Origin of the sequence: Colwellia demingiae, assembly GCF_007954275.1 — a bacterium.
Taxonomy (GTDB): Bacteria; Pseudomonadota; Gammaproteobacteria; order Enterobacterales; family Alteromonadaceae; genus Colwellia; species Colwellia demingiae.
Genome location: NZ_VOLT01000002.1, coordinates 519,044 through 576,714 on the forward strand (window position 1 = coordinate 519,044; position 57,671 = coordinate 576,714).

The window sequence follows — 57,671 nt, forward strand, 5'->3', positions numbered from 1 at the left end:
TTACCTAGTAGACGATAAAGGCGTAGAGCGCCCTTATATTACTGGTGAAGTAAATGTTAAAAACATTCAGTGGTCTACTGACGGCTCATTGATATATTTCTTAGCAAAAATGAACCATGATGAATTCACCACACTTTATCAAATACCAGCAAACGGTGGCCAAGCTCAAAAAACTGTAGTGTTAAAAGATACTAATATTAGTAGCTACGCACTTAGCAGTGATAATAAAAAAATCGCCATTTTAGCTAAAAAAGCAAAAGACGAATCTATTAAAAAACTAAAAGACTTAGGCTTTAAAGCAGAAGTTTTCGAAGAAGAACTAACCAATCAACTTTTATACGTAACTGACCTTACACAGTCTGATCAAGCGATCACGCCTGAAGCATGGGACATCAAAGGTTATGTTTCTGATGTACATTTTTCACCAACCGGTAAAGGCTTATTAATTAAAACTCAACCAACAGCGTTAATTGATGACAAATACATGAAGTCACAATGGCACATTGTTGATATCGCTAAAAAAGCAGTTAAAACGTCTTTTGCTACTGAAGGAAAATTAGGCGCTGCAGAATTTTCATACGATGGTAAATATGTTGCCCTGCACGGCGCACAAGATAAACATGATCCAGCAAATGGTCGTTTATTTATTGCCAATGTGGCTTCTGGAAAAATAAGTAACTGGCTCCCAAACTTTAAAGGTCACGTCAGTGACTTTGAATGGTCAAATAAGCGTAATGAATTATTCTTTATCGCTAATATTGGTACGCAATCAGTTGTTGCCAAAATTAAACCTGGTTCTAACAAATACAAAACAGTTGTCGATGCGGGTAAATTTATTGCCGGTAATTTAAGTATCTCCAACTCAGACAAAACTGTTGTGGTAAAAGGCCACACTGCCCAACATCCTAACGAAGTGTTTATGTTACGCGGTAAAAAACAAACACGTTTAACTGACTCAAATGTTTGGTTAAATGATATTGCTTTAGCTAAACAAGAAAGTCTTACCATTAAAGCCCGTGATGGTGTTGAGATTGGAGGTGTTTTAGTTTACCCACTAGATTACAAAAAAGGTCAACGTTACCCATTAATCATGTCAGTACATGGTGGCCCTGAAAGCCATGATAAAGATGGTTGGATGACAGCATATTCTCGTCCTGGTCAATTGGCGGCAGCACAAGGTTACGCTGTGTTTTATCCAAACTACCGTGGTAGCACAGGTAAAGGCGTTGATTATTCTAAATTGGGTCAGAACGATTACGCTGGTAAGGAATTCGATGATTTAGTAGACCTTAAAAATCATTTAGTTAACATTGGTTTAGTCAACGAGAAAAAAGTGGGTATTACCGGTGGTTCATATGGTGGTTATGCTTCAGCTTGGGGCGCAACTAAGTTAACTAAGCATTTTGCCGCCAGTGTTATGTTTGTTGGTATTTCTAATCAGTTATCAAAGTTTGGTACTACCGATATTTCTAACGAAATGCATTTAGTTCATGCTCGTTCATATCCGTGGGATAAATGGCAATGGTACCTGGAGCGCAGTCCTATTTATTGGGTAGAGCAATCTGAAACGCCATTACTAATTATGCACGGTAAAGCCGATCCTCGCGTACATCCTGCACAATCTATGGAGATGTACCGTTATATGAAGGTCCATGGCAAAACAGTACGTTTAGTTTATTATCCAGGCGAAGGGCACGGTAATAAACGTGCTGCAGCCAAGTACGATTACAGCTTGCGTTTAATGCGTTGGATGGATAACTATTTAAAACATGATAACAAACCGATGCCAGCTCATGACTTACCTCATGCAGTTAACTTAACAGCACAAAAAGAAGCTGATAAGAAATAATCAACCGTCGCTTTAGTTACAAAATCATAATAAAAAGGTCAGCTTAGCTGGCCTTTTTTATTACCCTACAAAACAAAAACAAGTCGATAAATATGCGCTAAATCAAACATTTTAAAAATAACTCAAATAAAAACAAAACAAAGATTGCAAATGATAATAGTTATCATTAGAATTCGCACAAATTATTTTATTGCACACTTGTTTACTCTTCTATTAATTAAGGTTTGAGTTATTTATGAAGTTTTCTCCACTCTTTTTAGCCGTAAGTGCGGTTCTTTCTTCAACAGCAGTTCTTGCCGACACAGCCGACAGCGCAACTGACAGCTCATCAAATAAACAGGCGATGGAAGTCATTGAAGTAAAAGGTAGTTATTTTCATGGTTATAAAGTTGATGAGGCTAATGGCGCTATGCGCGGTAATTTTTCCTTATTAGAAACAGCACAATCGGTCACCGTTATTCCTGATACCGTAATAAATGAGCAACTAGCCACTACGTTAGGCGAAGTACTTGTTAATGACGCTAGTTTAACCGCTGGTTCAAAACAACGTAACCGTGAAGTATTTAATCTACGTGGCTTTGAATTAAGCTCATCAAATGGCTACTTACGTGATGGCCACCAGCATTGGTCTCATTATCAACAACCAATTGAAACACTGGAAAGTATTGAAGTAATCAAAGGTCCTTCAAGCATATTATACGGTCAATCAGGCCCTGGTGGCTTAGTTAACATGGTGACAAAAAAACCTACCGCTAACAGTATTTTTAACCTAGGTGTCGATTTTGATCAAGAAGGTTCATCTCGCATAACGGTAGATGCCGGTGGAGCCATAACAGAAGATGAATCGCTGCGTTATCGCGCTAATTTAGTTAAACAAGATGTGACTTACCAACGTGAATATCAAAACGGCGAACAAAGAGAACGTGAACGTTTCCTTGGCGCACTTGTGGTTGATTATGATGTGAATGAAGATTTACTCATTAGCTTTCATTACGATAGAACCAATGACAAAGCGGGTTTAGATACCGGTGCTTGGCTTGATGATAACGGCGATGTTATTGGTGATGATAAAACTATTCGTGATATGTCATGGGCTTTTACCGACATCACAGTAGAAAATTACGGTGTTGATGTTAGTTATATTTTAAGTGATGCATGGCAAGTAAAAGTGGGGTATAACGAGCAATCTTTTGAACGTCAGCGTTTTGAATCTGCTCCAAAGAAACCGAGCGACTTCGTAGAGGGCGATAGCTATACCTCAAACCCATATGACCGTTATGATGATTGGCAATTTACTACTACGTTTATAGATTTTACCGGTGAATTTGAACTGGCAGGTGTAGAGCATAGTTTACTTATTGGTGCTAACTACCTTGACTATTATTATGGCCAACTAAGAACAAAGAATAAATCAGATTCGTTTGAATACTCTGCTGGGCAAGTTGAACCATCGCGCCCTGATATCAGTTATGCAACAGATGACAGCCTATATACCAGCGAATATGATTATTATGGTATTTACATCCAAGATTTGATCACTATTAATCAAGAGTGGCAAGTTATGATTGGTGGTCGTTACGATAAACAGAGTAAAACGGGTGCTGATAATGAGTCGGTATTACCTAAAGCGGGTCTACTATATCACCCGAATGATAGTGCCACCTTCTATGGAAGTTATAGTGAAGGTTTTGAGCCGCAAAGTAGTGAAACCATCAATGATAAAGATGATTTCAACCACGGTATGGAGATAGATGCCGAGACTTCGAAGCAATACGAAGTTGGTGTAAAATGGCAGTTATTCGATGATCGCTTACTGTTAACTTCAGCACTATTCGACATCACTAAATCTGGTGTATTGGTAACTGAAGACTATCAAGGTGTAGATGAGAGTATAACTAAAATTACTACGCAAGCAGGTGAACAGCGCCACAAAGGTTTTGAAGTAGCGGCACAAGGCGCAGTAACCGATAAACTATTTGTCATGGCATCTATGATGAACTTGGATGCTGCCTATGGTGCAGATGGTCAGTTTAATGGGGCAACGCCTGTAGATGCGCCAGAGTGGTCAGCCTCAGTTTGGTCACGTTATGAATTGACTGAAAATTTTGCTATTAATGCCGGTGCTTTTTATGAAGGCGAACGTTTTGCTAATACCGATAATACAATAGTAAAAGATGCTTATACTCGTGTTGATGTGGGTGCTACTTATAAAATAGCCTTACAAAATACTGATATTAACTTACGTTTTAACGTGCAAAATTTATTTGATACCGACTACCTTGCTGGTGGTGGTACATCTAACGTGACCGTTGGCGATGGTAGAAGCTTCCGTCTTGCTATGCAGGTTGCTTTTTAAGAGATAAAAAGTAGTAGTAGTAGCACAAAAGTGACAACAAAAAATCCTAGGATTTAAGTAAGTATAAACAGCTTATACCTAGGTTTTTTTTGCTTTTTTTATTAACGCAACACAGATTTAACACTATCTGTGCCTACTTGGTTGCCACTAATTTAGCGTTAATAATATTAAACTGCCACTGATTGGCTTTTTGGTTTTCTGCCACCACTAGCGCCTTTTGATAATATTTGTGCGCCATATCCTTATCCCCTAATTGCTCATAAGTACTCGCTATCGCTTTTAAGTGGTCAATAGATTGTGAAAACTCTTTTTCTACATCGGTTAAAATCGGCAATGACGCCTTGGGTGAATCGAAGTGAGCGATATACTTCGCTTGCATAGCGATAAAAGTTTGTTTAGATGCGGGTAGTTTTTTGATTGTCTCTTCAATAAATTGAGGTAATAACGCTATTTTTTTATTACGATAATGGCGCCTAAATATTTCTTGAACGCTCGTTGATGGCATCGACTGACTAAAACCAAATTCTGTCATTATTGTTTGATAATGTTCTACTATCGACTCTGATGTTTTAAATGTAGAGAGTTTATTTTCAACAATATACCAAGGCTTATAGATGGCTTTTAAGCTATCTCGTAAAGCAATAATACCTACAGAATTATGATTTTCATCAGGATAATGTTTAAATTGCCAATCGATATTATTGGGTTGAGTTAGATCTAAGGTATTAATAAAATCATATTGCCCCATCCGTGTTTCATCCGCGAGTGACAAAAATAATGATACTGGTTGGTGTTGCTCTTTTGTTAGTTTTTCTTTTGCTTTAGCAATTATGCCTTGATCAGCCACCCATACTGAAGGGCTAATTGCCACGTAGTTATTAAAAGCAGACGGCTTTTCGAGCAACATATTTAACACAAATAAGCCCCCCATTGAATGTCCAACCAACGTCGAGCTGTCTGCACTACGGTAATTATTATCAATATATGGTTTTACTTCTTCAGTAATAAAACCAATAAATTCGGCAGCCTTCCCCTTACTTGGTTTCGCTTTTGAATCAAAGGCACTAGGTGTCATATATTCATGGTATTGACTTGTACCTTTATCGGCAATGCCAACTAAAATAACATCAGGAATTAATTGTCCTTTATTAGCCAATAAATCCAACATGCCTGAAACGCCGTGGAAGTTATAATCTCCATCAATCAAATAGATAACTGGGTAAGTGGCTTGTGTATTCGCGTAATAATTTTCAGGCAGTAGGACTTGCAGCTCTCGATCGGTTGATAGTACTTTCGAGTCAATAGAAACCCGATCACCCAAACCAAATGATGCCGCTTTCCCTACAGCGGAGTAAGCGAATAAACACAACATAAATACTATAATGTTTTTTTTCATAACACGTCCTTTGAATACCTTAATATTTACCTTAATAAATACTTTAATTAAGTTGACTTCTCACCTAGATTAACACGCATATTACTAATAAAAACACTTTGTCGATTCCGTTATTACTCAGTAACTTAAAACTGTAAACGACTGCTGACAGTTATAGTTAAACCATCATAAAGTTGAGCGCTTGCAACACTAAAGTCTAATAGCTGAACCATTGTTTTTAGTGCTGTAATGTTAAACTAGTCGGCGAGTTGCTACCAAAATTTCAAGGGATTATTATTAGATATAGTTAAACCGCCTCTGGAAATTATTTCCCCCTATTTTACAGTGTTTTATGCACTAAACTGTTAATGAGAATCCCATGAATAAGAAGTTACTCTCTACTGTCTTTTTACTATCAACATTACTCACTTTGCTGGCTTACTTGAGCCATACCTATTTAGTTTCAGCACAACTTTATAGCCTTTGTTTGTTCACTCTTAGCGCTTGTACCCTCTTGTTTTTATCCAACATAATACACAAACAAACCCTGCAAGATGCTGCTCTAATAGCTGAGCATGAGCAAATTCATAGCAATGATGAACTTGGCGTCATTGGAGGCGAAATCAGTAGTAAAGCAAGCGAACTTGCGATTAACTCAGCCGAAATAAGCTATTTTTTAGCGCAACTTAGTGGCGCAATTGAACAATCGAGTGAAGATGTTGACCGGTTAGCAACAGCAGCCGAAGAAATGTCTGCTAACTCCAAACAAATTAACGACAATGCAGTACTTGCTTCTCAGCAAGCGAGTCATGCTATGTCATCTAGTAACGCAAGCTCAGCACAACTAAGTAACAATATTAATATCGTTAATCAGCTAAATGTGTCGGTAAATAGTGCAGCAGAAAAAATACGTTCTCTTGAAAAGAAAGCCCTAGCAATTCAAAGTATTACTGATGTAATTGATGGGATTTCTGCACAAACTAACCTATTAGCATTAAATGCCGCAATAGAAGCGGCACGTGCTGGAGAGCAAGGTCGTGGTTTTGCCGTCGTTGCTGATGAGGTTAGGGCTTTAGCAGGAAAAACAGCTGATGCAACGGCTCAAATTGGTGAGATGCTCAAGCAAACGAGTGATGAAACCAGTGCAACCACCCTGGCTATGTCACAGATTGTTGAACAAACCAATAGTGTCGTTTCCACCATGACGGAATTATCACACGGCTTTGCTGAAATAGATCAGTTATTGACAGACTCTTCTGCAGCAAGCGATCAAATAAGTCATGCGTTAACAGAGCAAGATTTTGCAGCAGAAGAAATCTCATCTTCTGTAGTACTTTTACATGATTTTTTATTGGATAAAAGTAGCGAAACTCAGAACGCGTCAATTCAGGCACAAACGCTGTCCAATAGTTCAGAATCAATTTTCGTCCACATTTCCTCTTTTGAAAGTAACTCTCTCATTGCTAATATGTGTCAACAAGCGCAGCTTTCCGCCAGTCAAGTAGGTCAATTATTTGAGCAAAGTATTGAAAAAAACCTTATTACTCAGCAACAACTATTTAACTTTAACTATCAACAACTAGGCAGCTGTGAGCCGAAGAAATACAGTACCTCTTTTGATAAATTTACCGACCAGCATTTACCTAAAATTCAAGAACCCTTGTTAGTGCAGTTTCCTGAGATGATTTACGCTGGTGCTGTAGATATCAACAGCTATTTCCCTACCCATAATAGATGTTTCTCTAAGCCGCTAACGGGCAATGCAGCAACAGATATTATCAATAACCGTACTAAACGACTCTTTGATGACCCTACAGGCATTCGTTGTGGCAAGCACACTGATAAGTTTTTACTGCAAACATACAAGCGTGACACCGGTGAAATTATGCATGATGTTTCAGCGCCAATATTTGTTCAAGGTAAACATTGGGGTGGTTTTAGAATTGGTTTTAAAGCCAAATAAGTATCGAAACATCTAAAAATGTACTTGAAATCGACTAAAGTCTACCCCCTTTTTTTAGCAATGTAGACTTAGGTCTAATTCCTTTTGTTCACTTTACACACTAACTTATTATTCGATAACAAAAAGTAACAACCAAGCAAACTAAAAAGAAAATAATAAGAGGCACTTAAGACCTCATAATAATAAGTCACACTAAAAACAAATAAAACAAAATGGGAAATACAATGTTTAATAATTCATTATTTAAATTAAAAAAAGTAGTACTCGCAACCAGTTTATTAGCTGTTACTGGTGCCGCAAATGCTGGCTACACTGTTAAATTAGATGACGGTGATACTATAACTTTTGGTGGTTACATCAAAGCAGACGTTCGTTCAATCAGTGGTGATGTTAGTTCACCTGTAACCAATGATGATTACTGGATTGGTCACGCCGCAGTAGTTGATGATATATCCACAACTAAATTTTCAGCCAATGAAACTCGCTTCAATACTAAGTATGTTCATGGCGATGTGACCGGCTTTATTGAATTAGATTTTTACGGCGGCGGCGGCAACCAAATCGTATCTAATTCATCACATCCAAGATTACGCCACGCTTTTATCAAATATAAAAATATTTTAGTTGGCCAAACTTGGACAACCTTTATGAATACTAGCGCGCTTGCAGAAGCGGCTAACTTTGGTGGTGCTTTAAATGCGTCTGCGTTTATTAGACAAGGACAAGTTCGTTATACCATGGGTGGTTTACAACTTTCTTTAGAAAATCCACATTCAGATAAAGGTGACAGCAGTCAAGATTCCATTCCTGATTTTATTGCCAAATATACCTTCAAAGGCGACTGGGGTAATGTTTCAGTATCCGGTTTAGCCCGTCAGTTAAATACTGTTGGTGGAAATTCGGAAACAGCGATTGGTGGTGGTATTGCTGGTCGTATTAAAACTTTCGGTAAAGATGATTTCCGCTTTCAAGTGCACGGTGGCGAAACTGGTCGTTACGTGGGTGTAGTTGCAGCGAGAGACTTAGTGGGTGAAGAAGTTGAAGAAACCACCTCGTACATGGTGGCTTACCGTCACTTTTGGACCGAAGAAATGCGCTCAACCGTATTTTACGGCAGCACAGATGCTGACGTAGCCAATACAAAGCGTAATCATGTTGCTGTTAACTTATTTAAAAACTTTACCAAGCAACTTTCTTTTGGTGTTGAAGTAGGTAATTTTGAAATGAATGAAGTAAGTAAAGACTCGAACTACTTACAATTCTCAGCAAAATACGTTTTATAGTTCCACACGCGACTAAAGCATAAATTTAGTCCCACAACTTGCGTTAGTTAACCTCTGTTGGGGTTATTTTATAGGGAAGCATATGCTTCCCTTTTTTTATGCTTATATTATCGATCAAAATGCATTCTTCAGGCGCTTAAGGTGCCTTATAAAAAAGTTAAATGCGGTTTTCTCACGATACTGATTTTACTGCTGCTAACCTACCAGAGATTAAAGTAAAACAATCTCCCCTATTTTTCGATCTAAACAAAAAATAGCATTTCCTGTCATTTAACTCCTTAATTTCCCGCTGTCTATTTACCGTATTTTACTCTTTTTATCTTTCTAAAATATAACCTAGGCCAATGGCAGCATAGTGTAAAATATTTGATCAAAAGTGATTGATTAGTTTTTAATTTTCAACTAAATACTTTTATTTAGCTTATTCGTGATTATCGTAAAAATTGAGCTAAACTAACATTGTACTAGATTGAACTAGACTAAACTAATTAATACAGTTTACTAATTTAAAAGGGAATTTTATGGATTTTTTACGGAAATTTACCATACAGAAAAGGTTATCCATTCTGGTGGTATTAATTATTATTGGTCTTTCAGTACTCGATGTTATGAGTTTGTCAGAAGAATACAAATCGTTGATGGAGCAAAAAAAACATACAACCAAAGAGCTAGTTGATAGTGCTTACGGCATTATTGAACACCACTATGCTTTACAACAAAAAGGTGAGATCAATGAAAGCGAAGCAAAAAAACAAGCGTTGAGTATCCTTGCCAGTATACGCTACGACACAAATAACTATTTTTGGGTGAATGACTTTACGCCCAACATGATAATGCATCCTGTCAAACCAGCGCTTAACGGTAAAAATGTAGCGGGCATTAAAGACGCCGATGGTAAGCCTTTATTTATCGATATGGTTAAGGCTGTCGAAGCTAAAGGTGATGGCTTCGTTTATTACAAATGGGCTAAGCCTGGTTTTGATGGTCCTGTTGATAAAATTGGCTTTGTTAAAGGCTTTACCCCATGGCAGTGGATTATTGGCTCAGGTACCTACCTCGATGATATTGCAGCTACTTTTGCTAAACAACGCAATATGCTCATTATTGATAGCCTCATTATCGCTTTGATTATCATTATTTTAAGTTACGTTATCGGAAAAAGTATCCTATTACCCACTAAGTCAGCTGCAGAGTTAATGAAAAATATTGCCGAAGGTGATGGTGATCTTACTAATTCTTTAGATGACACCGGTCACGATGAGATTTCTCGATTATCTAACTATTTTAATAACTTTACTGGCAAAATGCGTCAATCTTTACAAGATGTATCTAACAATACCGCACAAGTTTTAGACCATGCACAGGCCGTTTCTGGCGCCAGTGATAGTGCCCAAGTTCTTATCCAAAACCAAAATGACATTACCACTCAAGTAGCGACTGCGATGGAAGAAATGACTTCTCAAATAAAGGAAGTAAGTGACAATGCCAGCTCCGCGGAACAAGCAGCAAATGATGCGAGAAATAATACCACTGAGGGTAAAAAAATTATCTCGGGTACCATTACACAAATGCAGTCGCTGTCGACTAATATTGATGAAGTAAGCCATGTGGTCGCCAGTCTTGCATCTGAGAGTAATAATATTGGCTCAGTTCTGGATGTGATTCGAGGCATAGCAGAGCAAACTAATTTGTTGGCACTTAATGCTGCTATAGAAGCTGCGCGCGCTGGTGAGCAAGGTCGTGGTTTTGCGGTAGTCGCTGATGAAGTGCGCACTTTAGCTAATCGTACAGAACAAAGTACTAATGAAATTCAACAAATGATACAAAGACTACAAACTGGTGCACAAGAAGCTGTTTCTGCAGTGAAAGAGAGCCAAGATATCTCATTACAAACGGTTGCTCAAACGGCCAAAGCTGATGATTCTCTCTCTGAAATAGACCGCTTAATGCAAGTTATTTCAGATATGAACACTCAAATTGCTCGAGCTACCGAGCAACAAAGCCAAGCCGCTGATGAGGTTAATTTACGTATTAATGATTTAGCAAGTATGACTGATGAGTCTTTGGCAACAACACAACAACTCAGTGAAACTAGCCAACAATTGAAAGTAAGCAGTAATAATATGTCTGAGGTAGTCGGTCGCTTTAAAATAGCGTAACAAAGAACAATCAATAGGAATAACTTACAGGCATAAAAAAACCAGTGACACTTACCATCAAGAAAGTGTTACTGGCTAAACCATCAAAAAATTTTAAAGTCGAATGAAAACTGTAGAACCTCAAAGTGGCACTTAGTGGTTATGCGTCCTGGAACATAACCACTAAGTTCCCTGCTTTGCTGTTACCTATTTAGTGAGAGAGCATTCACTGCCTAAGCAACGAAACAAATGATAATCATTCTCATTACTATAGTCAACATTATTTTCACAATTAATTTCTAATAGTCGTTTTTTATTTCTTCAACTTAGCAAAAGCATCAGCGAAAGCGTTACCCATAACGGCATTATCAACTTTTTTACTTTTCGATTTATTATGCTTTACTGGTGGCTTCCCTTGATTATTTCTCCTGTTCTCGTTATTTTTTGCTTTATCGCTATCCTGTTTACTGTCACTTTTAACTGAGGAAGGTTTGTTAGTTTTTTCGCTAACCTGTTCATCTAATCGCATAGTTAAACTAATACGCTTACGAGCTACATCAACCTCGACCACCTTCACTTTCACAATATCCCCAGCCTTAACAATCTCACGCGGATCACTGATAAACTTATCAGTGATTGATGAAATGTGTACTAGCCCATCTTGATGCACGCCAATATCAACAAAAGCACCAAAATTCGCCACGTTGGAGACTACGCCTTCAAGTATCATGCCCGTAGTTAAATCTGCCATGGTATTGACCCCTTCAGCAAAACTGGCTGTTTTAAATGCAGGCCTAGGGTCTCTACTTGGTTTAGCTAACTCTTTGATGATATCTTTAATGGTTATTTCACCAATATCATTATTGGTTAGCTGAGTAATATCAAGTGATTGTAATTGCTCATTGTTATTAAGTACTTTACTGACATCAAGCTCTAGTAGACTAAGGATTCTTTCAACTACAGGATAACTTTCAGGATGAAGTGCGGATTGATCTAACGGATTGTCACCATCTGTGATACGTAAGAAACCTGCTGATTGCTCAAAAGCTTTAGGCCCTAAACGAGCTACTTTTTTCAACTGTTTTCTGTTGGTAAAGCGCCCTTGGTTATCTCGAAAAGCAACAATATTGCTAGCCATGGTTTTGTTTAACCCTGAAACACGTGTTAATAACGCCGCTGAAGCGCTGTTTAAGTCAACACCAACCGCATTTACACAATCTTCAACAACATCATCAAGGGTTTTACTTAATTGGCTTTGGCTAACATCGTGCTGATATTGGCCAACACCAATGGCTTTCGGATCAATTTTTACTAATTCAGCCAATGGATCTTGTAGACGTCGAGCAATAGAAACTGCGCCACGAATTGACACATCTAAATCAGGAAACTCGTTCGCGGCAAATTCAGAAGCAGAGTAGACAGATGCGCCAGCTTCACTGACGATCATCTTAGTAAGTTGTATTTTACTTTCCTCTGCTTTGAAAAATTGGATAACTTCAGCAATTAATTTATCACTTTCGCGTGAGCCAGTACCATTACCAATAGCCACTAATTCAACTTTATGCTGGCGACAAATATTTACCAAAGTTCGAATCGATTTATCCCAATGGTTTTGCGGGACATGTGGGAAAATGGTAGCGGTATGTAATAACTTTCCTGTGCCATCAACAATGGCAATTTTACAGCCCGTTCTTAAACCTGGATCTAAACCTAATGTCACTTGTGCGCCAGCAGGTGCTGCCATCAATAAATCAGCAAGGTTATTTGAAAACACGTCTATCGCTTGTGTTTCTGCTTGCTCGCGTAAACTAGTGACAAGTTCACTGCTTAAACTAACATGTAGTTTGGCTTTCCATGTTAATTGCACAAGCTTAGTTAAAAACTCTGTCGCGGGTTGTTTATTGCCGGTAGATAGACAACGTAACGTTAAGTGCTCAATGATAATACGCTCGGCACTATTAAAAGTAGCGGTCTCTTGTCCTGGGTCAACATCAATATTAAGCTTTAAGAAACCTTCATTCCTACCACGTAACATGGCAAGCATACGATGAGAAGGTACTAATTTTAGCTTTTCACTGTGCTCAAAATAATCACGGAATTTCGCCCCTGCCTTCTCTTGCCCTTTAACAAGCTTGCTGGTTAAGTGCGCCTGTTTTAATAGATATGCACGTAATTTCGCGAGTAAACTTGCATCTTCACTAAAACGTTCCGCTAAAATATAACAGGCACCTTCCAACACGGCGTTCACATCAGAAAAACCAGCGGCTTCATTGATAAAATATTTAGCCTCGGTTGTTGGAGAGAGTTGCCAGTTATTAAAGAGCTTATTCGCTAAAGGTGCTATACCGGCTTCACTGGCGATTTTACCTTTAGTACGACGCTTTGGCTTATAAGGTAAATATAAATCTTCTAAGCGAGTCTTGTTATCTGCTTGAGTGATTAATTTCTCAAGTTCAACAGTAAGCTTATCTTGTTGCTTAATGCTAACTAAGATAACTTGTCGACGATCTTCTAACTCACGTAAATAGCTTAAACGCTGCGCTAAATGACGAAGATGATTATCATCTAAGCCTTGGGTGGCTTCTTTACGGTAGCGGGCAATAAACGGCACAGTAGCACCATCATCAAGTAAGGTAATAGCGGCATTAATTTGTACCGCGTTAACATTGAGTTCTTGAGCTATTTGCTCGGCAATAGTTAACATTGAAAGGCAATTCCAGCAGGATAATATGTTGGACAGCATAATAACAGAAAACTGTTGTGACGAAAATTATACTGCAGTATCCAACCTTATGACTCAATGCACTGTATAGATTATTTTCGATATTATTAGGGACTGTTGATCTTTCGAGATTGTTTTTGCAGCAGTTTGTTGGGGGTTTATACAAGGCAGAGTCTTTGTAATGTGGTTGTTCCACATAAAAAGGCGATAACGCCGTAAAAACGACCAACAAACGCTGTCCGAAGGATTCGGCTAAAAACGTTTTACTCTTTGTTGATTAGTATTTACTTAGAATGACTAGGCTATACACTACCCGCCGCGATTAAAACGTTTTTATCTCGAACAAAATTTCATCGCGAAAGGTCAACAGCCCCTAACAAAGCGATAATTTATTATGTAAAATAACATTATGAAAAGATCAAATTATATAACCCGCGCAGGCTGGGATCGTTTAGATAAAGAACTCAAGTTTCTATGGAAAGACGAACGACCTAAAATTACTCGCTCAGTCAGTGAAGCTGCGGCACAGGGTGACCGTAGTGAAAATGCTGAGTATATTTATGGCAAGCGTCGTTTACGTGAAATAGACCGCCGCGTGCGATTTTTGATGAAGCGTACTGAAGATTTAACTATAGTATATCCAAATCCTCAGCAAGAGGGACGAGTTTTTTTTGGTGCTTGGGTCACCTTAGTTAATGAAGATGACATCGAAGTGGTTTATCGTTTAGTTGGTCCTGATGAATGGGATGTTAAACGAGGAGAAATCAGTATTGATTCTCCTATGGCTCGTGCGTTATTAGGTAAAGCCGTTGATGATGAGATAGTAGTACACGCGCCTGAAGGCGAGCGCGTCTTTGATATTGTAAACATTAACTACAAATTAATGGAATAAAACGATTAGTTATCTAGTCGTTTTTCATCAAATTTAATAACTGATTTAATTAACTATTTTAACTTTAAAAGTTAATAATCAAATTGTACGCCTAACCTAATATTTGCACCGCGTCGCATCTCACTGCCTTCTAATGTGACCGTATCTAGAGTCGTTGCCACATCAAGATTAATGAATTTCATCACAGTAACTCCTGCATTAATGTAGGCAAGCTTGGAACCCGCTAAATTTCGACTGAAACCTAAGCGTGCACTTGGCAGCCACCAACTATCTGCCGCATATCCACCTGTTAATGTGAACCATTGGTAATCATCATGCATAGGATCTTCAACTGGGTTAGCATCTAATTCAACGTTTAAACTCCAATTACGTTGGTCAGTAAAAATACCTGCCTCTAACTTCAACTGACGCTCCATAGTATAAACACTTTGCTCATTAAGCTGACTCAAGATTTTTAATGACGTAAATGATTCTCTATCAAATTCAGGAAATTTATAGCTGTGTTCAAATAGACTATTTACTGAAGCACCCAATTGATAATGCTCTGCCGCCCAAACCAGCCCTAAATCGACATCAAAACCATTTTCATAAATAAAATCAGCATTGTTAATATCATCAAACAACTCTTCGGTATCGGTAATGTCTCCAATACGGGTATTGGCATGGGTTAAACCAACCCGGTAAAAGGTAGGTTTGATACCCCAATATAAATCGCCAGCATCGCTATGAATTGCATTACGACTGTAAGATAAAGAAAACTGAGCTATTTTTGTTGCTTTAATCAGTAATAAGCTGTCATTTTCAACAGACATTTTAATTCTCTGATTCGCAGGGTCATAAAATAAAGTAATGCCGCCAGATAAATCGAGCTCTTGTATCGGATCATTTTCATCAAAATCAGGAATTGTTTTCAATTGTGCTTTTGCATAGTCTGAATCAAGGGTAATTTCTTCAAAAATGCCAATCGCTTTGGAGTTACCTTTATATGCCATGCCAAATAATAAAGTGCCGCCGAATAAATCTTCATTCAAAACAAAACTAGCTTCACTGGTAGCTTCTGCTTTGCCATAACCTTCAGCCGCAATTAAGGCGAGCAGGCCTGCAGTGGTAACTACCTTTTTTTTAACAATATCAAGGCGATCTTCTAACTCTGGGTACTCGCTGAAGAGATCTTCCCAAGTGTAATTTCTGATGGGATTTTCTGGAGTAGGAGGTAATTCGTTACCCGTTCCGTTATCACCTTCACTTGGAGGATTAAACAGTAATGATAATTCATCTATTTTGTAAAATAATTCATCTAAATCGCCATATTCAATACCACCACCTATTTCAATAGATCCACCGGTCATTACATGAGGGTCTTTACGAGCAACAATTAATGCCGCTGCTGCAGGGTTGCCGGCATTTGATAATGATTTTTGCGAATAATTAAGGCTCGCACTACGTGGTTGAATATCAGCCCAAGCAATATCACTTAATGCTGACAGACTAAGAAAAGTCATTACAGCGGCTAAACTATTGCGCTTAACGGTTATTTCAAGGAAGTGTTTTTTTAATAATATTAATGAAAAAAATGGCAAAATATCGTCCTTGTTTAGCGTTTAACCATAGCTAATTGTATTATTAATAACCTACATTAACATATTGCCAACAACCGGACACTTGTAAAGAGGTTCAATTACAAAGTCATAACAACTCTACATAGTAATCCTGCCAACATTAAATAATGTTTACTTAAACTGTTTTTATTTTATTCGTCGACTTCTAATGGGGATCTGACAAACGTCAAGAACTGGTGGTGGTTTTTTATAGAAAAAATCACCTTCACGCGCACGACGTTTTACTAAACGTTCGCCAAACGCCGTTGATTCTGTGTTCTCAACTTCAATATGAATTTGATCTGCTTTTGCCACATCACTCATCAATTGCATGCTGACTATTTTAGTAAAATCACGATGATCTACAGCATAATCACCTTGCATCGCTTCCGTTCGCTGTATTGCTTGAATATGTTGCATACCGTAAACCACGCGACCAAAAATAGTCATAATGCGATCTAAATATCGTGGTGCTTGGCCAATAACAAAATAAAAGTGGCTCGATGCTGAATCTGCTTCATTATTTCTAGCCATTGCTACTGTACCTGGGCAGTGTGTTAACCAGGCCTTACCTAAACCATCATCATTATCTGCTTGATAAGCAACAGCAAAGCTGTCTTTAAAACCTGTTTTCTCTGCAAATAAATCTTTTTCCTGTACCTGTGTGTATGACCAACTTTTATCGGTCTGCCATTCTGCTTCCATTACCAGCAAGGGTACAGAACGATCTTTTTTACTGCCATCTTTTGGGCCCGCTTGAGCAACAAAACCATCGATCACACGATAAAATTTTGTCTGGTCATAAAAACCTTGTTGCGTTAACTGGCTGAATTGGGCTACGTGTTTTGGGGAAAACTGAGGAGCTAATTCAATGACCACTTTGCCATGGGGCAAGGTTAATAATACCGTATTTTGAAGTGCTAATTTGCGCCAGGTAGAATCGGTAGGTTTTTCCGCGCCACATGCGCTAATAAAGAATAACGCAGTGAGCGTAAGCGCACTTTTTAAAGAAGCTTTCATAACAGAGCCTTTATCTATTTTAAGGTAATACCAAGTCCATTAAGTTATTTTTCACTTAACAATAAATTTAATGGAATTGGTATATGTAAATTAAATGCTATCATAGCCGCCTTAAAATTTAACCAAATCATCTTGGAGTATTTCGTGAACAAAAGCCTTATCACTAACCTTATTGCATTAGCTTGTACAATAGGGGGCTATGTCAGCGAGCATCATATTCTTTTTACCTTAGGCCTTTTTGCCTTATCTGGCGCAATCACTAACTGGCTTGCTGTGTATATGCTATTTGAAAAGGTGCCATTATTGTATGGCTCAGGTGTAATTCCTGCGCGCTTTGAAGAGTTCAAAATTGCTATTCGTCAGTTGATGATGGAGCAATTTTTCACTGAGCAAAACATTGACCGATTTCTTTCTGATAGTTCAGGAAAAGCCAGTACCCTTAATTTGGCCCCCGTCATTGATAAAATTGACCTCTCCCCCGCCTTTGACAGTTTAGTTTCTGTTATTGAAAGTTCCTCTTTTGGTAGCATGCTTGCCATGGTGGGTGGCAGTGAAGCTTTACAGCCGATGAGAGAGCCGTTTATTGAGAAAATGAAACTTTCCATACAAGATATCGCACAAAGTGAACAATTTAATACCTTGTTACGAGAAGAATTAGAGCAACCTGATATCATTTCCGGCATGCGGGATAAAGTCAGCGATATTATTGAAAAACGTCTTAATGAATTAACCCCACAATTAGTCAAAGAAATTGTTCAAAAGATGATAAAAAAACATCTTGGCTGGCTAGTTGTTTGGGGAGGTATATTTGGCGGTATCATAGGCGTAGTTGCTGCGATTACGAATAATTTTTAGTTCGCTCTCTAAGTAATAAAATTAATTATTTGATGAATAATTTTATACTTATAAAATAAAGACCAACATCCATACAAATTAATCTTACTTTTGTCACCATATGGCATAAAAATCACTTTAATTACGCCCTAACTTTACGTTATGCTTGAGTGATTAAAAATTAGAGAGTTTGAACTCATAAGCGCGATGATGCCTTATTGACGTAACTCTCCTCTAACCATAAGGTAAACTTCTGTCATGTTTGGTAGTTTAAAGGCTTTGCCTGCCGATCCAATTCTTGGATTATTAGCTAAATATAAAAAAGATAACAACCCAAATAAAATTGATTTAGGTGTTGGCGTATTCAAGAACGAAGCTGGTCATACTGCAGTTTTAGATTGTGTAAAAAAAGCTGAGCAACATCGTACCAATACTGAAGATAGTAAAGTTTACATTGGCCCTACAGGCTCTCCTGTATTTAATGACGAAATGGCCAAACTTATTTTTGGTAGTGAGCATAAAGTATTAAATGAAAATCGTGCCCGCACTATATCAACACCTGGCGGTACTGGCGCATTACGTGTGGCAGCGGAATTTATTAAGTCTTGCAAAGCAGGTGCTACTATTTGGGTAAGTAACCCAACATGGGCGAACCATACTGGTTTATTTGCAGCTGCTGGTTTAAACGTTAAAACATATCCTTATTACGATTATGAAAACAAAAGCTTAGACTTTGACGGTATGTTAAATGCCCTTAAAGAAGTAAGCAGCGATGACGTGGTGTTATTACACGCTTGTTGTCATAACCCAAGCGGTATGGATTTAAACAATGAACAATGGCAACAAGTTGCTGATGTGGCTAAAGATGTTGGTTTCACACCATTAATCGATATGGCTTATCAAGGTTTTGGCTCAGGCTTAGACGAAGATGCTTACGGTTTACGTCTTATGGCTGAAACAGTTAAAGAAATGATTGTTTGTAGTTCATGTTCTAAAAACTTTGGCTTATACCGAGAACGTATTGGTGCTTGTACCATCATTGGTGAATCAAGCATTGCTGTTGATATTGCTAACTCTGTTTTACTTTACGTTGTGCGCGTTATCTACTCTATGCCACCAGCACATGGTGCCGCTATTGTCGAAACTATCTTAAGTTCAGATGAGTTACGCAACGAGTGGTATGTTGAATTAAAAGCAATGCGTGATCGCATTAATGGCAACCGTAAGTTAATCGTTGATAAGTTAGTAGAAAATGGCGTTACTCGTGACTTTAGCTTTATTAGTCGTCAAAGTGGTATGTTTTCTTTCTTAGGTCTTACTCCTGAGCAAGTTCAACAGCTACAAGATGAATACAGCATTTATTTAGTGGGTTCTAGCCGTATGAGTATTGCTGGTATTGCCAATAGCAATGTTGATTACTTAGCAAAATCTATTGCTAAGGTGCTTTAGCACTCTCAAAAGTCATCTGCTAAAATGGCAAAAAATCTGGCTGAGCTTTTTTTATTCTAATAGAGTAAAATATGGCTTAGCCTTTTTTATTGGCTGCAATTTATTCCCAAGCTGGCTGATTAATGACTCCTCTTGGTACAACTTAATATGTGATTCAAGGAAACCCCTGTGATTGTTCCCGGTAATTTATTTATTCTTTCTGCACCAAGTGGTGCAGGGAAATCAAGCCTTATCAATGCATTGCTAAGATCAGATAATCAAGCCTCCGCAAGAGCCATGCAGGTATCTATTTCTCATACCACTCGAGATGCCCGCCCTGGTGAGAATAATGGCGAACATTATCACTTTGTTAGTGTTGCTGAATTTAAAAAGCAAATCAGCCTCAACGCCTTTTATGAGTATGCTGAAGTATTTGGTAACTATTACGGCACTTCTGAAGCAGCTATTGATGCGCAACTTTCTCAAGGTATTGATGTTTTTCTCGATATTGATTGGCAAGGTGCTCAACAAGTTCGTATGAAAAAACCTGGCGTAACAACTATCTTTATTAGCCCACCTTCTAAAGAAGAGTTAGAAAGTCGCTTAAGAGGTCGTGGACAAGACAGTGATGAAATAATTGCTAGTCGTATGGCACAAGCGCAAGCTGAATGTTCTCATTATAATGAATTTGATTACGTCATTGTTAATGACGACTTCGACCAAGCCTTGCTTGATCTCACTACCATTGTAAATAATCAGCGCCTTAAATGTCGTCAGCAAAGCATCGCACAGCAAAGTTTATTTAGTAAGTTGCTAAACATTGAAGCCGTAGAGCCAACCGAATAGGCAAAAATCTCTCCAGTTGTATAGGGTATCGCTTGCTTAATTAGTAAGTGGGCAGTAAACTACGCAGCTATTTTGTAAGTTGTTTTATTAGTTGGAGTGCCCAGATGGCTCGCGTAACTGTTGAAGATGCCGTAGATAAAGTCGGCAATCGTTTTGATTTGGTGCTAGTTGCATCACGTCGTGCTCGTCAAATTGCAACGGGTGGAAAAGATCCATTGGTTGATGTCGAAAACGACAAACCAACGGTAATTGCTTTGCGTGAAATCGAAGCAGGCTTAATTACTACAGACATTATGAACACTTCTGATCGTGCACAACAAATCCAGCAAGATACTGCTGAATTAGATGCTGTTGCAGCGATTGTTGGTGGTCAACAAGACGAATTAAGCTAAAGTTAGTTCTTCTCTTTTGAGAAGAAATTAATTTAAGCCCTTAAAAACGCGTACCTCTTTCTGCTTTATATCAGAAAATAGGTCACGCGTTTTTTTATTGCTGAAGCTTTATTTTTTCCTTGTACATAGAACGTATTGCTGCGTATTCTATCTAAACTAATGAAACTTCAATCAATGCCTCCCCTCTAGCCCTTTTAATGCTCGCTGAACCGTGCTTTTCGAGGTAACATTAGTACAGACTAGGGTATATACTCGAATTACCCCCATTTGCCCCCTTCAATTTGGAGTTTTAGGTGTACTTATTTGAACCTTTAAAAGAGCTTAGCTCTACTTACCTATCAAAAGTACAAATTGATTTGCTGAAACACGCCTATGTTGTTGCACGTGATGCACATGATGGTCAGATGCGATCTAGTGGTGACCCGTATATTACTCACCCCGTTGCTGTAGCTATTAATTTAGCCCAGATGAACCTAGACCATGAAACCCTCATGGCAGCTTTATTACACGATGTTATTGAAGATACAGAAGTTACCAAAGATCAATTAGCTGAACTTTTTGGTCATACCGTGGCTGAATTGGTTGAAGGTGTCAGTAAACTCGACAAGCTTAAATTTAATAACAAAGAAGAAATGCAAGCGGAAAACTTCCGTAAAATGGTACTTGCCATGGTGCAAGACATCCGAGTTATTTTAATCAAACTTGCCGACCGTACGCATAATATGCGTACATTGGGCTCTTTACGACCAGATAAGCGTCGACGAATTGCCCGCGAAACCTTAGAGATTTATGCGCCGATAGCTAACCGCTTAGGTATTCAGGATATAAAAAATGAGTTAGAACTACTCGGTTTTGAAGCACTCTATCCTATGCGTTCACGTGCTTTAAAATCAGCAGTAAAAAAGGCCCGTGGTAACCGTAAAGCTATTATTGATAATATTGAAAAAGAAATTGCCGCACGTTTAGCAGAAAGCGGTATTGATGCGCAAATTATGGGCAGAGAAAAACATCTCTATTCTATTTACCGTAAAATGCTTAATAAAGAATTAATGTTCAATGAAGTAATGGACATCTACGCTTTCCGCGTTATCGTGCATGATAAAATTGATAACTGCTACCGTGCTTTAGGCGCGATGCACAACCTATTTAAACCGATTGAAACTCGTTTTAAAGATTACATCGCCATCCCTAAAACTAACGGTTATCAATCACTGCATACCTCGTTAATTGGTCCTCATGGCATCCCAGTAGAAATTCAAATCCGTACCTATGATATGGACCAAATGGCCGACAAAGGTGTTGCGGCGCATTGGTTATACAAGCAAGACGGTAGCAACACAGGTACAACGGCACAAATGAAAGCCCGTCGTTGGATGCAAAGTTTATTAGAGCTACAACAAAGTGCCGGTAGTTCTTTTGAGTTTATTGAAAACGTTAAATCTGACCTGTTTCCTGAAGAAATTTATGTCTTTACTCCAGATGGTCGTATTATTGAGCTACCAATGGGCGCAACCGCAATAGATTTTGCATATGCGGTGCATACTGATGTTGGTAATTCTTGTGTCGGCGTTAAGGTTGACCGCAAGCCTTATCCTATGAGCCGCGCCATTGATTCAGGCCAAACCATTGAAGTTATTACTTCAGCGTCAGCTAGACCCAATGCAACCTGGTTAAACTTTGTCGTTACGGCTAAAGCTCGCTTACAAATTAGAACTTACTTAAGAACTTGCGAAAAAGATGAGTCCCATGCTTTAGGCATTCGTTTATTAAGCCACGCCTTAGGTAAAACCAAACTTGAAGATTTAGCGCAAGAAAAAATTGATGAAGTAGTTCAACAAAGTGGCAATGGTACTTTTGAAGAATTATTAACTAATATCGGTTTAGGTAATGCCCTGAGTATAGGTATTGCTAGACAACTAACCGATGGTTTTACCGAAGATAATGAACTAGCCTCTCCAACCAGCTCCAAGACCAAAATGCCGATAAAAGGTACCGAAGGCATGTTAGTCAGTTACGGTAAATGTTGTCGTCCTATCCCTGGCGATGCTATTTTAGCTTACTTAAGCCCGGGTAAGGGTTTAATGGTACATCAGCAAGGTTGTCGAAACATTAAAGGCCACGACCAAGGCAGCTTATTCCCAGTCAAATGGGATAGCGATATTGATAAAGAGTTTATTGCTAAATTACGGGTAGAAATCATTAACCATCAAGGTGCATTAGCATTATTAACTAATGCAGTTGCAAAGTGTGGCTCTAATGTTCACAACCTAAATTCTGGTGAAAAAGAAGCTGGCTTATACGTGATCGACATGGAAATAACCTGTCGAGATCGTATTCATTTAGCGAATATTATCCGAAAAATTAAAGTAATGATTGATGTTCAACGCGTCATTCGAAATAAATAAACAAAACAATTACTACAGCAGTCTCCAAAGACTCTCCAAAGGAACTATTATGAAAAGCATTATCAGTACAGACAAAGCACCTAGCGCCATTGGCCCATATAGCCAAGCAGTGAAAGTAAACAATACAGTTTATTTATCAGGCCAAATTCCACTTGTTGCTGAAACAATGACAGTAATTGAAGGTGGCTTTGCTGAACAAGCAGAACAAGTATTTAAAAACCTAGTTGCTGTATGTGAAGCCGCGGGTGGCGACATTAACGATATGGTTAAAGTGAATATATTCTTAACGGATTTAAGTAACTTCGCCACAGTTAACGATATTATGAGTCGTTACTTTAGCCAACCTTACCCAGCAAGAGCGGCAATACAAGTATCTAAGTTACCAAAAGATGTTGATATTGAAATTGACGGTGTGATGGAACTTCCTAGCGTTAACTAAAGATATGCTTCATGAATGAAAATTAGTCGGCATTGTCTGCGCTGTTCGTCTAAATCACTTATAGATATAAGCTCAATAGACTCACAGCTTGACGGCTTTGCCTAACTAACATTCATTTTGCCTATTTGGTTGCCCCAAGTTAAGTTTAAGTGACTAATAAAAGCCACGTATCAGCTCAAAATTAAATAAAAGATTAACCAAAATGACTCCAGAAAGATTAGAACGTATTAATACCATGTTAGACAAACGCCAACCTGATTTAACGGTTTGCATGGAAGGCTTACACAAATCTCATAACTTAGCCGCCGTAGTACGCACTTGTGATGCTATTGGTATTAGTGATGTTCATGCGGTATGGAAGAGTGAAGAGGCGGAAGTACGTGGTGGTAGTGCCGCAGGCAGCCAAAATTGGATTGATGTCCATAATTACCATAAAACAGCCGATGCAATTGCAGCGTTAAAAGCACAGGGCATGCAGGTATTGGTCACCAACTTATCTGATACTGCTGTTAATTTTACCGAAATTGATTATACCAAGCCCACCGCCATTATTTTAGGGCAGGAAAAGTTTGGCACCTCAGAAGAAGCACTTGAGCTAGCTGATCAGCATATTGTTATTCCTATGGTCGGCATGGTGCAATCACTGAATGTTTCGGTTGCTTGTTCGGTCGTTTTATACGAAGCACAACGCCAGCGCGCTGCAGCGGGTATGTATGATCAACCTCGTCTAAGTAATGAACGTCGTCAACGTACTTTATTTGAAGGCGGTCACCCTATCTTTGCAGAAGCTTGTCAGCGTAAGGGATTACCTTATCCTGAAATTGATGAAGCAGGTCAAATTGTTGCTGATGAAAAATGGTGGCAAAAAATGCAAATGAACAAAAAAGCTTGGCAACATCTCGATGACTAATTATCTAGATGACAATTATTAAGCTGATCTGAGGTTAACAATGGCACTGGAAGCATTAAGCCGATTATCACAAGTTCCCCTGAGTACACTCAAAGGTGTCGGACCTAGTTTAGCGGAAAAACTAGAGAAAATTGGCTTGCTGTCAGTGCAAGATATACTTTTTCATCTGCCTTTACGCTATGAAGATAAAACGCGTATTACTACGGTGCGTGATTTATTAGTCGGTACCTCAACTAATATTATTGGTGAAATAACTGATAGCCAAATCACCCACGGTAAACGCCGAATGTTGGTGGTTACTCTCCATGATGGCACTGGCAGTATTCAACTGTGTTTTTTCAGCTTCTCCGCCAGTCAAAAAAATAGTTTAGCTATTGGTAAAACTATCCGCTGTTACGGTGAAGTAAAACGTGGCCCACGTGGCTATCAAATTGTTCACCCCGAATATAAATCTCTTGATGACGATATAGAGTTAACACCCGTTGAAGAAACCTTAACGCCTGTTTATCCCAGCACCGACGGTCTAAGGCAAATTTCCCTACGCAGTTTAACCGAACAAGCGTTGGTTCGATTGCAGCGAGGGCAAGTAGAAGAGTTATTACCCGCCAATATATTTAACGAGCAATACTCCCTCAGTGAAGCGTTAACTATCATTCATCGTCCGCCACCGAACGTATCGGTTGAGCAATTAGAACAAGGTCGTCATCCTGCTCAGCAGCGGTTAATTAAAGAAGAATTACTTGCTCATAACTTAAGTATGCTTAAGCTCAGACAAAATAGTGATGTGCATGATGCACTTTCACTTATTGGTGATGACAAAGTTAGTGAGAAGTTTCTTAACGCATTACCATTTTCGCCAACTAACGCACAAACACGCGTTGTTGCTGAAATAAAAGCTGACTTAGCCAAGACCCAACCTATGATGCGTTTAGTGCAGGGAGATGTTGGGTCAGGAAAAACCTTAGTCGCTGCCCTTGCCGCATTAACCGCTATTAGTGAGGGTTATCAAGTCGCTTTGATGGCACCTACTGAAATTCTGGCTGAACAACATGCTATTAATTTTGCTAACTGGTTTACACCACTTGATATTAGCGTCGGTTGGCTAGCAGGAAAAACTAAAGTAAAAGCAAAAAGGCTCGCGTTAGAACAAATTGCCAGTGGCGAAATGCAAATGGTCATTGGCACGCACGCGCTCTTTCAGACTGATGTAGTCTTTAAAAATATGGTCCTGGTTATCATTGATGAGCAGCACAAGTTTGGTGTTCATCAGCGCCTCACTTTACGTGAAAAAGGCGTGTTCGATAATAAATATCCTCATCAACTGATCATGACGGCAACACCTATTCCGCGTACTCTATCGATGACAGCTTATGCCGATTTAGATTCTTCAATTATTGATGAACTTCCACCCGGTCGTACCCCAATCAACACCGTAGCCTTACCTGACTTACGCCGCGGGGATGTCATTGAACGAATTCGCCAAGGTTGCGTTAATGATGGTAGGCAAGCTTATTGGGTATGTACCTTAATCGAAGAGTCCGAAGTATTACAATGCCAAGCTGCTGAAGATACTGCGATTTTATTACAAGCACAATTACCTGAATTGAAAATTGGCTTAGTACATGGCCGGATGAAGGCAATTGAAAAACAAACAGTGATGGATGCCTTTAAATCGGGTGATTTACACCTGCTGATTGCTACTACTGTGATTGAAGTGGGGGTTGATGTACCTAATTCAAGTTTGATGGTTATAGAGAACCCTGAACGCTTAGGGTTAGCCCAACTACACCAATTACGTGGTCGTGTTGGGCGAGGCTCTGTCGCCTCTTTTTGTGTGTTATTGTATAAAGCGCCATTATCAAAAACAGCCACTAAACGCTTAGCAGTCTTACGAGAAAGTAATGATGGTTTTGTTATTGCAGAAAAAGATCTTGAAATTAGAGGACCAGGTGAATTGCTCGGTACTAGGCAAACAGGTTTAGCGGACCTTAAAATTGCCGACCTATTGCGTGATGGTTACTTAATACCTGAAATAAAACAAAAAGCCTATTTATTATCACGCCAGCAACCTGAATGTGCTCAAGCATTAATTCAACGTTGGTTAGGTAATAAAGAGCGTTACTCTAATGCCTAAAATCTGATACCTAAAACACGAAAAATGAAAAATCATCGTGAACAATTACAGTAAAAAGTAGTCATAAAAAAACCATTAAGCTTTAACTCGCTTAATGGTTTTTTCTTATCCGTGCACTAACCTAGCTCAGATTAATCTGTGCTAATTCAAGAAGAAAATTAATGCGCTTCGTCCCAGTTATCACCAATACCTGATTCTGCAATTAATGGTACGCTCAATTCAACGGCATTATTCATCAACTCAACTAGCTTAGCCGTTGTTTCTTCAACGATATCTTGGTGAATTTCAAAAATCAGTTCATCGTGAACCTGCATAGTCATTTTGATACGGTCATCATTTTGTTCTAGTAACCAATGATCTACCGCTAACATGGCCTTTTTAATAATATCAGCCGCTGTACCTTGCATTGGTGCATTGATAGCCGCACGTTCTGCTGCTTTTTTACGCATGCCATTTTTAGCATTAATATCAGGTAGATATAACCGACGACCATATAAGGTTTCAACATAGCCCTGCTCACTCGCTTGTTGACGGGTATCTTCCATATACGTTAATACACCAGGGTAGCGCTGGAAATATTTATCTTGGTACTCTTGTGCTTGCTGACGACCAATATGTAGTTGCTTAGCTAAGCCAAATGCTGACATGCCGTAAATCAAACCAAAGTTAATCGCTTTAGCACTACGACGTTGATCGGTTGTTACCTCATCAAGTTCAACGGCAAAAATTTCTGCCGCGGTTGCCTTATGAATATCTTTGCCTTCGCTAAAGGCGGTTACTAAGCCTTTATCGTTCGACAAATGTGCCATGATGCGTAATTCAATTTGCGAGTAATCTATTGCAACTATTTTATGATCTTTTGGTGCAATAAAGGCTTGGCGAATTTTGCGACCTTGCTCACTGCGAATTGGTATGTTTTGTAAGTTTGGATCGGTCGAGGATAAACGCCCAGTTGCCGTAACAGCTTGATGATAAGAAGTGTGTAAACGACCCGTTTTATCGCTAACCATTAACGGTAACTTGTCGGTATAAGTCGACTTCAGTTTACTTAGACCTCGATTTTCCAATATAACCTTAGGTAATGGATAATCCAACGCTAATTCTTGCAGTACTTCTTCTGCGGTTGAAGGTGCGCCTTTGGGTGTTTTTTTGATGACCGGGATTTGTAGTTCTTCAAAAAGAATTTGCTGTAATTGTTTCGGTGATGCCAGATTAAAACTTTTACCTGCTAAATTATGTGCTTCAATTTCTAGCTCATCTAAACGCTGTCCTAAGGTAAAGCTTTGTTCAGCTAAGATATCACTATCGATTAATACACCTGTTTGCTCCATGCGTGCAAGCACAGGTAAGAGTGGCATCTCTATTTCATTGAACACACTTAACATCGACGCTGTTTGCTCTAGCGCTGGGAAAATGGCGTGATGTAATCGTAAAGTAATATCCGCATCTTCCGCGGCATAGTGACCCGCTTTTTCAATTTCAATTTGGTTGAAAGTAAGTTGCTTAGCACCTTTTCCGGCCACATCTTCAAAATGTACGGTTTGATAATCAAGATATTTCAGTGCTAATGCATCCATATTATGGCGAGTAGCAACACTGTTATAACAATAAGACTCGATCATGGTATCAAAATCGATGCCTTGCAAAGTAATATCATAATGACTTAGTACATTGGCATCATACTTAAGGTTCTGACCAATCTTTTTAATGGTTTTACTTTCGAGTAACGGTTTTAATTGCGCTAAGACCCAATCTTTATCAAGTTGCTCTGGTGCATCAACATAATCATGCGTCAATGGCACATAAGCAGCTTTACCCACTTCAATAGCAAAAGATACGCCTACTATTTCAGCTTTCATATAATGAACACTAGTTGTTTCAGTATCAAAAGCAAAAGCTTCACACGTTTGTAGTTTCTTAAGCCACTGTTCAAAAAGTGCTTTATCTAAAATAATATCGTATTGAGTTTCTTCAACTTCTACCGCTTTAATTTCTACGACCTGCTCACCTGCCAAATTGCTTGAGTCGTTTGCATTCGTTGCTTTAGCTTTTTTAGACTTTTTAGCTGCCCCAGTGGTACTTGTACCACTATCTCCTTTACCTAAGTCAGCTAACAAACGTTTTAATTCGAACTTTTGATAAAGCTCAGCTAATGCGTCTACATCTGGTTCACTAGCAGCTAATTCTCCAGCCGTTTGTTCTAATTCAACATCACATTTAATGGTGGCTAATTGATAAGACAATGGTAGTTGCTCTAATGCATCACGAAGATTCTCACCAATCTTACCTTTTACTTTATCAGCATTGGCAATAACTTCCTGCATGGTGCCATGTTCTGCTAACCATTTAACGGCAGTTTTGGGACCACACTTAACAACGCCAGGAATGTTATCAACTTTGTCACCCATCAAGGCGAGGTAATCGATAATTTGGTCAGGTCGAACACCAAATTTTTCACTAACGCCAGCAACATCCATTTCTACATCTGTCATGGTATTAATCAAACGAACATGCTGAGTAACTAGCTGCGCCATGTCTTTATCGCCGGTCGAAATAACAGTTTCAATACCAAGCTCATCAGCTTGTCTTGCCAATGTACCGATAACATCATCGGCTTCCACACCAGGAATAACTAAAAGCGGTAAACCCATTGCAGTAATAATCTCATGTATTGGTGCAATTTGAGTACGTAAATCATCTGGCATAGGTGGACGATTGGCTTTGTATTCTGGATACATGTCATTACGAAAGGTTTTACCTTTGGCATCAAATATGGCGATAATATTTCCATTGGGGTAGTCTTTTTTTAAACTACGAAACATATTTAATACGCCGGTAATTGCACCTGTTGGTTGACCGTCAGCGGTTGAAAGAGCTTGTAAATAGGGTACGTGATAGGCTCTAAATAAATACGAAGAACCATCGACTAAGATCAAGGGTGATTGCGTGTTATTAGAGTCTTGAGAAGTTGCAGAAATTGTCATAAGAAATACGCGAAGCGACTAAATTAAGCTAAAGATGGCTAATCATGCCACAAAGCGCAAGTAGGCTCCACTTTATCAGTATGCTTTATTGATGTTGCTTGTGGATAACCTTGTGGTCAAGTACGAAAAACAGCCAGAGATTTGCAAGTGGCAAATCTGGCTTTGTCAATATAGTGCTTTGATTTTATTTAAAAAAAGTGTCGTACCAGGGCCTTTAAATACGCAATTATTTTATTTTAACTATATGTGGATAATTTTATTATCAAGTTATTTTTTAGCTGTACGAAAAATCGGCTAAAGAAAATAACGTGGTAAGAGATTATCAGAATTTGGCGTGATTACCAGCGCATTATTAAACTTTTTTTACCGATTTTTGACACTTTTAAATAACAAAAAAACATAAGCGAGTAAGGGCAATAGCTAGCAAGAGATCCACCAGTTAAATAATTTTTTGTATAGTAAAAAATATTTTTTTTGAAGATAAAAAAAGAGTATTTTCGCCCTTATTGTGAATAATAATAGTGGTGCCGAGATTCTTCGTTGAGGTTTTATTTAAACAAACTTACTGATTGTAAAATCTGCTTACGTTAGTTCTGTTTAAATTGGCTTATCTTACTTTGTTATAATCGTAGGTAGACTAATAAGTAATAAAGTCTAAGAATAAGAAGTGTTATTATTTAGGTAACCATATAATTTTGCTATATTTGTCTATGAGGTTTCTAAAGGATTCATCAGTCGCAGTTCCTCTTGCTAAGTAAAGTACTTATTATTCTAACACTTACTTAAGTTCAAACTTGATTCTCCGTTTTAATAGGAATCATTAACAGTAAACTGGGCTCTAGCTACTTTTAGCCTTACCTATATACCCACTAACGAGTTATATTATGAAAAAATTTGTTCAATTATCACTACTCACTTTGGCTTTAGCCCCTGCTCTATTAGCATCTGAGCTAGTCAGTGCCAATAGCATGCCGCAATCAGTATCTCCAGCTAATGCCTCGGTATACATTATTTCACCTGTAGATGGCGCAACAGTGAAAAGTACGTTCACAGTAACTTTTGGTTTAAAAGATATGGGCGTATCTCCGGCAGGTATCGAGAAAAAGCATACCGGTCATCATCACTTATTAGTCGACAAAGACTCTCTGCCTGCCTTTGACATGCCTATGGGCGGCGATGTTCAGCACTTTGGCGGTGGACAAACACAGACAACGCTAACGTTGCCTAAAGGACAGCATACTTTACAGCTTATTTTAGGCGATCATCACCATATCCCTCATAAGCCTGCGGTTGTTTCAAAGAAGATCACCATTACTGTTGAGTAATATACCCTCTGGGTTAATTGATTAGTCCGCTTGGTATAGTCACCAGAGTTTTTAATGGTAATGAATATAGCTACTGACTTTTCGTTAGTAGCTATACTTTTTTTTGCGAGTCAATTTGCAGAGTAATAATTACAGAGTAACAAACTCTTCTGCTGAGGTGGGATGAATAGCAATTGTGTTATCAAAATCAGCTTTCGTTGCGCCCATTTTCATTGCTACAGCAAATCCTTGTAATAATTCATCACTACCAAAACCAATACTGTGTAAACCAACTACTTTTTCTTCGCTACCTGCACAAATTAACTTCATTCGCGTCGGATCGCGATGGTCCTCAGTGATAGCTTGATACAGTGCTGTAAATTGCGATTTATAAACGGTAATATTTTCCTCACCGTATTGCGCAATAGCTTCGTCTTCAGTCAATCCAACGGTGCCGATAACTGGATGACTAAATACTACCGTAGCAATACCTGAATAATCTAAATGTTCTTCCGGTTTATTGTTAAATAGACGCTCACATAAACGACGACCCGCGGCAACAGCTACCGGCGTTAATTGTGCTCGACCGGTGTTATCACCTACTGCATATATACCGTCAACATTAGTATTTTGATATTTATCTGTTTCGATAAAACCACGTTCATTCATCGCAACGCCAGCAGCTGCTAAATTAATATTATCAGTCGCTGGTTCTCGGCCAATTGCCCATACTAAGGTTTCAACAGGTCCAATAGTCTTCCCACTAGTTAGATGTACGATTAAGGTACCGTCAGCTAATTTTTCGATACGCTCTGGCGTGCTGTGGTTATGTAACGTTGGCCCATGTTTTGCCATTTGCTCTACCAAAGTATCGCTTAACATGTCATCAAAACCACGTAATGGCTTTTCTTTACGCACTAATAAATGTGTTTCACTACCTAGGGCACAAAATACGCCCGCCAGTTCAACAGCTATATAACCGGCACCTACGACAGCAACACTTTTAGGCTGCTCAGTTAAGGCGAAAAAGCCATCAGAGTCGATGCCATGTTCTGCACCTTCAATATTAGGGAAAGATGGACGACCACCAGTAGCAATAGTGATGTGATCTGCAGTAATTAACTCACCGTTCACTTCAACAGTATTTTTATCAACAAATTTGGCAAAGCCATCAATAACGGTTACATCGTTAGCATCAAAACCACGCTGATAGGCCGCATGAATACGTTCAATATAAGCTTCTCGGTTAGCGACCAATTTAGCCCAATCAAACTGAGGAGTGCCTTGAGTAAGATGTTGAGCAAAACCGTAATCACTAGCATATTTCAATGCGTCAGATATCTGTCCGGCATACCACATCGCCTTTTTAGGTACACAACCAACATTTACACAAGTACCACCAATGTACTTGGCTTCAATAACTGCTGCCTTTTTACCTAACTTTGCCGCGCGGTTAGCTGATGCTATACCGCCACTGCCACCGCCAATGGCAAGATAATCAAAATGTTGTGTCATGGTTTCACTCATTAGTTAACGTATTGTTTAAATAGAATGTGGGCGCAAATTACACTTTATTCAAGTATTAAAATAATAATATTTAATAACTTTTTCAGTAATTGGCTGTCCGCTTTATCAAATTAGCTATCGGTATAAGTAAGTTCGGTTTTATCTATCAGCAAATTTTTCATAATATTCTCCGCTGGTCTTGGCTTACTATATAAATAACCTTGTATATACTGGCATTGTTTGGCGACTAAATAATTTAATTGCTCAACCGTTTCTACACCTTCTGCAATACAATGCATGTTAAGTCTTTTTGCTAATACTAGCGTGGTATCAACAATCGCTTCATCTGCTTCATTTATACCAATACCAGCAACAAAGCTACGGTCAATTTTTATAATATCTAAAGGTAATTTTTTTAAATAAGACAATGACGAAAAACCAGTGCCAAAATCATCAAGCGCTAAAGTAAGACCTAGTGAAGATAATTTACGCATGGTGGTGATGGCATTTTCAGGTTGTAAAATTAGCGAACTCTCTGTTACTTCAACACGTAATATTGCTGCAGGTAATTGGTAACGTGCCAATAATTCACTAATAAATGAGACTATGTCTGCTTCAACAAAGTGTTGTACTGATAAGTTTATCGACACATAAAATTCAGGTCGTATGGTGTGCCATTCTTTTAGATCCTTACATACTCGCTCAAGTGCCATTTCTGTCATCGTGATGATTAAATTTAGCTCTTCTGATAAAGGAATAAAGTCACTTGGTGGCACTAAGCCAGTAGATGTTTGCCAACGCATTAACATCTCGACTCCCACAGCCTTACCCGTATAAGCATTAATAATAGGTTGGTAGTGATTAATAAACTCATTATTTTTTACTGCTAATTTTAATGCTGATTCCTGACTCAAGCGCTCCATTGCTTCAATATTCATTTGTGCAGTATAAAATTTAAAGTTACTTTTTCCGGCTTGTTTCGCATGATACATAGCAACATCAGCATGGCGTAATAATTCGTCTGAGTTAATACCATCATTGGGGTATAATGCAATACCTATACTTGCACCAACACTCACTAAATTACCATCTAAATCAAAGGATTGACCGATTGTATTAATGACCTTTTCTGCAATTCGCCCCAGCTGATTTTCATTAGCGAAACTCTCTAGTAACACAACAAATTCATCACCTCCAATACGTGCTACCGTATCATCGATGCGTAATGCACTTTGCAAGCGTTTAGTAATTTCTCGTAATAATAAATCCCCGAAATCATGTCCTAAAGAATCATTAACTTGCTTAAATCGATCAAGATCAATAAAGAACACCGCAATGGAGGTGTCTCGTCGATTAGAAAAATCTATCGCATGTTTAATACGTTCAAGCAATAACGTTCGATTGGGTAATCCTGTTAAATGGTCATAATTTGCTAATAATCGTAATTCACTTTCAGCACTTTTCTGCGCGCTAATATCCGTTAATACAAACAAGTAATGTAAAGCATTAGTTACTGAACTTAGCCCTACAGTGACGTTAATAATGACGTGGTATTCATCCTTATTGGCGGTAACTATCAACTCTTCTCCACGCCAATGCTCTCCCTCTTTTAGCGAAAGCATTAATTTACGATAAAAACTGCGACGTTTCTGGCTGACGCCTAAGAGTTTGTCACTAAAATCAAACTCTTCTTCTGGCCAATCAAAAACAGCACGCATTGACTGGTTTGCCGTGATTCGGGATATTTTTTCATCAATGATAAATACCCAATCTTGGGTTTGCTGAAAGGCATCTCCGTAATACTGAGCGCGCTCTTCATTAGCGCGCGACTCGGTAATATTAGTATAAGATCCTGTCACTCTGACAGGATGATTATTAGCATCTACAGCAACAATTTTTCCTAAATCTTTATACCAAAACCAGTGACCATCTGATGTTTTCAAACGATAGGTACAGGAAAAGTTATCCTTTAGATTAGCGCTACTAATAAATAGCTGCCAACAATGAATAAAATTATCATGATCTTCAGGATGAATAAGCGCTACATGCTCTTCTAAACTATAAAACAGCGCCTTCTCTCGGTAACCTAAATCTAAAGCAATACGCTTTCCAAACATTAAGTCTTCATCGGCTTGCCAATCCCAGACCTCACTGTTACTTCCAGTTAAGGCTAGTTGTAAGCGATTTTCTCGATATTTCACTTGCTCATGAACATCAAGTAATAATTGTTGCTGGGTTTTACGATAACGATACCAAGTCACCGTAATTAACATTAAGGCGATAGAATAAAGTAATATCGCTAATGGTGAGCGCCAAGGAGCAAAGCCTACGTTGAATTTAATATGTACGGGCGAAGAGTACTCTCCCGTATAAGGAGACTTAGCTTGAATAGATAAAGTATGTTTACCTGAAGCGAGGCTAGGAAAGGTGACATGAGCTTCATGACTTGCCGGAAAATCAATATTGTCTTGTCCCGTTAAATGATATTTATAGATGATACTTTTCTCATTACCGTAAGAAAAAGTAGAAAAATTAATACGGATACCTACATCATCATGGTTAAGATTAATAACGGCATTATTTTCAATGACTAAAGGTAAGATTAACTCTCGAGACAATAATTCTACGGCAGTAACTTTGACTGTAACATTTTCATTATCATGTATTTTTTTCAACTCTAAAGGATCAAAAATACTAATGCCTTCCATAGAGCCGTAAACAAATGAGCCATCCGCTAATTTTGCATAAGCCTTAGCATTAAACTCCGTCGCTCCAAGGCCATTTTTACGGGTGAAATGACTTATATGTTGGTTATCTGAATCCAACATAAATACACCGTTATGGCTAGAGAACCAGATGTCACCAGAGTCATCTGCCATGACACCATAAACGTTATTCTCAATAATGGAATTAGCTTTATGGTAATAATATTTCTCTTTAAAATCAGGTAATGTTAAGCCAATGAGGCCTTTACCACTGTAGCTCAACCAGAGGACTTGGTTTTTATCAATCGCCCAATTATCGATATAAACATTTTCACCTGCGAGTATCCCTTCTAGTTGATAAAGCTGTACAAATTCTCGTGTATGGGTATTAAATCCCCATAAACCATCATTACTGGTGAGTAAAAACCAATCACTATTTGGTAATGAGCCCAAGAAATACAATAAACGTTCAGGAGAAAATTGCGCCGTAATTTCGCTTAACGTATCAACTTGATAAGTGATTAAGTTTATTTTAAAAATACCTTTTTCATTCGTTAGCCATAAAAAATCATCTTCTCTTAAGATGTCAAATTGCTCTAGGGCAAGTAGCTGATTAACTTCATCATTGAAGGGTAATGCTAATATTTTTTCCTGTTTTTTATCAAATAGAAGTACACCTTGGGCAGTAGAAACAAGTAATTGCTCTGCTGTTAAAGTTATTAGGCTATAAATATGGCTTTTCGTATAAATACTCTTAGAATCATCATTCACTAAAAAGGGGGTCACACGCTGCTTTACCAAATTAACTAGGTTAAAGCCATTTGAAGTGGCAACCCAAAGCAAATCAGTATTGAAGCTATCAGGTAAAGCATGCCAAACTTCGTTATAGCTCAAACTAGCAATATTGTTATTTTTATAACCATAGTTTTTAACTAATTCTTTTTGAGGGTCCCATTGATAAGCCCCTACGGTATTTGAGCCTAGCCAGAAAATACCCTGATTATCTTTAATGAGTGCTTTTATATTATCATCGGTAATATCATCAAAATAATCACTAAAGCCAAATAGGAACTCACTAGTATTATTCAACGTATTAATTGCGTACAAGCCCTTATCAGAGGCTACGTAAAGTATTTCTCCATCAAGTAATGTCTGCCATGCAGCCATATTTTCAATAAGCTGTTGGTAGTCTGGTAATTTCGATTCTCCCGCAATATATGCCTTAATCTGCGATACATTTATAGTATAAAACCCATCGAAAGAGCCTAAATATAAGGTATGATTATTATCAGCATGTACTGTATATATTTTATTCAGTTCTTCGCTATTCGACTGCTTGGTATGATCCGCTTGTATTTGAGGTAATTTTTTCCAATCGTTTTTCTCAATATCATAGGCAAAAACACCTATCTTAGAAGCTAGGTAGATTACGCCATCATAAAATGACATTTGAAATAGTGATAAATTACCTGCTAACTCTAATTCCAAGTCTATTACTTGCTGATATTCACCGGTAACTTGATTATAAACACCAAGCGTTTTTGATGTTAACACCCATACTTTATTGTCATAATCATTAATCAAGTCAGTAATATAGTAATCAAAACCTTGTGCAAGTTTTATTGGGATATGCCGGTAACTATCTGTTTTAGGGTTATAACAATAAAGTTTTCGACCATCAACATTTAACCAAATCAAACCATTTTTATCTTCAAGTACATTGTATATAGCAACATTTTCAAAACTGTTTTTTGGTCCTGGCAATTGCCTAACTTCATTGCCATCATAAACATTGACACCACTTTCAGTACCTAGCCAAATGAAACCTGTTTTGTCTTGAATAATTGAATGAATACTACCTTGTGATAAACCATCATCAACAGAGAGAAGTTCTAGGGAAAGGTTTTCTATTGCAGCATAACTATTAGTAGGGGCGACTATACCGCCAATAAAAATAACGCTCAAAAAAATGCTTAACATTAGTCGACAGGAAATAAGTAATCTCTTAAGCATCGTCACTCAACAACAGAATTAATTATAAAAATATAAAGGTTCCATAAAGTATAGTTTACGATGGCGTTGTGCAAACAAAAATCAATAAAAATACAACTGCTAACAACAGGTTTACTTACTCTATACAATAAAATCACACCAATAAGTAATCTAGTAATACATTAACAAGTGTTTTTATAACTTCATCTGATGAATATTTTATAACTATTGTCTAAATTGCCTTGAATAAAGCCTCTCTAGGTCTTACATCTCTTATAACATAAACTAATTTTTAAGCATTATGACCAATCCATTATTAGTATTTAGCGAACTACCTGCCTTTTCAAAAATTAAACCTGAACATGTAAAGCCTGCTGTTGAGCAATCAATTAGTGATTGCAAAAAAATCATTGAGCAAGTTCTCGCTAATAATGATGTATTTACTTGGGAGAATTTAGTCTTACCCATTGATGAAGTTGATGATGTGCTATCTAAACTTTGGTCACCGGTTTCCCATATGAATTCAGTTGTTAGTAGTGATGCATTGCGTGATGCCTATGAATCTTGTCTGCCTCTGTTATCTGAATATGGCACCTTTGTTGGTCAACATGAAGGTTTATATCAAGCCTACTTTAGCGTTAAAAACAGTAAGCGATTTGAACAGCTCAACGTAGCTCAACAGAAAGTTATCACTAATGCCCTTCGTGATTTTAAACTATCAGGCATTGCCTTAAGTAATAATGATAAGAAGCGTTATGGTGAAATAGCTACTCGCTTATCAGAGCTCAGCTCAAGCTTTAGCAATAATGTGCTCGATGCTACCCATCCCTTTAGTATTACCATCGAAGATGTAAAAGAGCTTACCGGCTTGCCAGAGAGTGCTTTAGCGGCGGCAAAAGAACTCGCTACAGCAAAAGAGCAACAGGGATTTACTTTTACCCTTGATATTCCAAGTTATCTACCGGTAATGATGTATTGTGATAATGCGGATTTGCGCGAACAACTTTATACTGCATTTGTTACTCGTGCCTCAGACCAAGGTCCTAATGCGAATAAATTTGATAACAGTGCCATCATGGATGAGCTACTAAGCTTGAGACATGAATTAGCTAACTTGCTTGATTTTGACAACTATGCCCAACACTCATTGGCCACTAAAATGGCAAATAGTACGAGTGAAGTAATGGCATTTCTTGAAAATTTAGCCCTTAAATCACAACACCAAGGTAAACGAGACTTTAACGAACTAAGCGACTTTGCTAAGAGTGAGTTCAAGAAAGATAACTTACAGGCTTGGGATTTAGCTTATTACAGCGAGAAGTTAAAACAAAGTCGTTACGCCATTTCAGATGAGCAATTACGTCCATATTTCCCTAAAGACAAAGTTGTTTCTGGTTTATTTGAAGTCGTCCATAAGCTATTCGGCTTATCTATCAAACATCGTGAAGGTGTTGATGTATGGCATGACGATGTTAACTTTTATGATGTATTTGATAAATCAGGTGCAAGACGAGGCAGCTTCTATCTTGATCTTTATGCTCGCGAGAAAAAACGTGGTGGTGCTTGGATGGATGACTGTGTTGGTCGAAGCCAGTTAGCTGATGGATCTATTCAATACCCAGTTGCCTATTTAACGTGTAATTTTAACGGCCCTGTAGGCAATCAACCGGCATTATTTACCCATGATGAAGTCGTTACCCTATTCCATGAATTTGGTCATGGTATTCATCACATGTTAAGCCAAATAAACGACAGCAGTGTTGCCGGCATTAATGGCGTTCCTTGGGATGCAGTAGAACTTCCTAGTCAATTTTTAGAAAACTGGTGCTGGCAACCTGAAGCACTTGCATTTATTTCCGGCCATTTTGAAAGTGGAGAGCCATTGCCTCAAGAAATGTTAACCAAAATGTTGGCAGCGAAAAACTTCCAATCTGCGATGCAAATGTTACGTCAGATTGAGTTCAGCATCTTTGATTTTACTATGCATGAAAGCTTTGACCCGAAAGCATTAAACAATGAGAAACATATTCAGCAAGTGCTCGATAATGTTAGAACTAAATACTCAGTTGTAACCGCACCTGAATTTAACCGCTTCCAACATGGCTTTAGTCACATCTTTGGTGGTGGCTATTCAGCAGGTTACTACAGCTACAAATGGGCAGAAGTCTTATCAGCTGACGCCTTTGGCTTATTCGAAGAGCAAGGTATCTTCAATGAAGAAACCGGTCAGTCATTCTTAACCAATATTTTAGAGAAAGGTGGCAGCGAAGAGCCAAGCGAGTTGTTTAAAAACTTCAGAGGCAGAACACCAGAAATTGATGCGTTATTACGTCACTCTGGCATCGAAGCTTAACTGAGTAAATACATCACAATGACACACGAATCGTTTAAATCATTATATCAACGTGCCGCCGATCGAAAAGGTGGCACACCGGCACTAGAGCTATTGTTAGGTAAAAGAATATTGGGCAAGAAATTGCTCGACGATAACGCAGCAGAACAAAGTATTGTTCAACTCACTGACGATAGAGTTTTAGCCGCTTTTACCAAGCAGATTTTTAAATCTGGTTTTGTATGGCGAGTTGTTGAAAACAAATGGCCTGACTTTGAAGAGCACTTTTTTAATTTTAATATTGAAAAAATGCTGATGATGCCTGAAGAAATGTTGGAACGAAAAGCGGCAGATCCGAAAATCATTCGTAATTATAATAAAGTCAAAACGATTAAAGCCAATGCGCAGATGATGTTTGATATCACACTAGATAAAAACATCAGCTTTGCGCAGTTTATTAATGACTGGCCAAGTGAAGATATCATTGGCTTATGGGCTTATTTGAAAAAGCATGGTCAACGCTTAGGCGGTAATACTGGGCCATACGCACTTAGATTATTAGGCAAAGATACCTTCATTTTAAGCAGTGATGTTGAAGCTTATTTAAGGGCACAGCAGATCATAGATGGCGGCTTGCAAAGTAAAAAAAGCTTAACCGCTATTCAAGCGTTTTTTAATACATTACAAAAACAAAGTGGCTATAACTTAACACAGTTAAGTCGTTTGATTGCTTTTGCTAGTGCCGATAATTATGTGCAGGTTGGAGAGTAACCTGCACATAATTTACTATCTAAGCACGGCCATACTTATCTTCAAAACGAACAATGTCATCCTCACCTAAATAACTACCCGATTGTACTTCAATCATTTCTAATGGTAGTTTCCCTGGGTTTTCTAGCGCATGAACAGCGCCAACAGGAATATAAGCTGATTGATTTTAAGTTAATAACACGGCTTTTTCATCTATCGTTACTTTCGCTGTACCCGACACTATGATCCAGTGTTCAGCTCTGTGATGATGCATTTGCACTGATAGTTTAGCGCCTGGCTTTACAGTAATGCGTTTAACTTGGAAACGCTCTCCCGTATCAATACAGTCATATTTTCCCCACGGGCGGTAGGCTTCACGATGTAATACTGCCTCACTACGCTTATCGGCCTTTAACTGCTCAACTATTTGTTTAACTTCTTGTACTTTATCTTTATTGGCAACTAATACAGCATCAGGTGTATCAATAATCACTAAGTTATCAACACCAACTGTTGCAATCAGCTTGTTTTGACTGTGAATATAACTGTTAGTCGTTTGCTGAGCAATTACGTCACCTTTTAACACATTTTTGTCATCATTCTGATGGCAAACTTCCCAAAGAGCAGAATAAGAGCCAACATCGCTCCAACCAGCGTCAAGCGGCACAACAACAGCTGAATCAGTTTTTTCCATTACGGCATAATCAATTGACTCACTAGCACAAGCTAAAAAATCAGCCTTGTTTGGACGAAGAAAATCAAGATCTTGCTCAACACCTTTCATCGCTTGATGACAATTGTCTAAAATATCACCTCGATGTTTAGCTAACTCTTCTAAATAGCGCGAGGCTTTAAATAAGAACATACCGCTATTCCATAAATACTCACCCGAGTCTAAATAGCCTTCAGCTGTAATTTCATCTGGTTTTTCTACAAACTGAGCCACTTCAAAGGTAGATCCTTTTAGCTCACTGCCTTTCTTAATATAGCCGTAGCCCGTTTCAGCATGAGTCGGCACAATACCAAAAGTAACTAACTTTCCTTGCTCTGCAGCAAGACTTGCTTGTTCAACGGCTTTATGAAAAGCGGTAGTATCTTGAATAACATGATCGGCCGCTAAAACTAACAACATGGCGTTTTCATCTTTTTCTAAGGCATGAATTGCGGCTAGCGCTACCGCAGGTGCGGTATTACGTCCTTCGGGCTCAAGCAATATAGTACTTTGCTCTTGCGATAATTGTCGAACTTGTTCTGCCACTAAAAAACGATGCTCTTCATTACAAATGAAGACGGGTTCACAACTGTTTTTAGGCAAGCGTAATAACGTATCTTGCAACATGCTAGTATCATTAACTAATGGTAAAAACTGTTTAGGGAAAAGGGCACGAGAAAGTGGCCAAAGTCGTGTGCCGCTACCGCCACACATTATTGCAGGGAAAATAGATACCGCAGAAGACGTTGTTTTTGTATTCATATTTATTCCGTTGATGATATTGAAGTTTCATAGAAAATAATGCGGTTATAGTAAGCGATACTAAAACCTCTTTATGTAATATTTTTTTACTTCTGGGTATTTTTAGAAAGAACCTTATTTACCCTGATAGCCCTCCAGATAAAACAACAGTAATAATTATGGAGAGTAGAGCTTTTTCTAATTCCAGCTGAATCATGCATCTTCAAGTGGAGCGGGTATATTATCTAAATGTGTATTATTTCGTTTAAAATAATTTTTACTAACGACAATAACATATAAATGTATGTATAATTTACATACTGTTAATACCATTTATTACCCGTTGAATTTAGCTGCAGCCTGTTTTTATTAAAACATAGAAGTAAAGTAATTTACAAAAATTTTATCTACATAGAAAAATAATATCATTAAGGGTAATACTTTGAATATAAAAAAAATCAATTCAAATATATTTAAACATAATTTTTCACCTTTCATCTTAATACTTTCAATTACAATATTAATAGCCCTGTTAAATATTCCTATTATGCAGACCCTATGGAGCTATAGTTTTGATGATGGCACTTATTCACACGCTTATTTTATTCCTCTTATTGTTGCTTATTTATTTTATGTGATAAATAACAATGGAGAATTAAAGTATAGAGAAACTATATCTTTACCTGCTTCAGTACTACTAATTATAAGTGCATATATACTTTTTGTTACGTCAACTGCGCAAATTAGCCTGTTATACTGGTTGGCCATTTTATTATTACTTTGTTCAAGTATTATTTTTGTTTTCAATGCTAATATCAAAATAGCTTCAGCCGCATCCTATTTTATTTTTTTACTCCCTGTGTGGGGAATATTAACCATTCCTCTACAAGACCTATCAGTATTTGCTGCTAATACCCTTTTGGGGTTCACTACTATTCCTGTATTTGTTGAAGAGCAGTTTGTACACATTCCATCAGGGATATTTGAAATTGCTGGTGGTTGTAGTGGGTTACGCTACTTGATTACTTCTCTAGCAATTAGCACTTTATTTTCCTTTCTATATCTTAGAACTATCAAAAATACCGCTACCTTTATTTCAGTGGCAATACTTGGTGCGTTATTAACAAACTGGTTACGAATATCAATCTTAATTATCATTGGTCACCAGACGGAAATGACAAGTGACTTAATGACCGATCATAATATGTTTGGTTGGTACCTTTACATTCCCTTTATATTCTTACTGTTTAAGTTTGGTGGGTATCTTGCTGATAAAGAAAATAACAAACCAATCACATCTGACAGTTCAGCCAAAATACAACTGAATACGCCTAGTTGGCCGTTAGCTATTATTTTGTTTACTATTTTATTGTTTTCTTCTACCTCATTACACATGTCAACAACAACAACTCCTGAAACAAAACTTATAGATGTGCTTAATCAACCAATCATTTATAACTATTCAACGGTTGAAGTTATCACTAACAACTCAAATAAAACGCAATTAGTTTACAATTTTAGTGAAGATAATTTAGAATCAAAACCCACTTTTTTTGAAAATAATTTTATTCCTAAAAATTGGCTTATTATTGGTAAAGTTATAAACAATGAAGAGCAAGTTATTAAAATAAAAAATGGCAAAAGAACTGCTGTTATTACCCTCCGTTATGAAATATCAGGACTAAAAATTGGAAGTTCCTCGCGATTCAAGCTTGAAAGGCTTAAGCAAGCAATGTTTGGACAAACAAAAACTAAACTGCATTGGCAATTTCAACTAGATTAAATGCAATGAATGCACACACAAAAAGGTTATATTATGAGAGAGGGATTATATTAGCAGGAGGTAGTGGTACTAGACTTTATCCACTAACCAAAGTTGTTAGTAAACAGTTAATGCCTATTTATGACAAACCTATTGTTTACGACCCATTGACCACGCTTATGCAAGCAGGCATAAACGATATTTTAGTGATATCAACAAATACGCGACTGGTTAGATCATGCACACGGCATTGATTTAGTACTTATAAAGATCGTGTTGGTGAAAACTATAATATTGGCGGTAATAATGAATAATGGTGGCAAAGCGTGATTGACGGTAGTTATCAAGATTGAATTAAAGAGCAGTATTGTTCGAAATAATGACCAATCGGTGGAGAGGCTCTAAAATAGAGTCCTCCTTATTTTTATAAAACCTCTAAAGTAATATCATCAACTAAAAAATTTCCTTCATAATAGTTAATATGCGGTTCACCTAGCATAAAGTATTCAGGATAAGCACTGTCTTTAGGCCAGGAAATAAAGTCTTTTTCTAAAAAGCTTTGCTTTCTATTATCAGCACAAGCAGGATCTAGCTCTTCAACCGTTTGATTGTAGTGAAACACACAATTCTTTCTAATATTGATTGTATCTTTATAGGTTGTAAGCCCCCCATTTTTAAAATTCCCTGTGATTGAAAATTGATAAAAAAGTGCGGTTCTAACAAACGTCACCGTATACCATTCATTGTCGAGATAAGAATCCATAGGTACATCAGAAATATGTTGCCATTTATTATCAAGGTAGCTAATAAATTTTTTTCCAAAAGCTTGATGAGTTTCACTTTTTCCATCAAGCGCAATAACATTTACCGAGTTATTAAAATTTTTCCTGTTCCAACTATCGATAACAAATTTACGATGATGATGAATCCAAATATTGTTATGTGGCTTAGGTGGTTTATCCAGTATAGCTAACCAATAAAACCCATTGTGACCCACACTCGACATTTTACGCCAAGGTCCCGCATTTTCATCACCCTTGCTGTAACCATTAAGCTTACTTTCATTACCATAATTAGCAAAACCTATTTTTAAACTAATACGATATTTTGGCGGTAAAGGTTTTTTAGATCGGAGAACCACGCCATCGGTATGATCGGGGGTTGATATTTTTAATACCTGGTTACTTGCATCCATAGGATCTGACACAACATCTAAATAATCCAATAGAATCGGATCTTCAGTACGAGTATAAATCTCTGCCGTTAACCAATTCCCTTCACCTATTGAAATAGTATTTCTATAAGCTTCAGGCGGAAGAATATTTTGTTGTTGATAATATTCTCCCGACTCAGAATAGGGACCCTCGTATTTTGCAGCATCAACACGCCACGCTGGAATATCAGAAAAAGGGAAGCTTTCAAAATTTTCTCTATAAGATTGATTAGCACTTTCTTCATTTACTTTATTTATTAAAAAATCATCACTTTCAGAACAAGCAAATAATAAAAAAAAACAAACTAGGCACGCACCATTTCTTATTTTCATTTTCCAGCTTCCATTCATATCGCTTATTATAATTTTATATCATGACTTAATGGCACAGCCTTTTTGTCTTCTAACCTATCATAAAGCAACGTAGAGACTTCATTAGGGTTGCTAATTGGATCCCAGATAGGCGAAATACGTCTTTTAAGGCCACTTGCCACACGGTCAATAAAGTTTGCTGCTGGTATAGGGATATACAGCCATCGCAGTAACATATATATTCTACGACGTATGCACCAAAAATAAATTGCTTGTTCACCATACCATTTATAGCCCCAACGCTTCTCGAATAATTCATGGGAATATTTACCAATTTTAGCGTTCCAGCGGTAGTTAAAATATTTAAGATCATTTAACTCCCCTCTAGTACCTAGGTTATCAAAATAGATTATTGATTTGGGTTCAGAAAATAAAAGCTCGCCTTTAGCCGTTAGTTGCATGCCAATATCTAAATGTTCCCGTATAGTCATGTACGGTAATTCGATATTATCAAAAGCATCTGTTCTAAACATCACACCATGGAGCTCAAATGCATGTGTTGGTTGAATTTCAGTTGGCATGTTTTCAGGCAATTCACGACGATAAAGTTTATGTTCAAGTAAATAAGGAATACCTTCAACATCAACAACTCTAATTTCAACATTAAATGAGTGATTACGAGTATAAGCACCATCTACACCACCGGTTTCTAAAATTAAAGGAGCAATAACTGCTGCGCCAGTGTTTTCGCCAGTTTCAATTAATGGTGGTAACCAGTTTTCAGATACTCTTGAATCATTATCAAGTAGAAAAGTAAAAGGTGTTTTTATTTCCCCTTGGACCTTTAAAAGACCTTCCATTGGTATCATTAAACCATAAGACAATATACTAGCGTTTGACTTACCAGAGATGCTTTTTTGTGCTTTTGATAATTCCGACTTTGGGTACCCTAGATCTAAAATAACAAGGTCAAATAAATTTTCATCGGTATATCGATAAACAAGATCGATGCACTCAGATAAACCGCTAAATCGATCTCTGGGAGAGATTACAATAGTCACTTTTTTTTGTGTCATATTTGAATTCCTTTCTTTTTACATTTCCTATTCAAAATTGGGCGCCCAGTAAACTGTTTAACCAAGGTAAATCACTGGTAGTAGAGTACATCCAGCCAAAGCGCCTTGGGGGTTTTAAGGACCAATAGGGTTTATTTTGTTTTTTGTTTTTCTCTTTTATAAATCTAACATAACTCTGCTGACATTGCTCAAGCAAAGCAGAAAATAACGTTTTCATCATAAAACCATCTCGGCCAGATGCTTCTTTTACATAAGTAGACTTCCCTAATAATCCCGCGACATCACATGCATGTTGGGGATCAGTCCATTGATTTAATTCTTCTTGTTCTGAGTTTTCTATAGCAACAATATATTTAGGAATAACAATATTTTTCACACGCTTATCGCCATAGAACAAACCATAGTTTAGAACAAAATCACCGAAAGCATCAATTAATGCCGCCGCCCGTTTATCATTTGTTAATAGATAGTATCGCCACAAAGCATCCCCTAGTAACGCCATCATCCATGGAGAGCAAGCAGGTGAATTATCTCCCCATCCCTCATGAGATTTAAAGCTATGCTGCGGGCAGCCTCTTAGTTGCCAATCATCTTGTGGATTAAAAGTCATTTCTACCGTGGCATCGATAATATTATTTATACGGACTAATGCCGCTTCATCGTTAGATACTTCCCAATAAGAAACCGCAGTATTTAATGCCGCGGCTTGGTTACGCTCAGTCCAAAACCCACGTCTTGAGCTGTAATTTTCATCCCAAGCTAAAGAGGCTTGATATATTTTTTTAAGCGCATTTTTAGCTTCACCACTTCCAGAGAGTAAAAAATCATAAAGTAACCCTTTGGGCATCGAATATTTAACATCAAAGCGTTTTTTTAACGTAAACAGCCCTTCTTCATCAATGTGTTGTTGATAAAAAGAAGACAGTCTATTTCCCTCTGTTAACCAATGTTGTTCGCCACTCATGATAAACAGTTGAAAAATAGCTTGCGGGCGATCATATAACCATTGCCCTGCTTTATTAGCCGGATAGCCTTTCTTACTTAATAGATCTTGATTTGTAAAATAATAAGCATATTTTTTTTGGGGTTCTATGTACCAATCATGATCATCTTGATTATATTCTGGATGCAATAACAATGCCTGTGCTAACCAACTCTGCGTTGGAAAAATCAAAGTAACATCTACTTGGTTTAAATAAGTCTCATTAGTAAGAGTAAGCTGATTTTTTTGATGATTGTGCCAGTAAAGAGTTAAATTTTTAGAAGCAAGGGTTTGTTGTTCAACTTCAATTAATAATAAACGTATATAATTATCGCTGCTAACTTTATCGGTTTTAGGCCAAGCATTCACTATGGAAAATTTAGCTTGTATTTTTTCAATGCCAGCAATCAATTGTAGCGTAGCGTCATTAGAAATAAGCTCTTTAGGTACAGGGAGTAACAATCGAGTTAATTTAATTGTTGCTATTTGTTTTGCGATTTTCGGCTCAAGTTCAATATTTACCAATGAATCAGTTTGAGCACCAAAACTGTTTAATGACAAAACTAAAAGATAGAATAAAACAAGCCGAAAAATTAGTTTTATCATTACTGCTTACTCATTCGCAATATCGCCATTAAAGGTTGATGATCGCCTTTTAATAACTTGAATACTTCAACATCAACCAAATACATGTCAGGTGTGTATAAAACATGGTCAATCCTAACACCAAACCAAGACGTATACTTGGTATCGTTATAACCAAAGCCTTTTACTTCCACAGCATCATGTAAATCGCTAAAACTTTGGCGAAATAAATTTTCATCTCCTGGCATGTTAAAATCACCAACAATCACTGTGTTTTGTTGATTATTTGTTGCCCATACGTTTATCAAGTCAACTTCAAACTGGCGATTCTCTTCTATTTTCTCAGCAAACACCTGATCAAAATATCTATAAATAACCCCCATCAATACCGAGCGTGGGGTTTCTAAATGAATATTCGCTAATGAGAGTTGCCCACTTGGTGTGGCAATATGATAAAAGGCTGCGAACTTCCCCCAGCCACCGAACAATTTTCGGCCTAAAGTACGTGTTCGGGTAAAGGGATATTTACTTAAAATACATAAACCTGAAATACATTCACCAACATAGTCATCAGGAGATAATTTGGTTAAATCTATGCGACTAGCTTCTTGTAAAAGTAAAATATCGGGTTTGATATCTTTCACCAATAATTTCAGTTCTTTTTGCGATCCACCACCACCAATATTATAGCTAACCACTTTAAGCTCATCAACAGTAACATTGTCGGCAGCAAAGTAATGCCAAAGTTTAGGTAACTGAAAATCAAGGTAATTAAAAGAGCATAAAATCAACAGAGGGTAAACTGCTTTTTGTTTTGTCGATAACATGCGCCAAACAAAGACAATGGGTAACACTAACAGCAGCAACAACCAACGGGGACCGAATAACAATACATATTTAGGTATTATTAATACATTTAAGGTTGGCCACCACGGCAGTAAAGTAACGACAATGCAGGCAATAATACAAATAAAAAAATAAATAGTTATCCATTTTTTCAAGTTAAACATTATAAAGCTGACCATATTTTTTTGCGGCAGACTCTATTGAGAAATTAGCACTTATGTACTTGAAAGCATTATCACCATATTCTGTAACTAACTGGCAGTTATCGATAAAACACTGAATATGTTCAGACAACTTTTTATCATCGTTATAGCTAAACAGCCAGCCTGTTTGTTCATTAATAACTAATTTAGGGTTACCACCAACATCGGTTGCAATAACAGGTATTCTATTTGCCATGGCTTCAATAATCACCATAGACAAGCCCTCAGTTTCAGAAGTTACAACCAAAACATCTATATTTGAATAAATAAGCTCTCTATCATTAACCATGCCATGAAAATTCACCTCAACATTGGCAATACTATTTTGGTGAAACTGTTTTAATAGGCTTAAACATTCGCCATCACCAAAAAAGTGTAAAACAATATTGCTTTGTGATTTTACAGGTAAACACTGAGCTGCATTTAATAGACTAATTTGATGCTTCAGTGGAATCATTCTGCCAACAGAGCCAATACGTAAATTCTCACTACGCTTTTTAGCAACAGGCGAAATAATGACACCATTGTCGATAACTAAACTAGGGGTATTATGCCATTTGTGCTTTGCCTGAAAGTTGTTCAACCCCTCTTGAGAAACAAAAGTAATTGCATCAACATATTTATTGGCTTTCACATGTAAATCTAACCAATGTTTTGCTGTTAAAGGCGCGGCTCCGTGACGAGTATAAATGATTTTTTTATTCAAAAAGGGCAATAATAAATTTAAAAATTTCAACGCATGAGGCGAATGTATATGAATAACATCAAATTTTAGCAAAACAAGGAAAACACGAAAAACCTTAATTAACGAACCGCCACCATAACTAGCGACAGGTATTCTATTCACTTTACACTCACCCACTAAAGGCTCATCAGGATTTCCTAATGAAATAATAGCAGGCTTTATATCTAATTTTTTTTGAACACTACATAAATCAATAACAAAACGCTCAGCTCCACCAATGTTTAAGCTAGCAACAATATGAGCCACTTGAATTTTTACACACCTACTTTTCATAGTTAACTTCTACAACTAAATAAGATATATTAATGGTTAGTATAAATGATAATTGAGTTTCAATATTTTTGATACGAACATTGTAAAAAATAATGACGTGAGTCAAGGAAATAAAATGACATTACCTACTCAATTAAGAGTATTGGAAGTTGTACAAAGTTTAGAAAAAGGAGGGAGAACGACTCGCTTTACCGATACAGTTTCGGGATTAAGAGCACAAAAAATTTTTATCGTTCCGCTATGTCTTTCCGAACCCGAATCTTGGGTTAGCATTCCCAACTTAGCAGTGCTACACAAAACTCCAGGAATTAACTGGAAGCTTGTTTTTCAAATAAGAAAAATAATTAAAATAAATAATATCAATCTTATTCACACGCATTGTGAGTTTAGTCAACTGTACGCAAGTATCGCCGGTTTTACCTATGGTGTAAGAACTGTGGCAACTTTTCATCGTTCAGATTTATCAAAGTATCAGCCTAATGTGGTCAATAAATTAATTACCTTTTTTGCATCCTTTTATATTGCTGTTTCACATGATCGTCTTTCATTACTAACCAACAATTTGCAGTTACCCAAAACCAAATGTGAAGTAGTTCATGGTGGGGCTCATATTGGTGAGAAACCCAATGAAGCTTCAATTAAGAGCGCCCGTAATGAACTACATATTCCAGATAACGAAATAGCACTGTTAAGCATTGGGCACTTAGGCCCAATCAAGGGACATCAAGATACTCTTAAAGCCTTAGCAAATTTAACTAAAGACAATCCTAATTTACACTTATATATTGCTGGTGATGGCACTTCTGCTGAAAAGAAAGCACTGATAGATCTAACAGCTGCACTCGATATTAATCACTATATTACTTTTCTCGGCCAGATTAATAACGCGCCAACCTGGATCGAAGCTTGTGACATTTTTATTCAACCTTCAATTGAAGAGGCTTTCGGATTAGTTTTTGTTGAAGCAGGAGCCAAAGCAAAACCTGTAATAGCAACCGCTGTTGGCGGTATTAAAGAAATCATTATTTCTGATGAAACCGGAATACTAGTCCCTCCTGCGGCTCCTGAAAAATTATCAATTGCTATAGCAACACTTGTTAACTCTAAAGTATTACGTGCAAAATACGGTGAAAGTGGCTTTAAGCGGGTTTCTACCAATTTTTCTCTTACACATATGATTGATCAATATATAAAAATATTTCAGCGTATCAAAAATACATAATTTAGTAGGGTATTTCATAATGAAAGACGTAAAAGTAACCATAGTAACACCCCCAACGTGATAGATATTCTGGCGTAATAGAATGCATTAACTAAAGAGCCCTTCTTTTTAAAAGTATTAGATTTAGCTTACCCTAAACATATTAAGCGGCAGCTAATCGCTTTACTGACAGATAAAGAAAACGCTGAATTAATTGAAATGGGTTTGATCATCCTCATGGAAGCAATGCGTAATATTCGTAAAGAGATAACAACACCTTACGCTATGTTTCTAGATAATGACTCAAATGTAACGGAGGGCTGGTTGCCACCTCTTTTAGAGGTTATAGAATCAGATGAGACCATTGCTATTGTTAACCCGTTAACGTTAAAAAGTAGGTGTTGACCTTAGTGCTCCATTACGAAATCACTTATTTACTAATGAAATAAAAATATTAAGTGTAGAAGGCAGTGAATACCTTATTGAAGAAAAACATTTTAGAAGAGCATTAACTGAAGATATTCCCAAAAATGTTGTCCCCTCAGAAATGTTTGAACTTCACGGCGTATTATTTAACACTAAAATACTAAACGAAATTGAATTACCAAAAATGGTCATACGTGAACACATTGATATTACCATCTACTTAGAAAATTAGGCTATAAAGTTTTCTCTCAACCAAATTCTGTTGTGCTCTTTGATAATTTAGGCACAAGAATGGAATTAGATGATATGAAATTATTGTTCTTTAGATGGGATAAATTACTGACTTGACAGGCATCTCGATTATTTGAACAGCGCTGGAGCTATAAATTTTATGCCGAACAAGCCATGTACCATTGGGTATTTAGAATAAGAGTATTCTTATACTGTCGCTGGCTGCATATTCCGATTAGTCTTTCGAATCAAATAACACTCGTTTTTGCAAAAATAAAAACCCTAATAAAAGCAGTTTGGGATTCTATTAAAAATCAAAATGAAGAAGCGATAAACTTTTATGAGAATAAAAAGATTTAGTTATAAATTATTACAAAGGAAAATAAACCATGAGTAAAAAGAAATCTTTAGCTGTTTTTTCATTTTTAAATACTCCTAGTGGTTCATTTAGTTGGTGGGATGACTTCCCACATCAGATAACAATTAAACTTAATGATAAGCACATAGATCATAAGTGCTTTTATAGAGATTTTACTGAAAATAGTATTTACCCTATATCAGAACAAAATTTAGTAAAACCAAATAGCTGGGCTTGGTTATTAGAAATTTATTATTTAGCCAAGGATTACGACAATGTTATTTTTCATACCCATTCCTATTACCCTCCTTTAAAGCTTTACCTGTTAACTTTATTTTCGACAAAGAGAATTTGGGTTATCACTGAGCATAGATTAGGTGACGGCACACCAAAAAAGTGGAAGAAATTTTTACGAATATTTTTAAGGAAGTTGAAATTAATGCCGAAGAAGGTAATAGCTGTTTCTGACGCTGTATCGAACAGAAATAAATTACTCTATGGAAATAATGTAATAAGAATACATAATGGAATTAAATTAGAAGGTTCCAATAGTACATCAAACAGTAGTGAAGCTAAAATAGCTTTATATGTAGGAAGATTGGATCCTAAAAAAGGTATTTGGAACTTAATTAAAGCATTTGATATATTAGTCAATCAACATCATAAAAACGATTTGAAACTTCATGTGGTTGGAGGGGGTGCTTTACTAAATGAGTTAAAGTCATTCACTGTTTCAAAGCAATTAACCAATAATATAATATTTCATGGTTACCAAGTAGACCCCAGTAAATATTATGCCAACGCAGATTTTCAAGTTATACCTACAGTAGTCCAAGAGGCTTGTCCTCTAGTTGCGCTTGAAGCGAGAAGCTTTAACCTACCAATCCTATATGCAAATAGAGGAGGGTTACCTGAAACAGTAGGTAAAGGAGGTATTCCTTTATTAGGTTTAACTCCAGAATTGATATCACAAAGTATTGTCAATTTATCAAAAGACAGCAAAAAATATAAAAGTTTATTGAATGTGGGAAATGATGGACTTGAATATTTTTCAATCGATAGAATGACAGATGAATACGTAGAATTATACATTAAAATTCTTTATAAAAGCGCTAAAACACACCTATGAGTTATCTTGAAATAGATACTAAAGATATTAATTGCAGGTCAGACATTTCTATTATTAACTAACAATAAAGAAGGTCAGGTTCATGATAATAAGTAATATCCAACTACAACAAAGTGAAGATCATAATTTAATCTCTGCTCAAATTGATGATTTTAATTTATGGTATAAATTTCCAAAAGAAATAATACCAGAGATCAGAGCAGATGCCTTTATTGCTGCGTGTTTAATCCCATCAATGAAATTAGGAAGTGATATTATTATTGATGAAGATATCCCTGTTTCTATCGAGCTTCTTGAAAACATTGAAAAGCTACAAGTCATATTCTCTTCATGGGAGAAATACCTTGGTCATAAATTAAGTATCATCAAAATTAAAGGTGGTAAAAAAACTAAGACGTTAGCAGGTTGGGACAAAACCATATCATTTTTTTCAGGCGGAGTAGATGGCACTTTTACCTATTTAAAACATAAAAAAGAAATTAACTACTTACTCTTTGCAAAAGGTATTGATATGCAATTATCGAGTGATGATCTTTATAATAAGGCACTATCAAAAAACAAAGACTTCTTAAATAAAGAAGGGAAGGAAGTTATACCTTTTGAAACCAACGTAAGATTTTTAGGACACCAATATGGGGTCGGTTGGAGTGCTTGTTTTGGTGGTGGGTTGTCCAGTATAGCTTTAGCCGCAGGAGCAAAGAAATGTTATATCGCTTCAGGGGTAACTTACGGAAGCATGCACCCTGAAGGTTCTAATTTTATTACCGATCACCTTTGGGGTAATGGTTTTACTCAAATAATTCATGATGGAGCTGAATCAACTAGGGTTAACAAACTAAAACAAATATCCAAAAATGAAAATGCTCTAAACATATTGCGCGTTTGTTGGCACGACAATGGTTATAATTGCGGTAATTGTGAAAAATGCTTAAGGACCATGACTAATTTAAGAGTATTAAAATTACAAACTTCTACTTTTCAAACGCTAACGGATCAGCTTGTTAAGATTAAATTATCTAAAATAAAAATATATAATGTGCATGATATGGAGTTTATTGAAGAGAATTTAGAAGAAGCAATAAAAATAAACGATCATGTATTAATTAAAGTGTTAAACAAAATAAAAAGAAATTATGAACTAAGAGGCCTTTGGAACCATGTAGACCACTTATTTTTCAATGGTTTTTTAAAAAATATCAAACAAAAACTTTAAACCGAACCTGATTGGTATTTTTCAGGTCGTTGTCTCAATAACGTTTATAAATAAGCAGTAAGACAACGTTAATACCTCACCAAAGATAATCGAAAACCGTAGATTTTTTAAGTTGTAATATAGCCAATTTTTTTACTTGTCTATTAGGCAAATAATTAAAAGTACCAATTAGAAACCGGCACTTTATTATTGAGTTTAAATTCTCACCTAAAACAAAGCCTACAAAGAACTCGTTTTAGCTTCTATAAATATAGTTCCGATACCGACCTGACTCTTGTGGCATTTTTGCTTCAGATGATTTAGTTTTACTTCTTCACAAACATAATGGTCTGTATATCTTGGTAGAACGCTAATACCTATCATATCATCACTTATTGCAATTTTTCGACGTTTCCAATTTTCAAAAACTGAATTAAACAAATAGCGATCCATATCCTTTAAAAATAACTTGCTCTTCAATTTAAATATTAACTTTGCAAGTTGCCATGTAAGTGCTTTAATATTTTGCTTTTTAGCTTCTAAAAAGAATTGTTCAACAAATAATAACTCCTCACTGCCATTAATAATCATATTGCTAACATCTTTTATCAAAATTGGCTGTTGAAAAGGGAAATCATCAATATTACATAACAAAAGTGATACAAAAGTTCTAATACATTTCGAACATTTTCCACAATTTACCTTAGGATCTTCCCAACACACCCATAAATTAGCTAATACATTCGGTTCGTTTTTAATCAAAAATAATTTATCTTTTCGATTAGCTTCTAGACCAACATGTTCGATTTTGCATGTTTCTGTTGACCATAAATAATCTAACTGAACATGAGAACCACTAGGAAATAAATGATCGAATGTATCAGCAGCACTAATAAAACATCGTTTTAAATTTAGCAATTGAGAAATACTAGCTAAATTACTGCCAAAATTTGAAAACCTTGACAGACCAAAATTAGAGGTAAATTCCTTAAAATTAGTTTCAACTGTAATTAGCTGTTTATTAGTTAATGTTGCTGTTTTTTTTGTTCGGGTAACCATTGCTTTCCAAGTATCTGTATCCATATTAAAATCAAAACCATTTATCAATATCAGATATTCAATTTCTTTTTTATACTTCAATAATGTATAGCTACCATCAACTCCTCCCGAAAAAAAAGATCCACAACCTGCAGCGTCATTGTTTAAAATTTTACTTGTGGCGGTAATATTAATTTTTTTAAATATCGGATTCCAAAAGTTAAAAACGTCTTGAATTTTAGTTATATGTTTCAAAAGTTTTTGCGATACATGGTATTGTGGTGATACAACAATATCTTCTCCAAGTAGCATTGCAGGTATCAAAGCATTACTCAAAAAACAAGTTGCGTCATTAGGATCAATTAAAAAATCGTTGTTGAATTTGAACCATAATGGATAAGGCCCTATTTGAGCAGAAACATTAATGTGGTCATTTTCATAAACAACCATAATATTTTCAATATGCATAATTTCCCTATAAATTTTTTAATTATAACTTGGACATTACACAAAATTTTTCTAACATTAAGACGACATAGAAGGCTATAAAAACTAAAATGATAGACGTCACCATGGATAATGAATCCCCCTTGAAATGGAGTATAATAAGTGATGTTAACAAATTAGCACTTTTTTCAGAAGAATGGGACTTATTAAATAATGTAGTAGCCCATTCTTCCCTTTTTAATTCACCATATTGGTTACTTAATTGGACAGAACAATACTGGCAAAGTGAATGGCAACTTTATCTCGTTACAGCACGTTGTGATGGAAAATTAGTTGTTCTAGCTCCATTTTATATTCAACCAGCTAAAACTATATGGGGAATTAAAAAATTATATCCACTAGGACAAGGTGAGCCCGAATGCTCAGAAATTTCATCGGAATATAATGACATTTTAATATTACCTGAATTTTCAGACCAGGCATTAACCGAACTAGCCAAAATACTTAAAACAATAAATGTTGATCAAATCATCTGGAGAGCGATTCTTTTAGACAGCCACATAAATACGCTTTTATTGAATGCATATAATTATTCACAAATGGTTGAAGGAACAAGGTATGTAGTTGATGGTTCAAACTGGTCAGCTGAAAACTTGTCCAAAAACATGCGTTCACGTTACCGTCGAGGGTTAAACCAACTAAATAAAATTGACGGTAAAATATCATGGGTAAAGCAAGGAGACTTTGACCACTATTGGCAGTTAATGAAAGATTTTCACCAACAAAGGTGGCTCGGTAAAAATAAAAAGGGCGCTTTTTGTAGCGATGAGTTTAATAAATCTCATGCTAAATTTCGAGATAAATCGCCAGAAAATGTTGCTATGAGCGCAATATGGGTTAACGATGAACCTATAGCCATCCATTATTATTTTTCAGACTCTACAACATTATATTTTTATCAATCTGGTTGGAATGAAGGCGGGTACTCACACCTATCACCCGGTTTGATTCTTCATTTATGGAGCATAAGAAATAATAACAAACGCTATTACGATTTTATGATGGGAGGTATAAACGACAGTTATAAAAAAAAATTTGGATGTGAACAAACTCCTATGACCAATATAAAAATCAACAGTAATCCTAAAAAAGTTTTTTTAAATAAAGTATTAAATAAGATCTTTTGAATAAACAGTTTAACAAGATTCTTAATTAGCTAAAAACATATTAAAATACACCTAAATATATTAGGCTCTAAATTCAAATTATAAAAGGACGTTTTCAGAACATGGTTCATCTGCCGCAAAAAGCAACTGAGCAAAACTCACCTTTTGCCTTCTTTTTTTTAGTACTATATACCGCATCCGTACTGATACGCCCACACGAGATGTTTCTAACCAGTATAGAGTGGGTTACCATTAAGGTTTTTGCCATTATCGCCTTAATCGCAACTCTTGCTTCACAACGCCCTCTAAAACTTTACCCACAACATTGGATGCTACTAGGCTTAATACCGCTTATTGCCATATCAGGTTTTTTAAATGGCTCAGGCATGTATGGAATAGAACAAGCACAACGATTATTTATTAGTTCCATTATCCCCCTTTTTCTATATAGCACCTGTATTACCAGCATAAAACGCCAGCATCTTTTAATGGTTGTGTGCATAGTTGCAGCGATGCTGATGATACATAATGGCCATGTACAGCAATCTGAAGTATTTGGTTGGGCATTAGACACACATGCCGTTGGCCACACAGAATTGCCTGACGATAGAAGAATAACTTACCTAGGTTTTTTTAATGACCCTAACGATTTAGGGATGTTTTTAGTGATGAATATCCCCTTTGTTATTTATTTTTATAAAAAAGGTCAATTCTTGACAAAAATCACCATGCTTGGCGCACTTGCTGCTATTGCATATGGTATTTACTTAACCGGCTCTCGTGGTACAGCTCTGGGGGCAGGCGGGCTTTTGGCTGTGTATTTTCTTGTAACAAGCGCTGGGCCTAAACTCCTCATTACCTCTGTAGTCTCGGCCC

37 protein-coding genes and 3 pseudogenes (2 of these 40 running past the window's edge) are annotated in these 57,671 nt (G+C 37.0%); 25 read left to right on the forward strand and 15 right to left on the reverse strand.

The window, feature by feature from the left end; all coding sequences use genetic code 11:
- Nucleotides 1-1,849, forward strand: the 3' portion of a protein-coding gene (locus ESZ36_RS05045) for a S9 family peptidase (protein ID WP_146784382.1). Its footprint begins 233 nt before the window's first position; the window shows 1,849 of its 2,082 coding nt (coding positions 234-2,082); its start codon lies beyond the left edge, outside the window; the stop codon is at nt 1,847-1,849.
- A gap of 235 nt (nt 1,850-2,084) precedes the next feature.
- Nucleotides 2,085-4,205 (forward strand): TonB-dependent receptor, encoded by a 2,121-nt coding sequence (locus ESZ36_RS05050; protein WP_146784385.1) that lies wholly within the window; start codon nt 2,085-2,087, stop codon nt 4,203-4,205.
- 133 nt (nt 4,206-4,338) lie between these two features.
- On the opposite strand, the gene ESZ36_RS05055 is transcribed toward ESZ36_RS05050, so the two are convergent.
- Nucleotides 4,339-5,601 (reverse strand): alpha/beta hydrolase, encoded by a 1,263-nt coding sequence (locus tag ESZ36_RS05055; protein ID WP_146784388.1) that lies wholly within the window; start codon nt 5,599-5,601, stop codon nt 4,339-4,341.
- A gap of 358 nt (nt 5,602-5,959) precedes the next feature.
- On the opposite strand from ESZ36_RS05055, the gene ESZ36_RS05060 reads away from it, so the two are divergent.
- The 3 genes from ESZ36_RS05060 to ESZ36_RS05070 all read left to right on the forward strand — a co-directional run bounded on the left by ESZ36_RS05060 (nt 5,960) and on the right by ESZ36_RS05070 (nt 10,985).
- Nucleotides 5,960-7,543, forward strand: coding sequence for a methyl-accepting chemotaxis protein (locus tag ESZ36_RS05060; RefSeq protein WP_146784391.1), 1,584 nt, complete (start codon nt 5,960-5,962; stop codon nt 7,541-7,543).
- Nucleotides 7,544-7,767: 224 nt separating this feature from the next.
- On the forward strand, nt 7,768-8,826 hold the full coding sequence (locus ESZ36_RS05065) for a DcaP family trimeric outer membrane transporter (protein WP_146784395.1): 1,059 nt from the start codon (nt 7,768-7,770) through the stop codon (nt 8,824-8,826).
- Between the two features lie 521 nt (nt 8,827-9,347).
- Complete coding sequence (locus tag ESZ36_RS05070) at nt 9,348-10,985, forward strand: methyl-accepting chemotaxis protein (protein WP_146784398.1); 1,638 nt, start codon at nt 9,348-9,350, stop codon at nt 10,983-10,985.
- 292 nt (nt 10,986-11,277) lie between these two features.
- Here ESZ36_RS05070 and ESZ36_RS05075 read toward each other — a convergent pair whose 3' ends face one another.
- Complete coding sequence (locus ESZ36_RS05075) at nt 11,278-13,668, reverse strand: Tex family protein (RefSeq protein WP_146784401.1); 2,391 nt, start codon at nt 13,666-13,668, stop codon at nt 11,278-11,280.
- 124 nt (nt 13,669-13,792) lie between these two features.
- Nucleotides 13,793-13,996, reverse strand: a pseudogene (locus ESZ36_RS22815) (hypothetical protein); the annotation flags it as partial.
- A 99-nt stretch (nt 13,997-14,095) separates the two neighbouring features.
- Here ESZ36_RS22815 and greB point away from each other — a divergent pair.
- Nucleotides 14,096-14,578, forward strand: coding sequence for a transcription elongation factor GreB (greB, locus tag ESZ36_RS05085; RefSeq protein WP_146784403.1), 483 nt, complete (start codon nt 14,096-14,098; stop codon nt 14,576-14,578).
- 71 nt (nt 14,579-14,649) lie between these two features.
- Here the strand turns inward: greB and traF are convergent, their stop codons facing one another.
- The gene (gene traF / locus ESZ36_RS05090; RefSeq protein WP_146784406.1) at nt 14,650-16,158 is read right to left on the reverse strand and encodes a conjugal transfer protein TraF; all 1,509 of its coding nucleotides are present in this window, start codon (nt 16,156-16,158) and stop codon (nt 14,650-14,652) included.
- Nucleotides 16,159-16,323: 165 nt separating this feature from the next.
- Nucleotides 16,324-17,196, reverse strand: coding sequence for a peptidylprolyl isomerase (locus tag ESZ36_RS05095; RefSeq protein WP_146784409.1), 873 nt, complete (start codon nt 17,194-17,196; stop codon nt 16,324-16,326).
- A gap of 144 nt (nt 17,197-17,340) precedes the next feature.
- On the opposite strand from ESZ36_RS05095, the gene ESZ36_RS05100 reads away from it, so the two are divergent.
- The 8 genes from ESZ36_RS05100 to recG all read left to right on the forward strand — a co-directional run bounded on the left by ESZ36_RS05100 (nt 17,341) and on the right by recG (nt 26,584).
- Complete coding sequence (locus ESZ36_RS05100; RefSeq protein ID WP_146784412.1) at nt 17,341-18,051, forward strand: DUF445 domain-containing protein; 711 nt, start codon at nt 17,341-17,343, stop codon at nt 18,049-18,051.
- A gap of 237 nt (nt 18,052-18,288) precedes the next feature.
- Nucleotides 18,289-19,479: an amino acid aminotransferase gene (locus ESZ36_RS05105; RefSeq protein WP_146784415.1), complete on the forward strand. Its 1,191-nt coding sequence runs from the start codon at nt 18,289-18,291 to the stop codon at nt 19,477-19,479.
- A gap of 168 nt (nt 19,480-19,647) precedes the next feature.
- A complete protein-coding gene (gmk, locus tag ESZ36_RS05110; protein ID WP_246128994.1) occupies nt 19,648-20,304 on the forward strand; it encodes a guanylate kinase in 657 nt (218 codons plus the stop codon).
- Between the two features lie 104 nt (nt 20,305-20,408).
- Entirely contained in the window at nt 20,409-20,696 is a 288-nt protein-coding gene (gene rpoZ / locus ESZ36_RS05115) for a DNA-directed RNA polymerase subunit omega (RefSeq protein ID WP_146784420.1), read from the forward strand.
- A gap of 293 nt (nt 20,697-20,989) precedes the next feature.
- Nucleotides 20,990-23,101 carry a bifunctional GTP diphosphokinase/guanosine-3',5'-bis pyrophosphate 3'-pyrophosphohydrolase gene (gene spoT, locus ESZ36_RS05120; protein ID WP_146784423.1) on the forward strand — a complete coding sequence of 704 codons (2,112 nt, stop codon included), beginning with the start codon at nt 20,990-20,992 and terminating at the stop codon, nt 23,099-23,101.
- Between the two features lie 46 nt (nt 23,102-23,147).
- Entirely contained in the window at nt 23,148-23,540 is a 393-nt protein-coding gene (locus tag ESZ36_RS05125; RefSeq protein ID WP_211357768.1) for a RidA family protein, read from the forward strand.
- 202 nt (nt 23,541-23,742) lie between these two features.
- Nucleotides 23,743-24,450 carry a tRNA (guanosine(18)-2'-O)-methyltransferase TrmH gene (gene trmH / locus ESZ36_RS05130; RefSeq protein WP_146784428.1) on the forward strand — a complete coding sequence of 236 codons (708 nt, stop codon included), beginning with the start codon at nt 23,743-23,745 and terminating at the stop codon, nt 24,448-24,450.
- Between the two features lie 40 nt (nt 24,451-24,490).
- Nucleotides 24,491-26,584, forward strand: a complete 2,094-nt coding sequence (gene recG, locus ESZ36_RS05135; RefSeq protein WP_146784431.1) for an ATP-dependent DNA helicase RecG — start codon at nt 24,491-24,493, stop codon at nt 26,582-26,584.
- Nucleotides 26,585-26,742: 158 nt separating this feature from the next.
- Here the strand turns inward: recG and polA are convergent, their stop codons facing one another.
- On the reverse strand, nt 26,743-29,568 hold the full coding sequence (gene polA / locus ESZ36_RS05140) for a DNA polymerase I (RefSeq protein ID WP_146784434.1): 2,826 nt from the start codon (nt 29,566-29,568) through the stop codon (nt 26,743-26,745).
- Between the two features lie 884 nt (nt 29,569-30,452).
- Here polA and ESZ36_RS05145 point away from each other — a divergent pair.
- Nucleotides 30,453-30,893, forward strand: coding sequence for a DUF4399 domain-containing protein (locus ESZ36_RS05145; RefSeq protein WP_211357762.1), 441 nt, complete (start codon nt 30,453-30,455; stop codon nt 30,891-30,893).
- Nucleotides 30,894-31,022: 129 nt separating this feature from the next.
- Here the strand turns inward: ESZ36_RS05145 and gorA are convergent, their stop codons facing one another.
- Both gorA and ESZ36_RS05155 read right to left on the reverse strand, forming a co-directional pair.
- On the reverse strand, nt 31,023-32,387 hold the full coding sequence (gorA, locus tag ESZ36_RS05150) for a glutathione-disulfide reductase (RefSeq protein ID WP_146784438.1): 1,365 nt from the start codon (nt 32,385-32,387) through the stop codon (nt 31,023-31,025).
- Between the two features lie 122 nt (nt 32,388-32,509).
- A complete protein-coding gene (locus tag ESZ36_RS05155) occupies nt 32,510-37,048 on the reverse strand; it encodes an EAL domain-containing protein (protein ID WP_246128995.1) in 4,539 nt (1,512 codons plus the stop codon).
- Between the two features lie 328 nt (nt 37,049-37,376).
- Between ESZ36_RS05155 and prlC the strand changes: the two genes are divergently transcribed.
- Together prlC and ESZ36_RS05165 are read left to right on the forward strand one after the other, a co-directional pair.
- The gene (prlC, locus tag ESZ36_RS05160) at nt 37,377-39,428 is read left to right on the forward strand and encodes an oligopeptidase A (RefSeq protein ID WP_146784444.1); all 2,052 of its coding nucleotides are present in this window, start codon (nt 37,377-37,379) and stop codon (nt 39,426-39,428) included.
- 18 nt (nt 39,429-39,446) lie between these two features.
- Nucleotides 39,447-40,178 (forward strand): DNA-3-methyladenine glycosylase I, encoded by a 732-nt coding sequence (locus ESZ36_RS05165; protein ID WP_146784447.1) that lies wholly within the window; start codon nt 39,447-39,449, stop codon nt 40,176-40,178.
- A 19-nt stretch (nt 40,179-40,197) separates the two neighbouring features.
- Here ESZ36_RS05165 and ESZ36_RS05170 read toward each other — a convergent pair.
- Nucleotides 40,198-41,598: pseudogene (locus ESZ36_RS05170) on the reverse strand (mannose-1-phosphate guanylyltransferase/mannose-6-phosphate isomerase).
- Between the two features lie 454 nt (nt 41,599-42,052).
- On the opposite strand from ESZ36_RS05170, the gene xrt reads away from it, so the two are divergent.
- Together xrt and ESZ36_RS05180 are read left to right on the forward strand one after the other, a co-directional pair.
- On the forward strand, nt 42,053-43,393 hold the full coding sequence (xrt, locus tag ESZ36_RS05175) for an exosortase (RefSeq protein WP_170235771.1): 1,341 nt from the start codon (nt 42,053-42,055) through the stop codon (nt 43,391-43,393).
- A gap of 5 nt (nt 43,394-43,398) precedes the next feature.
- A pseudogene (locus tag ESZ36_RS05180) lies at nt 43,399-43,608 on the forward strand (sugar phosphate nucleotidyltransferase); the annotation flags it as partial.
- Nucleotides 43,609-43,796: 188 nt separating this feature from the next.
- On the opposite strand, the gene ESZ36_RS05185 reads toward ESZ36_RS05180, so the two are convergent.
- From ESZ36_RS05185 to ESZ36_RS05205, 5 genes are read right to left on the reverse strand one after another with little or no spacing between them, the layout of a single operon-like run.
- Nucleotides 43,797-44,918, reverse strand: a complete 1,122-nt coding sequence (locus tag ESZ36_RS05185; RefSeq protein ID WP_146784453.1) for a hypothetical protein — start codon at nt 44,916-44,918, stop codon at nt 43,797-43,799.
- Nucleotides 44,919-44,944: 26 nt separating this feature from the next.
- Entirely contained in the window at nt 44,945-45,973 is a 1,029-nt protein-coding gene (locus tag ESZ36_RS05190; RefSeq protein ID WP_146784456.1) for a glycosyltransferase family protein, read from the reverse strand.
- A 31-nt stretch (nt 45,974-46,004) separates the two neighbouring features.
- Nucleotides 46,005-47,561 carry a hypothetical protein gene (locus ESZ36_RS05195; RefSeq protein ID WP_146784459.1) on the reverse strand — a complete coding sequence of 519 codons (1,557 nt, stop codon included), beginning with the start codon at nt 47,559-47,561 and terminating at the stop codon, nt 46,005-46,007.
- Nucleotides 47,561-48,550 carry an endonuclease/exonuclease/phosphatase family protein gene (locus tag ESZ36_RS05200; protein WP_170235772.1) on the reverse strand — a complete coding sequence of 330 codons (990 nt, stop codon included), beginning with the start codon at nt 48,548-48,550 and terminating at the stop codon, nt 47,561-47,563. The genes ESZ36_RS05195 and ESZ36_RS05200 overlap by 1 nt, the downstream gene beginning before the upstream one ends.
- On the reverse strand, nt 48,543-49,607 hold the full coding sequence (locus tag ESZ36_RS05205) for a glycosyltransferase family 4 protein (protein ID WP_146784465.1): 1,065 nt from the start codon (nt 49,605-49,607) through the stop codon (nt 48,543-48,545). The genes ESZ36_RS05200 and ESZ36_RS05205 overlap by 8 nt, the downstream gene beginning before the upstream one ends.
- 115 nt (nt 49,608-49,722) lie before the next feature.
- Here ESZ36_RS05205 and ESZ36_RS05210 point away from each other — a divergent pair, with 115 nt between their 5' ends.
- From ESZ36_RS05210 to ESZ36_RS05220, 4 genes are all read left to right on the forward strand, one after another.
- Nucleotides 49,723-50,829, forward strand: a complete 1,107-nt coding sequence (locus ESZ36_RS05210; RefSeq protein ID WP_146784468.1) for a glycosyltransferase family 4 protein — start codon at nt 49,723-49,725, stop codon at nt 50,827-50,829.
- 225 nt (nt 50,830-51,054) lie between these two features.
- A complete protein-coding gene (locus ESZ36_RS22480; protein WP_170235773.1) occupies nt 51,055-51,213 on the forward strand; it encodes a glycosyltransferase in 159 nt (52 codons plus the stop codon).
- Between the two features lie 641 nt (nt 51,214-51,854).
- Nucleotides 51,855-52,952: a glycosyltransferase family 4 protein gene (locus tag ESZ36_RS05215; RefSeq protein WP_146784472.1), complete on the forward strand. Its 1,098-nt coding sequence runs from the start codon at nt 51,855-51,857 to the stop codon at nt 52,950-52,952.
- Between the two features lie 82 nt (nt 52,953-53,034).
- Nucleotides 53,035-54,165, forward strand: a complete 1,131-nt coding sequence (locus tag ESZ36_RS05220) for a hypothetical protein (protein ID WP_146784475.1) — start codon at nt 53,035-53,037, stop codon at nt 54,163-54,165.
- A 219-nt stretch (nt 54,166-54,384) separates the two neighbouring features.
- On the opposite strand, the gene ESZ36_RS05225 is transcribed toward ESZ36_RS05220, so the two are convergent.
- Nucleotides 54,385-55,650, reverse strand: coding sequence for a hypothetical protein (locus ESZ36_RS05225; RefSeq protein WP_146784478.1), 1,266 nt, complete (start codon nt 55,648-55,650; stop codon nt 54,385-54,387).
- A 104-nt stretch (nt 55,651-55,754) separates the two neighbouring features.
- Between ESZ36_RS05225 and ESZ36_RS05230 the strand changes: the two genes are divergently transcribed.
- Both ESZ36_RS05230 and ESZ36_RS05235 read left to right on the forward strand, forming a co-directional pair.
- Nucleotides 55,755-56,816: a GNAT family N-acetyltransferase gene (locus ESZ36_RS05230; protein WP_170235774.1), complete on the forward strand. Its 1,062-nt coding sequence runs from the start codon at nt 55,755-55,757 to the stop codon at nt 56,814-56,816.
- A gap of 101 nt (nt 56,817-56,917) precedes the next feature.
- Nucleotides 56,918-57,671, forward strand: the 5' portion of a protein-coding gene (locus ESZ36_RS05235; protein WP_146784484.1) for an O-antigen ligase family protein. Its footprint extends 587 nt past the window's final position; the window shows 754 of its 1,341 coding nt (coding positions 1-754); the start codon lies at nt 56,918-56,920; the stop codon falls past the right edge of the window.

What these genes read in the sequence shown, in the direction of transcription:
- ESZ36_RS05050 (WP_146784385.1), top strand. Translation starts at nt 2,085, where the DNA reads ATGAAGTTTTCTCCACTCTTTTTAGCCGTAAGTGCGGTTCTTTCTTCA.
- ESZ36_RS05055 (WP_146784388.1), bottom strand. Translation starts at nt 5,601, where the DNA reads ATGAAAAAAAACATTATAGTATTTATGTTGTGTTTATTCGCTTACTCC.
- ESZ36_RS05060 (WP_146784391.1), top strand. Translation starts at nt 5,960, where the DNA reads ATGAATAAGAAGTTACTCTCTACTGTCTTTTTACTATCAACATTACTC.
- ESZ36_RS05065 (WP_146784395.1), top strand. Translation starts at nt 7,768, where the DNA reads ATGTTTAATAATTCATTATTTAAATTAAAAAAAGTAGTACTCGCAACC.
- ESZ36_RS05070 (WP_146784398.1), top strand. Translation starts at nt 9,348, where the DNA reads ATGGATTTTTTACGGAAATTTACCATACAGAAAAGGTTATCCATTCTG.
- ESZ36_RS05075 (WP_146784401.1), bottom strand. Translation starts at nt 13,668, where the DNA reads ATGTTAACTATTGCCGAGCAAATAGCTCAAGAACTCAATGTTAACGCG.
- greB (WP_146784403.1), top strand. Translation starts at nt 14,096, where the DNA reads ATGAAAAGATCAAATTATATAACCCGCGCAGGCTGGGATCGTTTAGAT.
- ESZ36_RS05095 (WP_146784409.1), bottom strand. Translation starts at nt 17,196, where the DNA reads ATGAAAGCTTCTTTAAAAAGTGCGCTTACGCTCACTGCGTTATTCTTT.
- ESZ36_RS05105 (WP_146784415.1), top strand. Translation starts at nt 18,289, where the DNA reads ATGTTTGGTAGTTTAAAGGCTTTGCCTGCCGATCCAATTCTTGGATTA.
- rpoZ (WP_146784420.1), top strand. Translation starts at nt 20,409, where the DNA reads ATGGCTCGCGTAACTGTTGAAGATGCCGTAGATAAAGTCGGCAATCGT.
- trmH (WP_146784428.1), top strand. Translation starts at nt 23,743, where the DNA reads ATGACTCCAGAAAGATTAGAACGTATTAATACCATGTTAGACAAACGC.
- recG (WP_146784431.1), top strand. Translation starts at nt 24,491, where the DNA reads ATGGCACTGGAAGCATTAAGCCGATTATCACAAGTTCCCCTGAGTACA.
- polA (WP_146784434.1), bottom strand. Translation starts at nt 29,568, where the DNA reads ATGACAATTTCTGCAACTTCTCAAGACTCTAATAACACGCAATCACCC.
- ESZ36_RS05145 (WP_211357762.1), top strand. Translation starts at nt 30,453, where the DNA reads ATGAAAAAATTTGTTCAATTATCACTACTCACTTTGGCTTTAGCCCCT.
- gorA (WP_146784438.1), bottom strand. Translation starts at nt 32,387, where the DNA reads ATGACACAACATTTTGATTATCTTGCCATTGGCGGTGGCAGTGGCGGT.
- prlC (WP_146784444.1), top strand. Translation starts at nt 37,377, where the DNA reads ATGACCAATCCATTATTAGTATTTAGCGAACTACCTGCCTTTTCAAAA.
- ESZ36_RS05165 (WP_146784447.1), top strand. Translation starts at nt 39,447, where the DNA reads ATGACACACGAATCGTTTAAATCATTATATCAACGTGCCGCCGATCGA.
- ESZ36_RS05185 (WP_146784453.1), bottom strand. Translation starts at nt 44,918, where the DNA reads ATGAAAATAAGAAATGGTGCGTGCCTAGTTTGTTTTTTTTTATTATTT.
- ESZ36_RS05190 (WP_146784456.1), bottom strand. Translation starts at nt 45,973, where the DNA reads ATGACACAAAAAAAAGTGACTATTGTAATCTCTCCCAGAGATCGATTT.
- ESZ36_RS05195 (WP_146784459.1), bottom strand. Translation starts at nt 47,561, where the DNA reads ATGATAAAACTAATTTTTCGGCTTGTTTTATTCTATCTTTTAGTTTTG.
- ESZ36_RS05200 (WP_170235772.1), bottom strand. Translation starts at nt 48,550, where the DNA reads ATGTTTAACTTGAAAAAATGGATAACTATTTATTTTTTTATTTGTATT.
- ESZ36_RS05205 (WP_146784465.1), bottom strand. Translation starts at nt 49,607, where the DNA reads ATGAAAAGTAGGTGTGTAAAAATTCAAGTGGCTCATATTGTTGCTAGC.
- ESZ36_RS05210 (WP_146784468.1), top strand. Translation starts at nt 49,723, where the DNA reads ATGACATTACCTACTCAATTAAGAGTATTGGAAGTTGTACAAAGTTTA.
- ESZ36_RS22480 (WP_170235773.1), top strand. Translation starts at nt 51,055, where the DNA reads ATGCGTAATATTCGTAAAGAGATAACAACACCTTACGCTATGTTTCTA.
- ESZ36_RS05215 (WP_146784472.1), top strand. Translation starts at nt 51,855, where the DNA reads ATGAGTAAAAAGAAATCTTTAGCTGTTTTTTCATTTTTAAATACTCCT.
- ESZ36_RS05220 (WP_146784475.1), top strand. Translation starts at nt 53,035, where the DNA reads ATGATAATAAGTAATATCCAACTACAACAAAGTGAAGATCATAATTTA.
- ESZ36_RS05225 (WP_146784478.1), bottom strand. Translation starts at nt 55,650, where the DNA reads ATGCATATTGAAAATATTATGGTTGTTTATGAAAATGACCACATTAAT.
- ESZ36_RS05230 (WP_170235774.1), top strand. Translation starts at nt 55,755, where the DNA reads ATGGATAATGAATCCCCCTTGAAATGGAGTATAATAAGTGATGTTAAC.